This window comes from Stenotrophomonas sp. STEN083 (genome assembly GCF_056759195.1).
Window position 1 is genome coordinate 1 of record NZ_JBRRCU010000023.1, and the last position, 54,906, is coordinate 54,906.

The window sequence follows — 54,906 nt, forward strand, 5'->3', positions numbered from 1 at the left end:
CGGGGCGGCCGCCGCCGCCCCCCGGCCGCGGGCGCCCCCCCCCCCCCGCGCCCCGCGGCCGGCCCCCCCGCCCCGCCCGCCCCCCCCCCCCCCCCCCCCAGCACCCCCCCCCACCCCCCGCCCCCCCCCCCGCCCCCCACTACACGGCTACGCCGCAGCAGAACGAGCAAAGGCTCGGCGCCACCAATGCAGGTTCCATGGAATGGAGAACAAGGATCCGCAACGCCATGCCGGCAGTCGCCATCAGCAATCCGGTCTACCGACGTACTTCCAGCGCACCGACGGGAAACACGACTCTGACCTCGGTTTTCTACATGTAGCGAACTACCATTGCGCCGAACAGGCGGCACAACAACATGGTCATGGCAAAAGCGGTGGCAAAGGAGAACAGCCAGTTCACTTCCGCAGCGAGCAGCAGCTTCCCTTCTGCATCCAATTGGCCTGCGTCCCGGCGCCGCATCTGCCGCCACAACAGCAACATCGACAGGCCGCCGAGCAGCAGCAGAGGCAACCAGGCGAAGATCAACATGGACAGGCTTCCGCCCGACGCCCTGCCAGCACTGTGGCGCGCAAGAAAACCGCCAATCGCAAGCTGATTCTCGAAAGGCAGAAAAACAAACAGCAGCGTCGCCATGCCAATGAGCAGAAAACCCAGATGACGCAACCGCAATTGCCACGGCCAAGCGATGACGGGCGGTGCGTCGGTACGCGTCGCGCCAAACTTCATTGCCTTGCCGCCAGACTCAAACCGCCCGTGACGACGGCTCCGCTCGATATGCCAGAACCAGCGATAGAGCCCGCGCTGCAGTGTGAGGAAGAAAACCGTGGCCATGAACACCACCAACACGATGTTGAAGGCGACGGCACCGGCATTTCTGTCGGTCGAACCGCGTAACAGCGCAATGCCAATCCAACCACCAAACAACGCACTCCAGCCGACCAGGAACAGCATTCCGATCAGCAGCCAACGCCGCCGCCGCGGCCCACGCAACCATGCCGGCACCTGCTGCCCTCTCGCGTCTGGCGAACCATCGCCTGCGCCACCGCGCGGATCCGGACAACCATCATTCGCCATCAACCATCCTCACAGGAAAAACCGGGGTCAGAGTGTGATTTTCCACCCATGATGCCCTCTGCCGGATCGGAGCCGCCTGACCCGCGCCCGCACCTTGTACGCCGACCATTCGCAGCAAGGAAGTCACACTGATCGCCAACGCACCTATACCCAACCATCATGCGTTTTCAGCCACACCGCATCATCACTCCCCGCGACCATCAGCTCAAACCCCGACCACAGGAACCCCGGCGCCACCATGCAGCTGACCAAAGCGTGCGAACCCAGTGGCCGCGCTGCCTGCCATACGCCCTTGGGCACGATCGTCAATGACTGCCGTCCATCGTCTACGGCACCCAGCTCGATCTGTTTGATCGCCGCGCCATTGCCTTCCCACAACAACAGCTGCAACGGCTCGCCTGCCTGCCACTGCCAGATCTCCTCCGCATCGATGCGATGCCAGGCGCTGGCCTGCCCCGCACCAAGCAGGTAGTGGATAGCCGTCAACGCAGGACGTGCTTCGCCTTCGACGATGATGTGTTGTGGCGATTCATGGAAGCGGCGGAAGTAGCCACCTTCCGGATGTGGCGCCAACTGCAGCTGCGCCACCAATTGGTCCACGGTGCTCATTCCAAGCTTCGCTCAAGCAGGACAAACCGCGACAGTAGCAAAGCCAGCCACATGCGGTGCAAGCCAGTGATTTACTTCGTGCCCGTCGCGTTGTCGCGCCGGAACAGCTCCCACTCTTCGACCTGGGTACCATCAGCAAGGTGGCAGATGCCGTACTCGCCGCCTTCGCTGTTCTTCTTGATCTCAACCTTGCCGCCCTTCTTCACGCAATACTCGGATGCAGGGTTGGCCATGCCGACACGTGGCTGGGTAGCCTCTGTCTTCGCGTCATCTTTCGGCGCACAGCCCGTGACCGTAGCAGACATCAGCAAGGTAGCTACACAAAGTACAAGGGATTTCATCGATGCTCTCCAGGGCGACTGCCATATTCTCGGCAGCAGACCAGCAAAAGATTGTGATGACAATGCGGCCTCTCCGCCAACCCACGAGGGCGCCGCATTCAAGGTCTCGCGCAAAAGCATCGCACGCATTCATCGCCTTTTGCGAGACCGCCAGAGCCCTGGGTTGCCAGACTGGCCTACGCGTAAACCGTCCACTGACACATCAACGCTACCGGCAGCAGCGCACTGTGCCAGCTGGTTTGAATCCCATCTGGCAGCCGCTAAAATTCGCCCTTTGGCGAAGGAGAAGAACATGACCAAAGACCCGCTACTTCACGACATGCTGGCCACCTTGGACAGGCTCATCACCGTCTTCTCCTCAGCCACCCCGGATGAAAAAGCCTGGCGCGAGGCGATCATCGAGATGCGCGAGATCCGCGCCTCATTGCCCGCATCTCCGCAATTGGAGAGATTCGTCGGCAAGCGCATCAGGCAGTCTCTCGATATCCGCGGCTTGAGCCTCACCAACGGCCCGGCCACGCGAGCCCTCCTCGGCCCTACCATCGTGAGCAACCTGACGCTGGCCAGGCAAGTGCTGGAAGGCTACCTGGGCAAGCCCTGAGGATAGAAACCAGTTGGCTGTCACTCTTGGCGGCGCCCGACCTGAGCGGAAATCAGCGCCGGGTTTACGTCAATGCGTTGAGGCGACGCTTCCGCTGTTCTTCGGGATTTGACCGGCACAGGCATGCTTGAGCCAATCTGCGCCTCTCGCCTCGGATCGGCATCGGCCTCAATTTCAGTGCGCAGGCATCCCTTTCTTCCGGCTGCTACGATCCGCCGCCCTACTCGACAGAGAAATCGCCAATGTCCGACCTACCACCTCTTCCCAGTCTGACGCTTGGACGCTATCGCCATTTCAAAGGCGGCGAATACGAAGTCATCGGCCTCGCCCGGAGCAGCGAAACACTGGAAGCGCTGGTGCTCTACAAACCCTTGTATGGCGACCTGGGCGTGTGGGCCCGGCCGTATGCGATGTTCGTGGAACAGGTGACTGTAGAAGGTGCGCCCCAGCCAAGGTTTGCCTACCAGGGCTGATACCTGCGTGCAGGCGTGACCGCTAGACACGCAGCACCGTGCAAGTACCGAAAAGATCACAACGAGACGGACCTGCGCGATGAAAAGTTCGGCGGCGGCTGACGGCTACCGATGCCCCCACTTCTTGAACGCAATCGCTGCCGTCTCAGCTCGTAATCTGCGCTCATTTCGCCGCGCCCATTCCTCGCATCCCGCCTTGCCCGTCTCATAGCTCCGGCAGCTGCGCGGCGGATGCAGCACCGCTCCGCCAGGTGGAGGCAGGTGGTACGCGAGGTTCACGAACCACGATCCGTCCAGCCGCTCGACCAACCGGGACACGGCGAGCTCGTTGACGTAAATCGCCGTGGGTTGGCTTTCGAAGTCGGCCACCTTGGCCCATTTGAAACCGTCAGGGAGCATGGCTGACCGGAAGGCGGAGGGCCGATGCTAGCTCTCGGTTGTCGCTTGGGTTGAGACCGAATAAACCTGCTGGGCCAAGCCCGGCATCCTCAACCTGTAATCACCTCGGCCGGCTCCTTCGCCTTGCTCGGATAGGTAAGCAGATAGAGCAGCACCAGGATGCCACCTACCGGCGCCAGACTGATCAACTGCCACCACGGGTTGAGACCGGCGTCGCGCAGGCGCCGGGTGCAGGCCGCGATCCAGGGCAGCAACACCAGCAGCGAGGCGATTTCCAGCGCCCATTGGCCAATGGCCTCAGCAAACAGCTGGGCGAAGGCAAGCACCATCGCCACAGCCAGGGCGAACCACCAGAAGTCCGCTCGCGGAGTTGTGCCGGTGAACTCCAGGCCGCGCAGCACGCCGTCGCGCATTGCCTCCAGCGCTGGCTGACTGGGGGACGGATTGCCGGTCAGCAGGCTTTCGGCAGGCACCTCGAAGACGGCAGCCAATGCCCGCAAGGATTCCGTCGAGATCTTCGCGCCTGATTCCAGCCGCTGAATGGTCCTCAAGTTCAAACCGCTCAGATTGGCCAACTGCTCCTGCGACCATTGCCGGCCAGTGCGGAGCTCACGAAGTCGGGCGCTGTTGATGTGCATGAAATATCCCTTGAATCAGTTGTTTGGCTCACCGACATCATCCAGCCGTTCCCCGTCTTGGGCGACGACATCAGCCCGACATGGGCCAGACACGAAGCCGACATGGCACTGGCGGCTCCCGCCCGGCCTGAGCATACCGCCCAGCGAGCCCCTGATTCATGCATTGGGGTTCAACCGTACCCTGAGCAGAAATCAGTGGGTCATTACACGCAGGCCTTCTTGCAACCACTTCTCGAACAGTGCGCTGATTTGTCCATGCAGCTGCCATCGCACAGTCACCCGCGTAGGGGTGTCTGTATAGGCTCGCCGCCTCACGGCCCGGCCACTGACTAACGTGGATCGCACTAATGGGGATACCGGCAGGAATCCGTGGCCCGGATGGCACGTTACTCAACGAAGCCGGTTGGACGAACGAGCAGATCCAGGCGCTCGTGGGTCACAGCAATATGGCGATCACCGAACTCTATCTCGGTGACCACGAAGCGCCGTAGCAATCGGTCAGCACCGCAATCGCCTTGCCTCGATAGGACGCAATTAGGGTGCACAACGAAAAAGGGCTCGCGCAATGAAGCGCAAGCCCTTGTTCGTACTACAGTAATTGGTCGGGACGGCCGGATTTGAACCGACGACCCTCTGCCCCCCAGGCAGATGCGCTACCAGGCTGCGCTACGCCCCGATCGTTACTGCTTTCGCCTTGCGGCGAGCCGGTGATTATACCGGTTTTCACACAAAAAAGTTCAGCGACGGAGCAGTTGCAGTACTTCTTCCAGCTCCATGCGCACCTGCTTGATGATCTGGTTGCTCAGTGCCGACTCTTCGCGGGCACCCTCGCCTTCCAGCCGCAGGCGGGCGCCACCGATGGTGTAGCCCTGTTCGTATAGCAGGCCGCGGATCTGCCGAACCATCAGCACGTCATGGCGCTGATAGTAACGACGGTTGCCACGGCGTTTGCCTGGCTCAAGGCTGGGAAACTCGGTTTCCCAGTAGCGCAGCACGTGCGGCTTGACGTCGCACAGCTCGCTCACTTCACCAATAGTGAAGTAACGCTTGGCCGGAATCGGCGGAAGTTCGCGGTTACTGCCCGGATCCAGCATATGCCTCCACCCGCTCCTTGAGCTTCTGGCCCGGACGGAAGGTGACTACCGTACGGGCGGAAATCGGAATTTCCTCGCCGGTCTTTGGGTTGCGACCCGGGCGCTGGTTCTTGCGCCGCAGATCGAAGTTACCGAAGCCCGACAGCTTCACTTGACGTCCCTGTTCCAATGCATCGCGCAACACATCGAAAAACGCGTCGACAAATTCCTTGGCCTCACGCTTGTTCAGACCGACTTCGTCGAACAAACGATCCGCCATCTCCGCCTTGGTCAATGCCATGCCTGCTCCCTGTATCCCGCCTCAGCCACGGATCTTTGCGCCGTGCCCATGATCAATCGCCGTCACCACATCGGTGACTACGGCTTCCACGTCACGGTCCGTCAATGTGCGCGACTTGTCCTGCAAAATCAAGCCCATAGCCAAACTCTTGAAACCCGGCTCGACACCCTGACCGACATAACGGTCGAACAGCACCACTTCACGCAGCAGTTCGCCAGCAGCAGCCCGGATGGTCGACGACAGCTCAGCCCAGCTGACTGATTCAGCTACGACCACGGCCAGATCCCGGCGCACCGCCGGGAAGCGCGACAGCTCGCTCGAACGTGGCAGCGAACGCGCGGCCAGCGGTGCCAGGTCCAGCTCGAATGCGTAGACATCTGCATCCACTTCCATCGCCTTGGTCAGGCGCGGGTGCAGCTGGCCGATCCAGCCGATGCACTCGCCATCACGCCAGATATCCGCCGAGCGGGCCGGGTGCGCATACGGGCGCTGCGAGGCGCGGAACTCCAGGCTTGCACCAGAAGCCGCGGCCAGCGATTCCAGATCACCCTTGAGGTCATGGAAATCGACCTTACGCGCCTTTTCGCCCCACTGCAGGGTGGCGGCATCACCGCATACGGCAGCTGCAACGCGCACGGTTTCCTTCGGCGCAGGCTTGCCCTCGCCGGCCTGCGCAGCGAACACGCGGCCGATTTCGAACAGGCGCACGCGCCCAGCCTGACGAGCGACGTTGCGACCCAGCGTTGCCACCAGACCCGGCAGCAGCAGTGGGCGCATCACCGCCAGCTCGGCCGACAGCGGGTTGGCCAGCGCGACCAGACCTTCGCTCTGCTGCCATTGCTTCAGCAGCTCGGCATCGACGAAGGCGAAGTTGATGGTTTCCAGCATTTCGCGCGCCACCAACTGGCGGCGCACGCTGAGGTCATCCAGACGGGTTTCGCTGGGCATGGCAATGCGTGCAGCGCCGCCCGGCAAGGTGGTCGGGATGGATTCGTAGCCGTAGATGCGGGCCAGCTCTTCGATCAGGTCCTCTTCGATGGCGATATCGAAGCGACGGCTCGGGCCGGTAACGGCCCAACCATCGGCAACAGCCTCGACCTGCATGCCAAGCGCACGCAGGATGCGCTCGACTTCGGCGTCTTCAATCTGGATGCCAAGCACGCGCACGATGCGGGCGCGACGCAGCAGGATCCTGGCGGCGACCGGTAGGTCGGCTTCGCGCACGGCTTCGGTGACCGGCGCCGGCGTACCGCCAGCCAGTTCCACTACCAACTTGGTGGCGTATTCGATGGCGGTGCGCGGCAGCTGCGGATCGACGCCACGCTCGAAGCGGTGACCGGCATCGGTGTGCAGGCCGAGCTTGCGGCCGCGGCCCATGATCGCCGCCGGGGCGAAATGCGCAGCCTCCAGGAATACCTTGCTGGTCGCATCGGTGACGCGGGTATCGAAGCCACCCATCAGGCCAGCCAGGCCGACCGGACGATCGGCGTCGGTGACCACCAGGAAGCTGTCATCCAGCGCGGCGTCGCGGCCGTCGAGCAGCTTGAGGCTTTCACCGGCACGCGAGCGGCGCACGGCAAGCGGCCCCTTCAGCGTATCCAGGTCGTAGGCGTGCATCGGCTGGCCGAGCTCCAGCATCACGTACTGGGTGATGTCGACCAACAGCGACACCGGACGAACACCACTACGGCGCAGGCGCTCGGCCATCCACAGCGGCGTGGTCGCGGCGGCATTGACGCCCTCGATCACGCGGCCGAGGTAACGCGGTGCTTCAGCACCGGCATCGAGCTGGATGCTCAGCTCACGCGCGCCCTGTGCCGGTACCGCATCAGCGGCAAACGGCTTCACTTCGCTGCGGGTGGCTGCGGCGACATCGAACGCAATGCCACGCACGCTGAAGCAATCGGCGCGGTTCGGGGTCAGCTTGATCTCGATGCTGGAATCGGGCAGGCCGAGGTATTCGACCAGCGCGATGCCAACCGGTGCGTCGTCCGGCAGTTCCAGCAGGCCGGAAGCGTCGTTGTCCAGGCCCAGCTCCTTGGCCGAGCACAGCATGCCGTTGGATTCCACGCCGCGCAGCTTGGCCGGCTTGATCTTCAACTCGCCGATCTGTGCACCGACCATTGCCAGCGGTGCGACCAGACCCGGGCGCGCATTCGGCGCGCCGCAGACGATCTGCAGCAGTTCGGCCTGGCCGGCATCGACCTTGCAGATCTGCAGACGGTCGGCTTCCGGATGGCGGGTCGCCTCGACGATGCGCGCGACCACCACGTTGTCCAGGCCTGCGCCCAACGCGGTGACTTCTTCGACTTCCAGACCAATGGCGGTCAGCACGGCGCTGAGTTCGTCGCGCGATGCGGTGGTCGGTACGTGACTGCGCAGCCAGCTTTCAGAGAATTTCATGTATTTACCTTGATGGGAGGCGTGCCTCCCGTTGCGGTTTCTTTTGTTGATGCCCAGCGCTTTGCGCCTGGGGCTGGTCAACGCTTAGAAGCTGCCGAGCATGGCTCGGCACTACACAGTTCGCTTCAGGCGAACTGCTTGAGGAAGCGGACGTCGTTTTCGAAGAAGGCGCGCAGATCGTTGACGCCGTAACGCAGCATCGCGAAACGCTCAACGCCCAGGCCGAAAGCGAAGCCGGTGTAGCGCTCCGGATCGATGCCGACCGACTTCAACACGTTCGGGTGGACCATGCCGCAGCCCAGCACTTCCAGCCAGCGGGTGCTGCCATCGGGCTGCTGCCAGGCGATATCCACTTCCGCACCCGGCTCCACGAACGGGAAGTAGCTCGGGCGGAAACGCATTTCGAAATCACGCTCGAAGAAGGCGCGCACGAACTCGGACAAGGTGCCCTTGAGGTCAGCGAAGTTGGAGTGCTCGTCCACCAGCAGCCCTTCAACCTGATGGAACATCGGCGAGTGGGTCTGATCGCTGTCGCTGCGGTACACCTTACCGGCCGCGATCATGCGCAGCGGCGGCTTGTGGTCACCCATGTAGCGCACCTGCACACCGGAGGTATGCGTGCGCAGCAGGCGGCCATCGCCGAAGTAGAAGGTGTCGTGCATGGCGCGTGCCGGGTGGTGCGGCGGGAAATTCAGCGCCTCGAAGTTGTGCCAGTCGTCTTCGATCTCCGGGCCTTCGGAAAGTTCGTAACCGAGGCGCGCGAAGATTTCGGTGATGCGCTCCAGGGTGCGCGTGACCGGATGCAGGCCGCCGCGTTCGCCATGACGGCCCGGCAGGGTGACATCGATGCTTTCAGAGGCCAGGCGTGCATCCAACGCGGCGTTTTCCAGCAGCGTCTTGCGCTCACCCAACGCGGAGGACACGGCGTCGCGCGCGATGTTGATCGCCTCGCCCGCTGCCTTGCGCTCGTCGGCCGGCAATGCGCCAAGCTGCTTGAGCTGGGCGGTGATGCTGCCACTCTTGCCCAACAGCGAAACACGCAGGTTTTCCAGGGTTTCCGGGCTCTGCGCCGCGGCCACATCGGCCAGCGCCTGCGCGGTCAAGGATTGGATGTCACTCATGGGATCGACGAAACCTCTGGCCGGCTTGCCTACGCGGTACGCGCCGGGCCGACCCCCGTCGCCACCAGTGGCTGACCGCCGCGCAACCATCGGCAGCGGCAACCAGCACAAAAAAGAATGGGGAAGGACTTGCGCCCTTCCCCATGCATTGTCTCACCACAGCCGCTGCGCGTGAACGCTACAACTGCTGCAGGAAGAACTTATGCCGCCAGTGCGCCCTTGGCCTTTTCTGCCAGAGCGGCAAAACCGGCTGCGTCGTGCACGGCGATATCAGCCAGAACCTTACGGTCCAGGGTGATACCAGCCTTCAGCAGGCCGTTCATGAAACGGCTGTAGCTCAGGCCGTTGATGCGGGCAGCCGCATTGATGCGGGTGATCCACAGCGAACGGAAATTGCGCTTCTTCTGCTTACGGCCAATGTAGGCGTACTGCTGTGCCTTGATGACTGCCTGCTTGGCAACGCGGAAGACCTTGCGACGGGCGTTGTAATAGCCCTTGGCGAGATCCAATACTTTCTTGTGGCGGCGGCGCGCCTGCACACCACGCTTTACTCGTGCCATGGTTCAGTCCTCAGAGGTAGGGAAGCATACGGTCCAGACGGCCTGCGTCTTCTGCGCGGACGTGATTCGTCTGACGCAGGTTACGCTTCCGCTTGGTCGCTTTCTTCGTGAGGATGTGGCTACGGTTGGCGTGACCGCACTTGTACTTGCCGGAGGCGGTCTTGCGGAAACGCTTGGCCGCCGCCCGGTTGGTCTTGATCTTGGGCATTGCTATGTCCTTGATGGTCTCTTTACTGACTGGGCGGTGGGCTGACCCACACTTTCCATCCTTGCCCTTGTCTGTCAAAAGCCCGCGCTCCCACTGGAGGCAGGCAGGTCCTGGGTGACGCAAACAACAAACCCGGCGAACCGGGCCGCCCATTATGCCTTGCGTACCAGCCACTTGCAAACTGCAAGCCGACCGGCACCCAAATCAGCTGAACAGGCATGCAAACAGGGAGGTAGCCGAAGCCCCTCCCTGTTCAGCAAAGCAGCAGGCCCGGGGGCCGACGGCTTACTTCTTCTTCGGCGCGATCATCATGACCATCTGCCGGCCTTCCAAGCGCGGACGGGACTCGATCACGATGTCCTCACCCAGATCAGCCTCGATCCGGTTGGCCATTTCGCGACCCAGTTCCTGATGGCTCATTTCGCGGCCACGGAAGCGGATGTTGACCTTGATCTTGTCGCCCTCTTCGAGGAAACCGCGCATCTTGCGCAGCTTGATCTGGTAGTCGCCCTCGTCCGTAACCGGACGGAACTTCACTTCCTTGATCTCGACCTGCTTGGTCTTCTTCTTGGCCTCGTTGGCCTTCTTCTGCGCTTCGAACTTGAACTTGCCGAAATCCATGATCTTGCAGACCGGAGGATCGGCCTGCGGCTGGATTTCAACCAGGTCCAGGCCTTCATCTTCGGCCATGGACAGCGCTTCGTCGCGCGACAACACGCCAATCATTTCACCGTCACTGCCGATCACGCGTACGCGCGGCACCCGGATTTCCTGATTACGGCGGTTCTGTTTGTTGTCAGGGATACTGATATTGCAATCTCCAAGTGGATTAGTACCGGCCCTGCGGAGTGTCCGCCGGGGCCGGGGCCCTACTTACTTCAATGTTTCAATTCTGCCTGCAGCCGTTCGACGAAGGCCTGAACCGACATCGAACCAAGGTCTTCACCGGACCGCGTGCGTACCGCCACGGCCCCGTTCTCCTTCTCGCGGTCGCCCACGACCAGCAGGTACGGTACGCGCTGCAGCGTATGCTCGCGAATCTTATAGCCGATCTTCTCGTTGCGCAAATCGGCGTCAACCCGGAAGCCTTGATTTGCAAGGCTTTTGCGAACTTCCTCGACGTAGTCGGCCTGGGCGTCGGTGATATTGGCCACCATCACCTGCACCGGCGCCAGCCAGGTCGGGAACGAGCCGGCGTGCTGCTCGATCAGAATGCCCAGGAAACGCTCCATCGAGCCAACAATGGCCCGGTGCAGCATCACCGGATGGCGCTTCTGGCTGTTTTCATCGACGTATTCAGCACCGAGGCGACCCGGCATCATGAAGTCGACCTGCATGGTGCCCAGCTGCCAGGTACGGCCGATGGCGTCCTTCAGGTGGTACTCGATCTTCGGGCCGTAGAACGCGCCTTCGCCCGGCAGCTCCTGCCACTCGACGCCGCAGCTGGACAGCGCGGTGCGCAGCGCACCTTCGGCCTTGTCCCAGGTCTCGTCGTCGCCCAGACGCGATTCCGGACGCAGCGCGATCTTGATCTGGATCTCTTCGAAACCGAACGCCTTGTACACCGCCAGCGCCTGCTGGTGGAAAGCCGTCACTTCGGCTTCAACCTGGCTCTCGGTGCAGAAGATGTGGCCGTCGTCCTGAGTGAAACCGCGCACGCGCAGGATGCCGTGCAGTGCGCCGGACGGCTCGTTGCGGTGGCAGGCACCGAACTCGCCGTAGCGGATCGGCAGGTCGCGGTAGCTATGCAGCCCCTGGTTGAACAGCTGCACATGGCCCGGGCAGTTCATCGGCTTCAGCGCATAGGTGCGCTTCTCCGATTCGGTGAAGAACATGTTGTCCTGGTAGTTGTCCCAGTGACCGGACTTCTTCCACAGGCTGACGTCGAGGATCTGCGGGCAACGCACTTCGCCGTAACCACTCTGGCGATAGACATTGCGCATGTACTGCTCGACAACCTGCCAGATCGACCAGCCCTTCGGGTGCCAGAACACCAGCCCCGGCGCCTCTTCCTGCAGATGGAACAGATCCTGCTGCTTGCCGATGCGGCGGTGGTCGCGCATCTCAGCTTCTTCGATGCGCTTGATATAGGCCTCAAGCTGCTTCTTGTCGGCCCATGCGGTGCCGTAGATGCGCTGCAGCTGCTCATTCTTGGCATCACCGCGCCAGTACGCACCAGAGATGCGCATCAGCTTGAAGGACTTCAGGAAACGCGTGTTCGGCACGTGCGGGCCGCGGCACATGTCCACGTATTCCTGGTGGTAGTACATGCCCATCGCAGTGATGTCATCGGACATGTCTTCGATCAGGCGCAGCTTGTAGTCCTCGCCACGCGCCTTGAAGATCTCGACCACTTCCGCACGCGGCGTGACCTTCTTGACCACGTCGTAGTCCTGGGCGATCAGCTCGCCCATGCGCTTCTCGATCGCCGCCATGTCTTCCGGCGTGAACGGGCGCTCGTTGTAGATGTCGTAGTAGAAGCCTTCAGCGATGACCGGACCGATCACCATCTTGGCCTCCGGATACAGCTGCTTCACGGCATGGCCGACCAGGTGGGCGCAGGAGTGGCGGATGATCTCGACGCCCTCCTCGTCCTTGGCGGTGATGATGCGCAGCGAAGCGTCGTGATCGATCACGTCGCTGGCATCGACCTGCACGCCGTCCACGGCGCCGGCAATGGTGGCCTTGGCCAGGCCCGCACCAATGGACTGGGCAACGTCCATGACGCTGACCGGATTTTCGAACTGACGGACGCTGCCGTCTGGGAGAGTGATGTTGATCATGGGGTTCACCAAAGGTCACGACCCGCTGGGCGGGCTGGAAACCACGCCAACAGGCGCGGCTTCACGGGGTTCACGGAATTCTGGGCAATAAAAAAGCGCCACGACGGCGCCTGCATCAGGGCGGTGGCGGGAGATCAGCAGTGGGCGATGGTAGTGCTCATGTCACACGCTCGGCCGGCGCTTTGCGCGGGCCACCTCGATTGCCGAAGGAATTGTTGGTGAGATAGTAAACCAATCGGGGCAAACCTGCTCTGGGGCTTTCCGCGCCGCACCCCGCCCTCAACACCAGAAGCCTGAACCCCGGCCTCCTCAGCCGGACTTCGCCGGAACCAAGGTCCCCAGCCACGCCGGTCAAGCAACCTCGCACCGCCCCAAAAGCCAGGAAAAATCCGTGAAACCAGCAACCACGGGAAGGCCCCGATAGCCGTCTGCCACCAACAACCGACGGCCCAGCGGCCCAACCCCATCGAAGCAACCGAACATCCACGGATCCTCAATGCCCGGCCACATCCGGCTGCCGCTGAGCCCCGCCGAAAACCGGAAGATTCTTGCTCACGCAGTGAATGCCGCCACCACCAGCGGCGATCGGGTCGATATTGATCTGGACGATCTCCCGCCCCGGATAGAGCGACTTCAGCAGATCCCTACAGCGCGCATCCGCCTCTGCATCACCGAACTCGGGAGCGATGACCGCACCATTGATCGGCAGGAAATTGATGTAACCCGCCGCATAGTCGGCTTCGCGCGTGTAGACGTTGTCACGCGGCGCCTCGGGCGGCGACAGCGTGTGCACCTGCAGGCGTCGCCCGCCAGCGTCGGTAGCCGCCCGGAGTATCTCCAGGTGCCGACGGGTAACCGCGAAATCATAGGAGTCAGGGTCATTGTCGAGATTGGCGATGACCACGCCCGGCTCCGCGAAGCGTGCATAGAAATCAACATGGGCATCAGTGATGTCCCGGCCCTTGATTCCGGGCAACCAGATGATCTTGCGCAGACCAAGCAGCGACTTCAGCTCCGCTTCGATCTGCCCCCTGCTCATGCCTGGATTGCGGTTGTCGTTGACCCAGCAACTCTCGGTCATGATCGCCGTGCCATCACCGTCCACCTCGATGCCACCACCTTCGCCGGTTAGCCGACTGCGCATATAGCGCGCCTGCAGATCTGCGCTCAGCGCCTTCGCCACAGCGGTATCGCCTGCGGAGGCCTGCTTGCGCCCCCAGCCGTTGAAGTTGAAATCAACCAGCCCGAGCTGCGCATCGCGCCCGAGCACAAAACAGCCGCCGTAGTCGCGCACCCAGATGTCATCCAGCGGCATCGGCATATAGCGGATATTGGCGGCACCGCAAGCGCGCCTGGCTTCCGCCTCCTGCGCCTCGCGACACAGAATGGTGACCGGCTGATAACGGCAAATAGTCCTGGCGAGCAGAGCAACCGTCCTGTTCACAGGAGCCGCCCAGTCACGCCAGACAGCTTTGGATGCGGCATAGGCAAGAAATACACGCTCCTGCGGCACCTCCTCCGCCGGAAAGCGCCAGCCCTGCCCCGCTGCTGCATCCAACGGCGCGCACAAGCCACTCTTGATGGATGCCGCCGCACCAAGGCCAACGGAGAGCTGCGCAAGAAATTGCCTACGGTTCAACATCACATCACCTCAAGGATAGGCGGCGATTTCATCAGACAGTCGGCAGGCACATGTGAACCGGGCACTACCGACGCAGAAGGCGCCAGCAGAGCCCGTACTCCACAGAACAAGCGCATAGTCCCGCCCAGCTGATGAAGGCGCTGTCGCGAGCGACGGCGGGCGGAACTCCTTCACGGCAGCAGCCAAAGGCGAAACCCACGCAGCACCATACCAAGCAAGAGTGCCCAGCCATGAACATCAACGAATCAATTCGGATTGCCACGGAAGCCTCCGGGCAGATAAGGCGAAATGCAAAGCCCAGAGGCCTGATTCGCTCTTCAAGTGATTCCACCGAAACCGCTGTATCGGGTTTCAAGTGGTGGGCGGTACAGGGTTCGAACCTGTGACCCCTACCATGTCAAGGTAGTGCTCTACCGCTGAGCTAACCGCCCGTTTGAAGCCAATCTCTGCTGCGAGGGTCGCTCACCCGTACCGCAACCTACAACATCACCTGTAAACAAAAAACCCGGCCGATGCCGGGCTTTTGTGGCCACTTCCCGAGGAAGTGGTGGGCGGTACAGGGTTCGAACCTGTGACCCCTACCATGTCAAGGTAGTGCTCTACCGCTGAGCTAACCGCCCGTCTCAGCAACAATTTCTTCGCTGCGAGGGCGCGTATCTTAACCCTGCTCTTCACGAAGAACAACCGTTTTCGCGAAAAATTTCACAGCGGGCCACTTCAGCCCAGATTCGCCTCCTTCAGGCGATGGATCTGGTCGCGTATACGCGCGGCATCCTCGAACTCCAGATCGCGGGCGTGCTGGTACATCGTCTGCTCCAGCTCCTTGAGGCGCGCGGCCAGCTTGGCCGGCTCCAGCGGCAGGTAGTCGCTCTCGGGCTCGGCCACGCGACGACCTTTACCCTTGGCACTGGACTTGGGCGAGCTTTCCTCATGAGCACCCTCGAGGATGTCAACGATGGGCCGCACCACCGACTGCGGCACGATCCCGTGCGCTTCGTTGTACTCCACCTGCTTCTGTCGGCGACGGTCGGTCTCATCGATGGCCGCCTGCATCGAACGGGTGATCTTGTCGGCATACAGGATGGCCTTGCCGCGCACGTTGCGCGCAGCGCGACCGATGGTCTGGATCAGCGAGCCGGTTGAGCGCAGGAAGCCCTCCTTGTCGGCATCAAGGATCGCGACCAGCGACACTTCGGGCATGTCCAGGCCTTCGCGCAGCAGGTTGATGCCGACCAGCACGTCGAACTTGCCCAAGCGCAGATCACGGATGATCTCCACGCGCTCCACCGTATCCACGTCCGAGTGCAGGTAGCGCACGCGGATGCCATGCTCGCTCAGGTACTCGGTGAGGTTCTCGGCCATACGTTTGGTCAACGTGGTGACCAGCACGCGGTCGCCCATCTTGATGCGCTCAGTCGCCTGCGACATCAGATCATCGACCTGGGTCCCTACCGGGCGAATCTCCACCTGCGGGTCGATCAGACCGGTCGGGCGCACCACCAGCTCGGTGATGTCATCGCCCGACTCGCGCAGCTCGTACGGACCCGGCGTCGCCGACACATAGATGGCGCGCGGCGAACGCGCTTCCCACTCTTCGAAACGAAGCGGACGGTTGTCCAGCGCCGACGGAAGGCGAAAGCCAAACTCGACCAGCGTCTCCTTGCGCGAACGGTCGCCCTTGTACATGGCACCGATCTGCGGAATGGTCACGTGCGATTCGTCGATGACCAGCAACGCATCCGGCGGCAGGTAATCGAACAGGGTCGGCGGCGGATCGCCAGCCGCCTTGCCGGTGAGGTGACGCGAGTAGTTCTCGATGCCGTTGCAGTAGCCAACCTCGGCCATCATTTCCAGATCGTACTGGGTGCGCTGCGCCAGGCGCTGCGCTTCGACCAGCTTGTTCTGTGCATACAACTGCTCCAGCCGCTCCTTCAGCTCGACCTTGATGGTCTCAACCGCCGCCAGCACACGCTCGCGCGTGGTCGCATAGTGCGTCTTCGGATAGATGGTGTAGCGCTGCATCTTGCGCAGGCTTTCGCCAGTGAGCGGATCGAACATGCTCAGCTGCTCGATATCACCATCGAACAACTCGATGCGCAGCGCCTCGCTGTCCAACTCGGCCGGAAACACATCGATCACTTCGCCGCGCACACGGAAGGTACCGCGTTGCAGTTCGTACTCGTTGCGGGTGTACTGCAGCTGGGTCAGATGCTTGATCAGGTCACGCTGATCGATGCGCTCACCCTTGGACAGGATCAGACGCAGCGACAGATAGTCTTCCGGCGCACCGAGGCCATAGATGGCCGACACCGTCGCCACCACGATCGCATCCGGCCGCGACAACAGTGTCTTGGTTGCCGCCAGACGCATCTGCTCGATATGTTCGTTGATCGAACTGTCCTTCTCGATGAAAGTGTCCGATGACGGCACATAGGCTTCGGGCTGGTAGTAGTCGTAATAACTTACGAAGTACTCAACCGCGTTGTTCGGGAAGAACGCCTTGAACTCGCCGTACAACTGCGCGGCCAGGGTCTTGTTCGGCGCCATCACCAAGGTCGGACGCTGCACCTGCTGCACCACATTGGCAATCGTGTAGGTCTTGCCGGAGCCAGTCACGCCCAGCAGGGTCTGCTTGGCGATGCCGGCCTCGAAGTTGGCCACCAGCTTTTCGATGGCGGCCGGCTGGTCGCCGGCAGGCGAATACGGCGATACGAGCTGGAAGCTGTCGGACATGGCAGGCGCTGACCGGAGTGGACTGTTGAGTATAGCGAGCGTGGAGCAGACACCAGTGCATGGGCTAACCCGATGTTCAGACAAGGATTCCGGTGAGTTCGCCACCTCCGCGTCTTCGCAAAGACTGGTAACCCGCCCACAGCCCCATTGCCATGCGATCACAGCAAGCGCAGCGCCATCCTGCAACCATGCTGCCGGTGAAGGGTTTCACGCTCCTTGAGGCGCTGGTCTGCGTGGCCGTGATCGGGACGCTCGCCGCACTGGCAGCGCCAGCACTGAGCAGACTGCTGCTGCAACAGCGGGTATTGACCACCCAGCATGCACTGATCGCCCACTTGCACCTCGCACGCACCACTGCCATCTGGCGAAGGAAGAAGACCCTGATCTGCCCCTCCTCAAATGGCCGGCAATGCATCAACGCTTCAGAATGGAGCGTTGGCTGGCTGGTGTTCCTGGACCCGGATGGCAATGGCCACCCAGACCAAGACAGCGACATCATCCGTTTCACGGCGCAGCCCACATCAGCACACCTATTGGTATTCAGCAGCCCGGGACGCAGCAACGTCCGCTACCTACCGGACGGTCGCAGTGCGGGCACCAACATGACCCTGTCGATCTGTGACAGCGCTGGCGTGGCGCAGGCCCAGATCATCATCAACAATGCCGGCCGCGTGCGCAGCACAAAACCCGGGATAGGTCAGTCCTGCAATGTGAGCACAGGTGTTGCGCCCAGCCCGCATGCCAAGTAGAATGCGCCTCCCCGCCCGAATAGCTCAGCCGGTTAGAGCACTTGACTGTTAATCAGGGGGTCGTTGGTTCGAGTCCAACTTCGGGCGCCAGATATAAAAGCAAAAAAGCTCGCCGAAAGGCGGGCTTTTTTGTTGGCCGATAGCACAGCCCCGCAGGGCCGCCCACCCTCTCCTGCGTAGCTCAGCGCTCTGCACACAAACAAAAAAAGCCCGCCGTCTCCGGCGGGCTTTCCAAGGCAAAATCGAACTTACCAGCAGTCGGCAACTGCCGCAGTACCACTCTTGGCGCGAACGCCCTGAGCATTGACCGACAAAGTGCCGCACTTTGGATCCTTCTGACTTGAGGTAGGCACCGCCTGCAGGATGAAGGCCCGTGCGGTTGGATCACCACCCTGGAAACCAACCGCGTAGTACTTGCCCAGCTCCGTTTCGCAGCGAGGGGCCGGCGCACCGACGTAACTCAGGTTCGTTGTATAGAAACGCTCCATTGTCTGCGCATGCTGTTGCAGACAACCAGCAACAGCGGTACGCCGCGCCTTGACCACGTATTCCCTGTAATTGGGATAGACGATGGCCGAAAGAATCGCGATCACCGCCACCACGATCATCAACTCAACCAACGTGAACCCCGCCACGGACCGACCGGCGGTGATCTGCGTACTGCGCTTCGCATGAGCCATGCTCTTCATTCCATCAGTCCCCGATCAATTCACGCCAGGAAACGCGTTTGATGTTGCCATTGTTCGTATTCGTCTTGGTCTTGGCGTAGGTGCCGTCATCCAGGCTGGTATACATGTTGTCGCCAATGAAGATTGGATTATTGGGGCTGCTGCCGTAACCAATGCCGGAAACCGGCACGCCGTTGAGCGAATCCTTGCCATCGATCACGCCATCACCATTGGCGTCGAAGAAGCCGCCAGACAGCCGACCTCCGGTGAATGGATCGATCGCCATCGTATAGCCCTTACCGGTCGGGCTGCAGACATCGGCCGAATCAGGAATGCGCGTCGTACCAATGAGGGTCAGGCCCTGGAAGAAGTTGGGCACGACCATGCGCTCGCCTGCAGCAACGCCCGTAGGAGGAACCAGGTTCATGAACCAGCCGTTCTCCCCTACTGTATCCACACGCTCAATGACGCGGACATCATATGCACCGACCTTGCCTTCATCGAGAATACTGACTTCCTCCAATCCACCAGAGATCGTCGCGCCCTTGTCGATCAAGCCATACCAGGTCTGCACGTTCTTGTTGGCGCGGTCAGCCGAGTTGAGATATCGACCCGTGCCTGCAAACACCCATGTCTGCAAGGTCTTCGGATTGACCGCCACCAGCGGCGCAGCAGTGAACGGCTTGGTCTCACCCGCTGCGTAGAGCCGGCTCGCCGTACCCGTACCCAACTTGAAGCGCCACAGATTGCCCTTCATATCGCCGGCATAGACGGTATCAACCAGGCCGTTGCCTGCGGCGGACCACGCATTGATGCCGGCCAGGCCGTTGTCATTGCCGATAGCAGTCGAGACGGTGGATACGGCGCCGTTGGCCATATTGATCACCACCAGCTTGGCGATACCGTCAGCGCTGTTCGGGCCATTGCCGAGCAGAACACGCCACTGGCCATCACTCACTTGGGAAATGATCGGCTGCCCAAGATTGTTACCCAACGACGCATCACTGATTTCCCACATCAACTTCGGCGTGCCGGGTGCGGTGACATCAAGCGCAAAGATGGTCTTGCCACCACGCCCCATGGTGCCAACCAACGCGGTCCGCCATATGGCGCCGTCGTACCAATCGGCGGCGGTCATGGCGCCGTCAACGGTATAGGTGTGCTCGTAGGCCGGATCGGTGAACTTCTGCGTCCCGGTCAGCTTGGACATGCCCTCGGTGGGCACGAACGCAAATACTTCCTTGCCGGTATTGGCATTGAAAGCATGCAACATGCCGTCATTTGCACCGACGTAGACGATCGGCGTACGCGTGGCCTGGGCCGAGGCGAAAGCCGCATAACCAGTCGCGCCGGTGAAGGAACTCTTCGTGTACAGGCGCGCATTGGGCGCACCAACATAAACCGGCTGCGAATTTACGATATCACCAAGCAGGCTCAAACGATTGCGGTAGGCACCGCCATTGCTCTTCTCGCCCGAGCGATCACCACGCAGATAGTTCACAACAGCAGCCGACAATCCACCAACAGCGCCCTGGAAACCCGCCAAGGTTCCGGCATTGTTGTAGAAGATCTGCCGGGCATTGGTCGTCGCGTTGGTCGGACCCCAAACCGGGAACTGATCGGTAGCCGACCAAGCCTGCGTCAGCGCACCGGTGTCGGTATTGACGTCGTATGCATACAAGCGCCCTGCCCATTCGCGGTTCTGGCCAGTAACAAACTGCGCCTGGAACGTACGTGCGCCAGCCTCGAGCTTGGTCGAATTGCTGGCAAACGAACTTGCCGAACCCTCGGCCTTGCGCGCGATGGACTCGAAAGCCTGACGCAAGCTTGCCACCATCTTGTCGGCTTCACTGGCCACGTAAAAATTGTCAGGACGCGGATAGTTGTTGACGGTCGTGGTGACGCCGCCACCCGAGCCACTGGTCAGGTAGTCCTTGCTAGTGTGCCACCACGAGGTCGTCAAACCGGTTGTGGTCAGCGGGTCGAAACCGACAGGCGCATCAAAGCCGCCGTACTTGGCAGTGAGCCAGTACTGGTTGGTTGCCTTCGGTTCAAGGATCTGGTTCTCACGCACGTCCACCCAATAAGTAGACAGGGTCTGCTTGCCAAGCGTATTCGGCCGGCCAGCCACATCGGTACGGATGTCATTGGTGTTGGCGTAGTAGGCCAGGCCAGCGATGAAGGCCGAGTTACCGCGTCCACTGAAGCTGGACGCGTTTGCCTTGGTGGTGATGCCTTCGAGGTCGAAGATCTTCTGCGTGTACTTGATCGCCAGATCCAGGTCCTTCTCAGGCGCTGTATTTGGAATATTTCGATCTTCATGGGTATTTACGTCACCAATACCCAGCGCTGCGTTCACCTGGCAGGAGTAGCGGATCGGATCGTCCCAGTCAGTGATGACAGGAAAACCATCCGCAAAGTTGTAATTGATGTTGTTGGTGTATTCCGCAAGGTTGCCCTGATTGCGGAAATAACGCAGAGCCGCGTAGTACAGCTCGCTCACCGGGTCATTACTCTTCGGCGCAGCGCTGGTCATCTGACCAAATTTGTTGAGGTAATTAATGACGCCACTGTCCGCGATGCCGGTGGCTGCCGTAGCAGCCGCATCCGCCGGGTTGGGGTTGCGCACCAGCACACCAGTGGCCGGATCCCATTCCCGCCTCGCGTTATCGAGGATGCCCTCTTCGGGGTAATGGGTACTGGGGCCAACGAACTTCTGCCGAGCGCGCAGGACACCACCATTGCGCTGATTTCCGGACTCGTTGAGAAAGCCGAAAATGCTGTAAGTGATGCGCTTGGAGTACTCCTGGATCAAACCCTCGGGCTTGTAATTGCTCCCGTACCGAACGCAATTGCTCTCCAGGCCCACACTGGCATCGCAAACCTTCACACGAACGCTGACTTCGTAGACAACCCCGGGGTCACTGTTCTTGCCTGACTGCGTCAAGGTGTGCTTCGAAGGATTGTAGGCAGTCGGAGTATTGTTCAAGTCGCCACTGGAGGTGAAGCGCATGCGATTGCCAAGACCTTCGATCTTGACGGTAAGGCTGTTCCAGGTCGCACCAGTCAGGTTCTTGACCGAAGTTGCATTGGAGATCGCACGATTGGGGAATAGACCCGAACCGTGGTGCCTGGCCTTCTCAAGGATGGTCGTCGTCGGCGTGTCAACCACACGATAGCCACCGGTAAGCCCGGAGCGGAACGGATCGATGGTCTGGGTTGCAGCCCAGTTCATGTAATTGCCACTCCACTGCTTATCAGTGGGGCAATTGAACGAGCTGGCCATTGCGGCGGGATAGAAGTGCCGCTCAGGCTCGTTATCGCTGTAATTGTATAGATAGCACTTATTGGGATCGAAATAACCGGAATAGCGGCGAGAACTATCATAGCTGCCGATATTGGCCTGGCTGATCAGCGTCGGGTATTCCACCGACGGCACCAGCACCAGATTACCGGGGACATCGCTGCCCACGAACATCGGTGACTGTGCAATCTCCACCGCTGGCGCCTGCATGGCACACAACGCGGCGAACAGGCCAATCGCAACAGCACCGAACCTGCTTTTCACCGAGCGCGCCTGATTGTCTTTACTGCGGGAATAAGTATTCATGATCTTTCAGAGCCCCAAGGCGACGGTCCTTATTTGACCGTGATGTTGGATTGCAGGACGACGACCGCGCGATCGGTAACTGCAGCAGGATCGTGGCTGCGCGCGATGATGCGATAGAACGACTCCAGCGTTACACCACCACCGCCGCCATATTGGTTGGCGTTGGCGCTCTGGTTCTGCTGCAGCTCGTCGGTGCTCTCGCGCTGGCCGAGATACTGCACGAAGTATTGCGGACGGCCTGCAGCCTGCGACTGGGTCGCCGTGCCATTGACCCAGCCGGCACCGCCGCCGGTATAGGTGCTGGCAGGCGGTATCGGGCATGCGGTCGCGCCAACGCTGCAATTGGTGCCAATCGTATTGCCGGCTACCACGGCAGCACGGACTGCAACCTCCGCTTCGCGAAGGGCCGATTCCGCCGACTGGAAGGCCAGGCTTCGATCGTACATATTGCCACTCATGCGCTCACGGAGCAGAGTCCCGCGGATGCTGGCCAAACCAATCAGCGTGATCACGATCAGAATCAACAGCACCACCAGCAAGCTGGCACCGCGCTGCCGGACGGCCCCTGCAGCCAAGCGATCATTGATGTTCATTGCGCACGATTCCTCAAGGTAACCACCTGCTCCAGCTGACGTGTCAGCGGGACATTGCCACTCCCCACCGCGCCATCGCTGTTGACAGTAAATGTGATGCGGATCGACGTCACGTCCTGCCAGCCCGCAACCGCGCCGGCGGCGACATAGTCGGTGGTCGCAGGATCCTGTAGATACTCGATCTGCATGTTGGATACGCCCTCGACCATCTCCTCTCTGGCTGCACCATTGAGAACACGGAACAGGGATGTGCCGCCACGGCCGTTGCTGGCCACGAACCAACGCACGCCATTGAGCTTACTGATCACCGAATTCATCGGGTAGGGATAAGCCGGCGCGGCAGGGTTGCAGGGCGCCGGCAACACGTTGAGACTGTTGCTGCAATTGCCCGTATTGGAATGACTGACCGTGGTCGCGGTGACCCCACCCGCGCGAAACACCGCAACCTGCTTCGTATCGCAGACCATCAACACGTCGTTTGCCGCCATCCCGGTGGCTTTGTCGACGGTGAACACCGTGCCGGCATATGCCGTCACATTGGCCAGTTCATTGCCGACCAACAGTAACTGCAGCGCGTCGCTACCTGCCAGCGAGCCCGCCAGGGCGCCATTGTCATAACCGCGCACGGACTGCGACCAGGTGCTCCACCAATTGGCACCACCCAGGTCCGCAACATTCGCAACCGGCAGACCGATATCACAGGGATTGCCACTGGCTTCGCGGATGTCCCTGCCCATCATCTCGAAACCAAACTGCATGTTCTCCTGGACCTTGCCCAGTCCATCCGTGGTCCTATAGGCCTGTTGGCTGGAAATGAAGATCATCCCCACCGCCCCCAGGACGACCAAACCGATCACCAGCGAGATCATCAGTTCGATCAGGGTCATGCCAGCCATACCGGCAGGTGCCCTCATGCGCATTGCCCGCTTCCCCTTCATAGCCTCACCACCGTCTGCACCTGACGCGCCGTACCGCCTTCGACATTGGCAGCGTTGGCCGCTGCCGTATTGCCCTTGCTGCCGCGTGAGTCATCCCACTGCACGATCACCGTGCACACCCCTGCAGCGCAAGTGATCTGCCCGCAGATGCTGTCATCGTCATCGGGATCCTTGGTCATGCCAGCCTTGAGCGACTCGATCCAACGGCTCACGTCATTCTTGGCCAGCGAACCGCCAGCCGGGATCTCGCATTCCATGCCGTCGGTGTTGTAGGAACCCGCGAGCGCAGCTTGGCGATTGGCGCGCATTGCATCGATTGCCGAGTACGAATAAGCAACCACCTGGCTACGCTCCAGCGAGCTCTGCCCGTTACGCAACGCCGTGGCCTGCATGGCAGCGATGCCCAACAGGGCAACGCCCAATACGAGCACGGATACCATCACTTCAATCAAGCTGACGCCTGCCTGCTGACGGGGCGCGACGATGGTTGGGGAAGTGACCATTCCAATCTTCATTTGTTTTGGGCCTCGGCTCAGGGACACACGCCACCACCATCCACCCGGCTGCTGGCAATACGCGCAGCAGAGGCAAGAGTCACGGTGCGCCGGTTGTCGGCCGGGCTCGCCGTCGGAATACAGAGCGTCACGGTACTGTTGATGGCCGTATTGGACAGACCATCCGGACGGAAAGTGAATCGCTGCACGCCCGATGTCACCTGTACCGGCGCCTTGGCCTGGTTGACGCGCAGCACGGTGCCGTTCGACTCGATGACAGTCAACCAGTTACCCCAGCCGCCGCCACAGACCACGCCATTGGCGCTACCACAGACCGACACCCGGGTATTGCGCTTGATGGCTTCGCTCCGCGCCTGCTGCAGCGCGGCAACCAACTCGTTGGACTGCGATGTCAGCCGGCTGGCATTGATGAAGGACCGGAACGACGGAACCGCAATGGCAGTCAGAATCGCCGCGATCGCCACCGTCACCATCAGCTCGACCAAGCTGAAGCCTCGGCCACGGCGGCGCCCCGACGCACGCACTGCTGCTCGAAGAATGCTGGGCATACCTTTCCCCATTTGGACGACTTACTCTATTTGCCGGGCGGCAGCCACTCCATCGGTTCAGGGATGAACGGCACGATCCGACGCATGAATGGCGCCAGCAGCCGCCCCTTTGCCCACCGACGGATATCCGCAGCGCATGCCCACACCCCAGCCGGCCGAATTGAACCCCCTGGATCCCATCAGCCAGGCGCAGACCATCATTCGCATCATGCTCGCGGGCGAGGCACTGGCCGCCCTGCTGACCATGGCACAAAGCGCGCGAATGGACCTGCTGACCTACTTCGGGCTGGCTTCATTCACCATCCAATGGGTGGCGCTCGCGTCACTGGCCCTGCTTTACGCTGCACGTAAACACCTGCGCCGCGCGACGGCATCACAGATCGCAGTGGTCGCATTGATGGCCCTGCTCTGCAGCACCTGGCTGGTCACCGCTCTGGCAGCCGCCCTCCTGCACGACACCTGGCTGGTTCCTGCAGAAGGCTGGCCTGTTTTTGCCGTCAAACTCACCACGATGGCGTTACTGGTCGGCCTGGTGACGCTGATCGCCTTCCAAAGTCATTGGCGCCAGCGGCAACTGGCGGTGAGGGCCAAGCAAGCAGAGCTGGAAGCGCTGCAGGCAAGGATCCGCCCTCACTTCCTGTTCAACACCCTCAATACCGGCGCAGCCTTGGTCCATCAGCGCCCGCAAGATGCCGAGCGCCTGCTGCTGGATCTGGCGGACCTGTTCCGCGCAGCGCTGGCGGGCCCTCGCGCGATTCCGCTGAGCGAGGAGATCGCCTTGGCCAAGCGTTATGCGGAGATCGAAGGCCTGCGCTTCGGCGACCGCATGCAGATCCACTGGCAACTGCCCGACCCCATACCCCAGCAGCTCGTACCGACACTCTCCATTCAACCGCTGATCGAAAATGCCATACGGCACGGTGTCGAGCCTTCGCCCGACGGCGGCAAGATACACGTCCGCATGCAGCAGCTAGCCAACTCGCTCGACATCATCATCGAGAACGACCTGCCGCCGGCTGGCGCGCCCAACCTGCACACCGGCCACAAGGTGGGGCTTGAGTCATCACGCGCCCGCATCCGGGCGCTTACCGGAGGACTTGGCGACGTGGCGACCCGGATCGAAAACGGCCGCCACATCACCACCATCACCCTGCCCGCCTGATACCGCTACTCAGGCAACCACCTGATAACAAGGCCGGTACTCGCCCGAAATCTTCATCCGGCGCTGTTCGACGAAGGCGCGCAGCAGCTCATCCAGGGCCTGCATCATCTCGCTGTCGCCATGGATCTTGAACGGGCCGAACTCCTCGATCCGGGCCATGCTCTCCTCCTTGACGTTGCCAGCAACGATGCCGGAGAACGCGCGACGCAGGTCCGCGGCCAGATCTGGCGCCGGGCGACCCTTGTGCAGGTCCAGGCCGGCCATGGCTTCATGCGTAGGCACGAACGGTTGCTGGTAGGCCAGCGGGATCTCCACCTGCCAGTTGTAGAAGAACGAATCGCGCTGCGCCAAGCGGAACTCGCGCACGCGCTTGATGCCCTGTGACATCCTGCGGGCAACGCCAACCGGGTCGCCAACGATGATCTCGTAACGCTCGGCCGCCTTGTCACCCAGGGTCAGACGGATGAAACGGTCGATCTGCTGGAAGTACGGCGCAGCGATGGCCGGGCCACTGAGAATCAGCGGGAACGGCAGGTCCTTGTTCTCCTCGCTCAACAGAATGCCGAGCAGGTACAGGATCTCTTCGGCGGTGCCGACGCCGCCCGGAAACACGATGATGCCGTGGCCGAGACGGACAAACGCCTCCAGGCGCTTTTCGATGTCCGGCATGATCACCAGATGGTTGACGATCGGGTTCGGTGACTCGGCAGCGATGATGCCCGGCTCGGTGATGCCGATGTAACGGGTATTGGTCTTGCGCTGCTTGGCGTGGGCAATGGTGGCGCCCTTCATCGGCCCCTTCATCGCACCCGGACCGCAACCGGTGCAGATGTCCAGGCCGCGCAGGCCCAGCTCATAGCCGACCTGCTTGGTATACAGGTATTCGTCGCGCGAGATCGAGTGACCACCCCAGCACACGACCAGATTCGGGTCGCTGGGCTGCAGGATGCGCGCATTGCGCAGCACCCCGAACACCGCGTTGGTGATGCCGTCCGAGGTCTCCAGGTCCGAGGCGTATTCCGGCCCCAACTCGATGGCCATGTAAGCCAGGTCGCGCACCACAGAGAACAGCAGCTCGGCGATACCGCGGATGATTTCACCATCAACGAACGCGACTGCGGGCGCATTGCTCAGGTCGATGCGGACGCCGCGGTCCTGCTGGGTCACTTGGACATCGAAATCCGGATACAGGTCGCGCGCAGCGCGCGGGTCATCCGAAGCACTGCCGCTGGTCAGCACCGCCAGCGCACAGCGACGCAGCAACTCGTGCATGCCGCCGCCGGAAGCGTCGCGCAACCGCGCCACTTCTGCGCGCGATAACACATCAAGCCCGCCACGCGGATAAATACGTGCGTCCTGCACCGGCAGCGCCCTCGCTAGCCCTTCACTTTTGGTCATTTCCACAACTGCTCCTTCCTCTTTGGCGATCGACTTTAGCGCTCCCCCCATTAAAAAGAAAACGGCCGGGTTGCCCCGGCCGTTCTTTTACTACTTCACGTCAGCCCTGAAAAATCAGAACTCGTAACGCAGGGTCAGCAGGGCCGACCAGCGCGACACGACACGGTGCGGGAAGCCGCTGTTGGCATCGTACGTGGTCAGCTTTTCCGGGTACTGGTTACTGATGTTATAGATATAGGTACCGTCAGCCTTCATGCCGCTGAGACCAGCCAGATAGCGGGCATCGAAGCCCTGCGACTGCTGCTCGGTCACACCCCAGTCCTTGTTGAGCATGTTCAGGACATTGAAGATGTCCAGACGCACGATCGACTTGTGCTCCTTGAAGAAGCCCGGCAGCTCCTGCTGCAGGCTCACGTCAAACTGGTTCACCCACGGGTAGTGAGCACCATTGCGCTCTGCGACCTGACCACGGCGAGCTGCCAGATACGGATTGGCGTCAATGAAAGCGTGGAACGCGGCAATCTGAGCAGCCGTCGCGTTGCCGTAGCTCACCTTCGAGTCATTCACCAGCGGGATGTAGGCCGGATCCTGGAAGATACGGTCGCCATTCAGGTCACCGTCGATGTTCCAGGTGTACGGCAGGCCATCACGACCGTTGTAGAACGCAGTGAAGCTGGTCTTGTAGTCGCGGAAGAACGCATGCTCCCAACCAAACGAAGCCTTGATCGAGTTGCGCACTTCGCGGCTGGCCGTCGAAGCGATTTCTTCGTTCGGATTCAGACGCGACACGAACTGGTAACCGGACCATGCCTGCGACGAGTTGTCCGAGCCGACTTCGGTAGCCTTGGTATAGGTGTAGCTCAGATTGCCGTACCAACCATTTGCCATCGGCTTGTTCAGCGAGAAGGTAACGGCGGTCGAGGAACCCTTGTCGGTATTGCCGAGCTTGGTCGAGTTGTACTCGAAGCCAGGCTTGCGGCCACAGTTCTTGTTCGAGCTGCTGATCGAACCCAGATTGCAGTAATAGTAGTTACGGCCATCCGGCAACTGACCCTGCACTTCACCAATGTTGATGGCCTGGTAGAACACGCCATCCTTGTTCTTGATGTGCTGTGCTTCAACCGAGCCGATCAGGCCCATCCACGGCAGTTCTGCGTCGTAGCCCAGGCTGACCTTCCAAACGGTCGGCAGCTTGAAGTCAGGATCGATGGTATCGACCTGCTTGGACACGCCGTCGGCGGTCATGTTCGGCGGGAACGGCTGGTTGGCCGAGTCCGGGCTGAACGGATAAGCCGACGGATCGAACGAAGTGAACGATGCAGCGGTCACACCGTTGTTCTGGTACGGGTTGGCCAGCCACACAAACGGCGGCACGCTCTGGAACAGGCCCACGCCACCGCGCAACTGAGAATAACGCTCGGTATCGAAGGTGTAGTTGAAGGCAACGCGCGGCAGAACGACCTTGTTGCTGGAACTCAGACGGTAGTCATTTCGGTAACCGAATGCTTCTTCGAAGCCCGGCGTGGTCGGCGGTGCCTTGTTGGCCTTCGGAATGTTCACGCGCACGCCGTAGGTCAGCGACAGCTGGTCGTTGACCATCCAGGTGTCCTGCACGAACGGGCTGATCTGCGTGTAGATCATCGCAGCAGCAGTGTCGTTGATGCTGTAACCGGCGATCGGACGACGCACGTTGTACGAGTCGTAAATACCTGCTTCGAAGTCGGCGATGCTGGCGAAGGTGTAAACACCATGCGTGTCACGGCCGTACAGGTTGAACACGTCATTGCGCATGTAGTCCACACCAAACTTCAGGGTGTGGTCATTCAAGTACCAGTTTGCGAACACCGTAGCCGTAAGCTTCTCGGTGTTGATCTGGTTTTCGTGACGGTTGCGGTCTTCACCCAGGCGCACACCATTACCCAGCGTGGGGTTGTTGGCCGTGGTGACGTTGATCGTCGGCAGGTTCAACGGGTTGCCGTTGATCTGGTCGAAAGTCTGGTAGCTGACCTTTGCCTCGGTGGAGAAATTCGGGCTCCAGTCGCTGAACAGCTGCAACGAGGTGTTCTTGGTCAGGTTGTCCTTGTTGTACCAACGGCTGCTCAGGATCACCGAGTTGTTGTTGGCGTCGGACGGCTGCGGCAGGAACTCTTCGGTGCGCTGGTGGGTCAGGCTCAGACGGTGACTGTCATTGATGTTCCAGTCGATCTTGGCCAGATAACGCTTGCTGTCCAGGTTGACGCCAAATGCGCCGTAGTTACCCGGATCAATGCCCCACTTGTTCTTGGCGATGTTGATGACCTGATTGATCTCGTCCATCGAGACCACGCCATTTTCGTAACCATCGGCGTTGGAAGAACCACCGAAGTTGGTCACTTCCTGCTCTTCGTACGAAGCGAAGAAGAACAGCTTGTCCTTGAGGATCGGACCACCCAGGGTCACGCCCTTGGTTGCATCCTTGTCGAAGCCGGCATAGTCCTGACCGTTGCGGGTACCAACCATGTCTTCGGCATTCTTGTACGCGTAGTACACAGAGCCGTGGAACTCATTGGTACCGGACTTGGTGACCGCATTGACGGTGGCACCGACCGTATCCGAGCTCACATCGTAGTCCGAGACCTTCAGGTCATAGGCAGCGATGGTATCGATGGAAATCGGCGAACCCGCATACGGCATACCGTTGGCGTTCAGGCCGAACGGGTCACCCTGCGACAGACCGTCGACAGAAATATTGTTGTAACGGTTATTGACACCGGCGACAGAGATCGCGCCACTGCCCTGGTCGGTCACGGTGATGCGCGGATCAAGACGTGCAATGTCGTCCAGCGAACGGTTGCCCTTCGGGGTCAACTCGAGCTGACGGCCACTGACCGAGGTACCCACACCCTTGTTGTCTGGATTGAAGGTATCCATCAGGCGCGAAGCACTAACAGCAACACCAGCGATCGTGGTGACATCGCCACCCAACTGGGCATTGATCGCACCAACCTGGTTCAGGTTCAGGTAGACACCCTCTTCGGTCTTGGTGCCTTCGCCTGGCTTGGTGATGGTGACGGTGTACGGGCCACCCACGCGCAGACCACGCGCGGAGTAGCGACCCGATTCATCGGTGACGGCACGACTGATAGTGCCCGACTCGGTGTGGGTGATCGTGACTTCTGCACCAGCAACCGGCTGACCGCCGACGTTGGTGACCTGGCCGCCGACGCCGGCAGAGGTGCTCTGCGCGAAAGCCGGTGCAGCCGCAAGTGCGACGACAAGACCAAGTGCAAGCTTGGACATCTTGATACGCGGGTGATTCATAGGTGGGTAGCCTCGAAACGAGTTGGCGATTGAGAAAAAACGCGATCCATCAGCCCCGGGGTCAACCGAGCGCCTGATCGTCTTGAATCTGGGGGTCCCTTCCGAGGCGGTTTCAGCCGCAACGGTTAAGATAAGGTTAACACGGTAATGACAATTTATGACTGCAAGAAGACAGCGGTATTGCGCTGCAGCAGTTTTCCCTACGGCGGATCAAACAGTTAGCGGATTGACGCCAGATAGGTCCCCAGACCGTCCAGCAGCATCTGTACCGAAATTGCGACCAAAAGCATGCCCATCAGGCGCTCCAGCGCGGTCAGCGCGCGAGCACCCAGCAGCTTGTATAGCAGGGTTGCGGACATCAGGATCGCCGCCGTCCCACCCCAGGCCAGCAACAGCGCCAGGCTCCAGTCAACCAGCCTCTCCGGCTCATTGCTGCCCATCAGCATCACCGCTGCCATGCCTGACGGTCCGGCGACCAGCGGGATCGCCATTGGCACGATGAAGGGCTCGCCGTCCGGCACCGCGCCCATCAGGCCTTCCGGGCGCGGGAAGATCATGCGGATGCCGATCAGGAACAGCACGATGCCGCCAGCTATGGCCACCGACTCCTGGCGCAGGTGCATCAGCTCCAGCGCGTACTTGCCGCCCCATAGGAAGGCCATCAGCACTGCCAGCGCAATCAGCAGCTCACGCACCAGCACCACCCGCTGACGCCGGGGCGTCAACGGCTTGAGCAGGCTGAGGAACACCGGGATGTTGCCCAGCGGGTCCAGGATCAAAAACAGCAGCAGGGCCGCTGAAAGGATGGTCACGGAGCCAGGTCCAGCACCTTTCCACGCCACTGCGCGCCGCTGGCAGCAAGCAGTTGCACGCTGGCGGCGGCGTAATTGGCGGGATCCACCGGTGCCGCATCTTCCTCATGGGTGAATGCACGTGCCCGCAGCCCAGTACGCATCGGCCCCGGCTGCATGCCACAGACCCGAACCGGGCCATTGCGCAGCTCGTGGTGCAGGCTCTCGATCAGCCCACGCAGCCCGTATTGGGCAACCCCGTAACCACCCCAATAGGCTTGCCCCACCCGCCGCGGATCATCCAGCGCGAACACCACCGCCGCGTCCTCACGCTGACGCAGCAAGGGCAGGCAGGCTTGGGTCAACCAAGCGCGGGCGGTCAGGTTGACGTGGATCGCCCGCGCGAAGGCTGCCGGATCACCGGAAGCAAACGGGGTCAGCCCGGCGAAATCGGCCGCGCAATGCAGCACGCCATCCAGCCGCCCGAGCTCGGACTCCAGCCGTTCGGCCAGGGCCGCGTAGTCATCGGGGCTGGCGCCTTCCAGATCCAACGGATACAGCATCGGCTCGGGGCCAAGCTGTGCGGCGCTGTCGTAGACGCGATTGAGCTTGGCCACCTTGCGGCCCAGCATCACCACCGTCGCGCCGGCCTCCGTGCAGGCCCGGGTCGCCGCGGCGCCCAAACCGCCCGCGGCACCCGCTATCAGAATCACCCGACCTGCAAGATCGGCGCCCTCGCTCCCCCGAGGCTGGGCACTCACGCTTGCCCGGCCTCGGCAACAATACTTTTCAGCTCACCGGACTCCAGCAGCTCCAGAATGATGTCGCAGCCGCCAATCAACTCGCCGTGCATGAAGAACTGCGGGAAGGTCGCCAGGTTCGAGTAGCGTGGCAGATTGGCCCGCACCTCAGGGAACTCCAGCAGGTTGACCGTGCGCAGATTGATTGCCCCGGCTGCCATCAACGCCTGTACCGCGCGGCTGGAAAAGCCGCACATCGGGTACTGCGGCGTGCCCTTCATGAACAGGACAAGGGGATGTTGCTCCACCTCAGCCTGGATTTGTTCCATCACCGGCATTCGAATTCTCCCTACTGCGAAAGAACGGCCCGTCCTGGTCGGATAGACTTTCCCGTGGTTGACCATTGTAAGCCGAGCCGGCCAACTCCCGGCGCCCTGCCCCGAAAAGAATCTCCGATGCCCGTCCAACTTCCTGAACTGCCCTACGCCCGTACCGCACTGCAACCGCACATTTCCGCAGAAGCCCTGGACCTGCATCACGGCAGGCACCATCGCGGCTACGTGGACGCGGTCAATGCGCGCATCGCCGGCACCGAGCTGGACGAACTGCCGCTGGAGGAGATCGTGCGTAACAGCCAGGGCAGCCTGTTCCTGGCGGCGGCGCAGGCTTGGAACCACGACTTCTTCTGGCAATGCCTGCACCCGCGTGCCGGCGGCGACCCGCACGGGCTGCTGGCCGAACATATCAATCGCCAGTTCGGCGACGTACAGAAGCTGCGCGAGGAGTTCAATCGGGCGGCCTTGGCTGTATTTGGCTCTGGCTGGACCTGGCTGGTGCAGCATCCGGACGGCAAGCTGGCCATCGTCAGCACCCGCAATGCGAACACACCACTGACCGGCAACAGCACGCCCTTGCTGGTCTGCGACGTGTGGGAACACGCGTACTACAGCGACTACCAGAATGATCGCGCACGCTTTCTGCAGGCGTTCTGGAAACTGGTGAACTGGGATTTTATTGGGGCGCAGTTGCGCTGAGGTTATTTGAAGCCTCCAGGTTCGCGCTCCGCATTTCGCGACCAAATCCCGCACTCGTCATTCCCGCGCAGGCGGGAATCGCTGCTGCTCCTGACTCTACCCTCTTCCCCCTGCTTCATACTCTGAACTGCTTACAGACTTGAGCAACGCGCACAGCGGTAACCGTAAAAAACAAAAGCGCAGTAGCCACAGCGATTCCACCTACGCGGAAATGATGATCTGAACGCTCTCCGAGTGAGCCAGAAGTACTACACGCCTCATTCGTGCGCAGCCACCGCATCCAGCACACGTGCCGAATACACCAGCGCCGCACCTGCATTGAGCGCCACCGCCACACCCAGCGCTTCGCCGATTTCCTCGCGACTGGCGCCCTGCTTCAAGGCAGCGTCCACATGGGTGGTGATGCAACCATCGCAACGCGTTGTCACCGCCACCGCCAACGCGATCAGCTCGCGGGTCTTGCCGTCCAGATGGTTGGTCTGCGCGCCAGCACCGCTCAAGGTGATATAGCCCTTCAGCGTATCCGGCGAAAGCTTGCCGAGTTCGCCGATGCGGCCCTTCAACTCTCGGCGGTAATCGTTCCAGTCAAGCATGGGAGGTTCTCCAGTTGGGACTGAAGAACCTTACGCCAGCAATGATTAGCTCGCCGTCATGCCGCCGCGACGCAGTGTTTCCACCACCGGTGCAACCTGCTCCTGGCGACCCAATGCCTCGCCAACACGCTGCAGGGCGTCAGCCAGAGCGGCCGGAGCGTCATCACGCAAGTTGGCATGGCCGACCTTGCGACCATCGCGGGCCTGCTTGCCGTAGTCATGCCAGTGACCGGCGGATTCGCCCAGAACTGCCTTGGCGTCGGGCATCTGCCCCAGCCAGTTCAGCATGCAGGCGTGGCCCAGCATGCGGGTATCCCCCAAGGGAAGGCCAAGCACGGCCCGGATGTGGTTCTCGAACTGCGAGGTCTCGGCGCCGTCGCTGGTCCAATGGCCGGAATTATGTACGCGCGGCGCCATTTCATTGGCCAGCAGTGCGTCGCCGCGGCAGAACAGCTCCAGCGCGAATACGCCAACGTAGTCCAGACGCTCGGCAACGCGACGCGCATAAGCAATCGCCGTGGCCTGTTGCTCGGCAGACAGTACGGCCGGCGCAAGACTCGCGGACAACACTCCATCCACGTGCCAATTGGTGGTCAGCGGCCAGGCGCGGAACTCACCATCACGGCCACGCACCGCGACCACGCTGACTTCGCGGTCAAATGCCACAAAACCTTCGAGGATCAGCCCGGTCTTGTCGACCTGCCCGCCCAGCGCCTGCCATGCAGCGTCGATATCGGATGCTTCACGGATGCGGAACTGGCCCTTGCCGTCGTAACCCAGTCGGCGCGTCTTGAGGATGCACGGCATGCCGAACTCGGCAGCTTTGGCGGCCAGTTCGTCGCGGCTGCGAATATCGGCAAATGCCGGCAGCGCGATGCCCAGCTCCTGGAACAGCGTTTTTTCGCTGAGCCGATCCTGGGCCACCGCGAGGGCGGCCGGATTCGGGAACACCGGCTTGCGCTCGGCCAGCCAATGCGCGCTGGCAGCTGGCACGTTCTCGAAATCGAAGGTGATCACATCGACCTTGGCAGCAAACTCGGCCAGGGCTTCAACATCATCAAAATCACCCACCTGCAACGGCGCCACCTGCCCTGCACAGGCATCGGCAGCCGGATCGAACACCACGAAACGCAGGCCCAGCGGAGCTCCCGCCAGCGCCATCATGCGGGCCAGCTGCCCGCCGCCGAGAATGCCAACCGTGATCATTGGCGCGGATCGTCCGCAGCCATTACATCTTCGGTCTGGCGCGCGCGGAAGGCTTCCAGTGCGGCGCCGATCTGCGGCTGCTCGGCAGCCAGCATCGCCGCGGCGAACAGGGCCGCATTGGATGCGCCTGCATTGCCAATGGCGAAGGTCGCCACCGGGATGCCAGCCGGCATCTGCACGATCGACAGCAATGAATCCATGCCGTTGAGCGCCTTGGACTGTACCGGCACACCAAGCACCGGCACGGCGGTCTTGGCGGCCAGCATGCCCGGCAGGTGTGCCGCGCCACCGGCACCGCCGATGATTGCCCGCAGGCCACGCGGGCCGGCCTGCTCAGCGTAGCTGAACAACACATCCGGGGTCCGGTGCGCTGAAACTACCTTCACTTCATACGGAACGCCCAAAGCATCAAGCTTTTGAGCGGCGTGCTGCATGGTTTCCCAGTCTGAGCGGGAACCCATCACGATGCCGACTAGCGGCGCGGGGTGGTTGGGGGTCATTGGCCGTCACCTGCTGCAAAGACGTATTCTAGCCGTCTTCCCCGCAAGACCACGACCCGATGGACCGCAAACTGCTCGACCTGCTCGTCTCCCCCGACACCCGCCAGCCGCTGTTCCTGCTGGAAAGCGCCGGCCTGGAAGCCCTCAACCGCGCCATCAGCAGCGGCAGCGTGACCCGCGCCGACGGCAGCCCGCAGACCCAGCCGCTGCGCGAAGCCCTGATCAGCGGCGACCGCAAGCAGGTATTCCGCGTCGATGACGGCATTCCGGTGCTGCTGGCCGATGAAGCCATCGCCACCGCCCAGATCACCGACTTCCCGGCCAAATAATGCTGCCGCACCCGCCGCTGCCCCCGCCGCAGGAACAGATTGACGCCGATGTCGCCCGTGCCCTGACCGAGGACATCGGTAGCGGCGACGTCACCGCCGCGCTGTTGCCCGATGCCGCCGATGTCGCCTACCTGCTGTGCAAGCAGGATGCAGTGATCGCCGGCAGGCCCTGGTTCGACGCCACCCATCGTGCACTGGACCCGCAGGTCCGGATCGATTGGCGGGTGCTGGAAGGCGACCACGTCAGCGCCGGTACGGTGCTGGCAACCCTGAGTGGACGCAGCCGCAGCCTGGTCAGCGCCGAGCGCACCTCGCTCAACTTCCTGCAGACCCTGTCCGGCACCGCCACCATCACCGCGCGCTACGTGGCGGCGGTGGCGGGCACCAAGGCCCGCATCCTCGACACCCGCAAAACCCTGCCCGGCCTGCGCCTGGCGCAGAAGTACGCGGTGCGCTGCGGCGGCGGCGACAACCACCGCATCGGCCTGTTCGATACGGTGATGCTGAAAGAGAACCACATCCGCGCCGCCGGTTCGTTGACTGCCGCCGTGCACGCCGCTCGCGCGCAGCAACCCAAGCTGCCCTTGGTGGTCGAAGTGGAGGACCTGCAGCAGCTGCAGGAGGCACTGGCCGCCGGTTGCGAACGCATCCTGATCGACGACTTCAGCACGGCGATGCGTCGCGATGCCGTGCGTATCACCGCCGGGCGGATTCCACTGGAAGTCTCCGGCAGCGTTGACATGACCACGCTGCGCACCATCGCCGAAGACGGTGTGGATTGTATTTCCATCGGCGGCTTGACCAAGCACGTGCGGGCCATCGATCTGTCGCTGAAACTGGGCCCGCCGCCGCGCTGACTCACGGCATGCACACGCTGCCGGCTGCGACACTCCCCCAATATCCCTCGCGGAGCCTGCTGTGGCATATCGATTTCTGTTCTGCGGCCTGACCCTGCTGCTACCTACCCTACCCGCGATGGCCGCCGAAGCCTGTGACGTGCCACCGCGCTTTGGCCTGAGTGAAACCGCCAAGGCCGTGGTCGCGGCAGCCTGCGGCGAGCACCGCCTGTGGTATCGCCCCTTCATCGATCGCGATGGCCGCATCGCCAGCCTCGGCGTTACCGAGGCCGAGAACGAGCACCTGGCTGACAACGGCCTGATCGCCTGGCAGCGCGTCGTCGGCTATTGGCGCGATAGCGGCACGCTTGGCCCGATGGGCGCCATTGCCGGCGCCAGCAGCTGCGCGCAGCCGGCCGGCAATCGATTCACCGACACCGATTGCCGCGCCTTCCTGATCGACAACCCGTGGTCGGCCGCCTTCATCTCCTGGGTGATGACACGCGCTGCCGTACCCGGCTTCACCCGCTCGCCGCGCCATATCGACTACATCCGCGCCGCCTACCAGAGCGGCAGCAACGGCATGCCGTATCGCCTGGCCGACCCAGCCAGTGAGAAGCCCGCGCCCGGCGACATGCTCTGCTTCCTGCGCGACCGCAGCAGCACCTTGAACTACGCAGGGCTGATACAGGCGCTGGGCAGCGGCCGCGCCGGCAACTGGAAGTCACATTGCGAGATCGTGGTCAGCGCCAACATGGGCGGCGATCGCACGCTTTATCTGGTCGGCGGCAACGTCGCCAACTCGGTGGTGATGCGCAAGCTCATGCTTGATCGCACAGGCCTGCTTGAGTTGCCAAAGGCCAATGCTGCGCAGGCGCAAAGCTGGGCAGTTGAGCAGCGCTGCTCGCCGGGCCAAGAGGAAGAGTGCAACCTCAACCGGCAGGACTGGGCCGCATTGTTGAAGTTGACCGCGACCAACCCGGCGCCTGCATTCAATTCGACCGCGCCCTTGCCGCCACCTCCGGACGAACCGATTCCAACACCGGTCACCCACTGAGGCTTGCTGACGCGCCGGCATCAACAGCAAACAGAGGGCTGCGCATGGATGAGCAGATCGCCTAAAGTGCTCGCATGCCTACCCTTCTTATTTTGATGATTGTCGGCGCGATTGGTTTTGCGTTCTGGGACCGCTCCCGCGCCGCTGCCGACCGCGCCACCGAACTGGGCCGCAACGCCTGCCGCGCCGCCGATGTGCAATGGCTGGACCAGAGCGTGCACAGCACCGGCCTGCGCCTGTGTCGCCTGTCCAATGGCTGGCTGGGCTTCGAGCGCAGCTTCCGTTTCGACTACTCCTACGACGGCCAGGATCGCCACACCGGCCGCATGGTATTGCGCGGCCGCGAACTGATCTCGTTCAGCGGTCCCGCCGCCGCCCAGATCGGCCGCCTGCGCAAAAGCACCGAAGAAGCCGAAGACATCTGATGGGTGGTGCCGAGCCATGCTCGGCAGAGGCCTTACCAACACACCCGACCGATAGTGCCGAGCCGTGCTCGGCAGAGGCCTTACCGATGGGCACCTGCCGGCAACTGCATTTTGTGGGAGCGGCGTCAGCCGCGAAACTGATGCACTGAACGTTGCGGACATGCCAGCGACCTGACAGAACCTTGGTTTCGCGGCTGACGCCGCTCCCACAAGCAGCTGCTGGGCTCGCGTGGAAAGCGCCAGCCGAGCATGACTCGGCACTACACAGACGCCCAAACAAAACCGCCGCCTTGCGGCGGCGGTGGAATTATTTGACTACCCGCAGGAACGGGCGCTTTGCAGCTGGCTGCGGACGCTCAGGCGGATCGGTAGGCGGCGTATCGTCATCATCCGGCGTGTTCTCGGTACCCGGAATGTCATCCGGCAAGGCCATGCCCTGCCCGGTCTCACGCGCATAGACGGCCAGAATCGCCGAGATCGGCACGTAAACGGGGAAACTGGTTCCGGAGAAGCGCGCAGTGAAGCTCACCGCGTCATTGTCGATATGCAGGCCAACAACGGCGCGCTCGGCAATATTGAGCACTACCCGCTCTTCCTTGACCGCACTGCTCGGCACCTGCACGCCGGGAACCCCGGCATCAACCATCACGTGCGGCGTCATGCCGTTGTCGTTGATCCACTCGACCAGCGCCCGCAACAGATACGGGCGATGGCTGCTCATCCGGAAAGTTTCTTCAGTCATTGCATAAGTGTACGCGGCATTGAAGCGCGATCACCGCCTGGCGGCGGTGATCGATAAGTTCGGATACAGCCGGCAGTTGCTCAGCCTGGCAGTTCGCGCAGCTTCTTTTCCTGATCGGTCAGGCTACGAACGAAGGCCGGATGGCGGAAAAAGCGATTGCCATAGTCCTCGATCGCCTTGCCGTCTTTGGGCAGCGCAACGCCCAACGACTCCAGCCGCCAGATGATCGGCGCAATGGCGCAGTCAGCCAGACTCATTTCCGGGTTGAGGAAGAACTTGGAGGCCTTGAACAAGGGCACCGACTGCGCAACCAGCTCCTTCAAACGCTTGCGCCCGGCCTCAGCCTGGGTCTTGTTGCCCATCTGAATGGCCTGCACCTGCGGCACCCAGTCATGTTCGATGCGAAGCATCGCCAGACGCAAACGTGCCCGCGACAAGGGATCGACCGGCATCAACGGCGGATGCGGATAGCGCTCGTCCAGGTACTCACTCACCACCGACGCCGCGTACAGCACCAGCTCGCGCTCAACCAGGGTCGGCACGGAGTGATACGGATTCAGATCGATCAGATCTTCCGGCGGATTCTGCGCGTCGACCGGCACCAGATCGTAAGTCACGCCCTTGGCCGCCAGTACCAGCCGCACCCGATGGCACAGGGCATCGTCGTTTGCAGAGAACAAGGTCAGGGTATTACGCATACGCACACTCGCCGCCATCAAAGGCTCTCCATCGGTTGGATTCCGCCAACCTTACGGCCCCGCCAGCACATTGCCGACGGTGACCACGGTTACCCGAGTGTGCCAAGCCACAGGCGCAGTTGCCAAGGCCCCCTGCGCACAATCCCCGGCTCGCACCCTGCTCAATGCACGTCTTTCCAGTACTCGGTCTTGACCAGATAGGCCAGGAAGGTGAGCAGGGCGAGGAACAACACCACCCAGACGCCAAGGCTCTGCCGCTTCAACGCAGCCGGCTCGCCCGCATATTCCAGGAAGTTGGTGATGTCGCGGACCGTCTGGTCATAGCCGCGCGGGTCGACCTTGCCCGGCGAAGCAAGCTTGAAGCCTACAACCGGCGGATCGATGCCCTCCTGCTCGGCCTTGCCGTGAATGGCGTGCTGCATGCCCTGCAGCTCCCACAGCGGGTTCGGCATCGAGGCATTCGGGAACACGCTGTTGTTCCAGCCCAGCGGCCGCGACTCGTCCACATAGAACGATTTCAGGTAGCTGTAGATCCAATCACTACCGCGCACCCGCGATATCAGGCTCAGGTCCGGCGGCATTTTGCCGAACCATTTGGTCGCCTCGTCATGCGGCATCGCCACCTGGATCTGCTCGCCATAGGCGGCACCAGTGAAGTTGAGGTTGTCCATCACCTGTTGCTCGGTCAGGCCGAGATCCTCACCCATGCGCGAATAGCGCAGGTACTTCAACGAGTGACAGCCCGAGCAGTAGCTCATGTAAGCCTGCGCGCCGCGTTGCAATGAGGCCTGGTCGCCCAGATCATTGCCGGCCTGCATCAGCTTGCCACCACCGGCAGCAAACGCCGGGACACAGAACATCATCGCGGCAGCCATCGCCAACCGCACAATCCACTTGTCAGTCATGCGTCGTCACCCGGTCCGGTACCTGCTTGGTGCTGTCGATCTTCGTCCACAGCGGCATGGTGATGAAGAAACCAAAGTACAGGAAGGTCAGCACGCGGCCCACCCAGGTTTCCCAGATCGCCGTGCCCGGGCCGGAGCCAATCACGCCCAACCACACGAAGCACACTACCAGGATGCCCAGCATCACTTTCGAGATCGGGCCACGATAACGGACCGACTTGACCTTGGCCTTGTCCAGCCACGGCACCAGAAACAGGATGGCGATGGCCGAGAACATCACCATCACACCGCCCAGCTTGTTCGGGATCACCCGCAGCATCGCGTAGTACGGCGTGTAGTACCAGACCGGCTTGATGTGCTCCGGGGTCACCAGCCGGTTGGCCTCGGTGAAGTTGTCATGCTCAAGGAATAAACCACCAAATACAGGCGCGAAGAAGATGATGAAAGCCGCCAGCGTGAGCAGGAAACCAACACCGACCAGATCCTTGACCGTGTAGTAGGGATGGAACGGGATGCCATCGGTCGGCGCGGTCGGCGACCAGCGGTTGCCCTTCGGACCCTTCTTGATCTCTACGCCGTCCGGGTTGTTGGAACCCACTTCGTGCAACGCGCCCAGATGCAGCACCACCAGCAGCAACAACACCAGCGGCATGGCGATGACGTGCAGGGCGAAGAAGCGGTTGAGCGTGGCATCGCCGGGCAGGTAGTCGCCCATGATCCATTCGGTCAGACCATTGCCGATCACCGGAATGGCGCCGAACAAAGAGATGATGACCTTGGCGCCCCAGAACGACATCTGGCCCCATGGCAGCACGTAACCCATGAAGGCTTCGGCCATCAGCACCAGGTAGATCAGCATGCCCAGTATCCACACCAGCTCGCGCGGCTTCTTGTAACTGCCGTACATCAAGCCGCGGAACATGTGCAGGTAAACAACGATGAAGAACAGCGACGCACCCGTGCTGTGCATGTAGCGGATCAGCCAGCCCCACTCCACGTCACGCATGATGTACTCGACCGAGGCAAACGCCTCGGCCGCGCTGGGCTTGAAGTGCATCGTCAGGAAGATGCCGGTGACGATCTGGTTGACCAGGATCACCATCGCCAACGAGCCGAAGTAGTACCAGAAATTGAAGTTCTTCGGCGCGTAGTACTCGCTCACATGCTTGCGGTACACAGGCACCAAGCCGGGCGCACGCTCATTGACCCAGCCGGCCACGCCAGTGACGGTGCGGGTAAGAATATTGTCGGCCATGATCAGGCTGCTCCCTGCGGATCAACGCCAATGACAAGGGTGTTGTCATCCACATAATGGTGCGGCGGCACCAGCAGGTTGATCGGCGCCGGCACGTCCTGGAACACGCGCCCGGACATGTCGAAACGCGACTTGTGGCAGGGGCAGAAATAGCCACCTTTCCACTGCGCGTCGTAGGGCTCGGGGCGGATCTCGGCAACCATCTCCGGCGAACAGCCCAGATGGGTACACAGACCTACCAGCACGGATACATCCGGCTTGATCGAGCGGAATTCGGGATTGCCCTTGAGCACGTAGTCCGGCTGCTGGTCCTTGTTGCCGGACTCCGGATCCTTGAGCCGTGCATCCAGGGTAGGCAATGCCTGCAGGATGGCCTTGGAGCGTTTGACGATCCAGATCGGCTGGCCGCGCCATTCCAGGATCAGCCGTTGGCCTTCCTGCAAAGCGCTGATATCGGCAGTCACCGGGGCACCGGCCAACTTGGCACGGGCGCTGGGATTCCACGACTTGATGAAAGGAACTGCGGCGAAACCAACACCGACTGCCCCGACCACAGCTGTGGTCGCTGTCAAAAACCGCCGACGTCCGGTGTTGACTGGATCATTTACCCCATCGTTTGCCATCCGGCACTCCGATAATGATTAGGTAGCTAGAGGCTGCCAGCGGTCTGGTGGGGGCCATCCCGCTCTGAATCGAATCGTTCCGGAGTGTAGCGGAACGCTTAACGCTGACACAACGCGATCAAACACCAGTCCGCGAAATTTGTCACGGCCTGCTGCAACAGAATCATTCGGGGACGGTCTACTGGCGCGTGGCCAGCTCGCCACGGTAGCGGTCGGCCAACTGTGCGACGCGCTGCACGTAGTACTGGGTTTCCTTGTACGGGGGCACACCACCATGGCGATCCACCGCACCTTCACCGGCGTTATAGCCCGCTGCGGCCAAGGTCAGGTTGCCATTGAAACGACGCAGCAACCACGACAGGTATTGCACGCCACCGCGGATGTTCTGGCCGGCGTCATAGGAATCAGAGACCCCGAAGCGTCGCGCGGTAGGTGGCATCAGCTGCATCAAGCCCTGCGCTCCGGCGCGACTGAGCGCGGTCGGGTTGAACGCCGACTCGGCGTGGATGATGGCCCGCACCACCGCTTCTTCGACACCGAATTCGCGTGCGGCCGAGGCGATTTCGGTGCTGTAGGCCTGGGTATTCAACCGCACCGAGCCGAAGTTGACCCTGGAGTTCACGCCACAGGCAAAGCAACGCTCGATATAGCTGTATTGAATGGTGCGCACCGCGCCGATGTTGGCCACCTGGGCCGGCCGGCTGCTGGTGTAGTGGCGCACTCCATCCTTCATATAAGAGTAGACCTGCCCACTGACCACCCGTTGCGCCCGCCCTGCCGTTGCTGGCGCTGGCGTGGGCGGCACTGCGGCGGGGGCGGCCTGCGCAGCCACCGCCGTCGAACCGCCGGTGTCGCCGGTTGCCGGAGTCGCCACCTGCGCAGCCGCAGCAACCGGGGCTGCGACCGGCGCTGGGGCCGGCGGAACATAGCGCGGCACATCGCGGGTCGGCCGATAACTGCTGACCACGCTGCAGCTCGCGCCACTGACGCGTTTGCTGACGTAATTGGGCACTCCATCGCTGCCAACACACTTGTACAGCGTGCCCGCACTGGCCGGCAAAGCGCCCAATGCAACTGCGAGAATGCCGGTGATCCCCAAAATCCCCTTCATGGGCGCGAGTCTCCCAGCTTCGCAGGGGCTTGCCAAGTATTTGACGCAGCGGTTTTCGTGCTGGAGCCGCTAGACCGATACAATGGACGGCTACGAATGCAGCCCCAGCGGCTGCGTGCCCGCCCACCCGTCTGGAATAAGCGCCATGCCCGGGACGCCAGCTACCCCCTTGCCGATCACGGCCGGCTCTGCCGCGCCTACTGTTGAAATGACCACACCAGAATTGATTCCCCTGCCCGGCCAGCGGCCGACGGTTGCCGGCGGCGCGCGCGGCAAGCTCTACATCAAGACCCACGGTTGCCAGATGAACGAGTACGACTCGACCAAGATGGCCGACGTACTCGCCGCTGCCGAGGGTCTGGAGCTCACGGACAACCCCGAAGAAGCCGACGTGGTGCTGGTCAACACCTGCTCCATCCGCGAAAAGGCGCAGGAGAAGGTGTTCAGCCAGCTCGGCCGCTGGAAGGCGCTCAAGGCCAATGGCCGCGACGTCATCATCGGCGTCGGCGGCTGCGTGGCCTCGCAGGAAGGCGAAGCCATCGTCAAGCGTGCGCCCTATGTGGACCTGGTGTTCGGCCCGCAGACCCTGCACCGCCTGCCGGAGCTGATCCGTGCCCGCCGCGAGCAGAACAAGCCGCAGGTGGACATCAGCTTCCCCGAGATCGAGAAGTTCGACCGCATGCCCGAGCCGCGTGCCGAGGGCCCGTCGGCCTTCGTCTCGATCATGGAGGGCTGCTCCAAGTACTGCTCGTTCTGCGTGGTGCCCTACACCCGTGGCACCGAGGTCAGCCGCCCGTTCGAAGACGTACTGGTCGAATGCGCCCAGCTCGCCGATCAAGGCGTGCGCGAGATCAACCTGCTTGGCCAGAACGTCAACGCCTACCGTGGCCCATACGGCGACGGCGAGATTGCCGACCTCGGCCTGCTGATCCGCACGCTTGCGGAAATCGACGGCATTGGCCGAATCCGCTTCACTACCTCGCACCCGCTGGAATTCAGCGACTCGCTGGTGGACGCCTACCGCGACGTGCCGAAACTGGCCAACTACCTGCACCTGCCGGTACAGGCCGGCAGCGACCGGGTGCTCAGTGCGATGAAGCGCGGCTATACCGCGCTGGAGTTCAAGGCCAAGATCCGCAAACTGCGCGCGGTCCGCCCGGACATCTCGATCAGCTCGGACTTCATCGTCGGTTTCCCCGGTGAAACCGATGCCGATTTCGAGAAGACCATGAAGCTGATCGAGGACGTGGGCTTCGACCAGAGCTTCTCCTTCATCTATTCGCGCCGCCCCGGCACCCCGGCCGCCGACCTGGAAGACACCACCAGCGATGCCGACAAGCACGCCCGGCTGTCGCGGCTGCAGGCACACATCAACGAGCATGCTGCGGGCATCTCGACGAACATGGTTGGTACGGTGCAGACGGTGCTGGTCGAGGGCCCGTCGCGCAAGGACCCGAACGAGTTGACTGGCAAGACCGAGAACATGCGTTCGGTGAACTTCCCAGCCAGTTCGCGGCTGATCGGGCAGTTTGTGGATGTATTGATCACCGAGGCCTTCAGTAATTCGCTGCGTGGGCGGGTGGTTACGCAGGACTGAGGTCGCGCTGACGCCCGATTGCAGGGCTTGGTTGGTGGAGCCACTTCTTACGGACAATGGGCTGCGAGGCCGGGACCGAACTTTGCTAGTCCGACGCAGGAGCGCCCTCACCCCCGCTCCGCGCCCCGACCCTTGCGCTGGCGCAAGGTCGTTCGATGGGCAGCGAACCAGTGGTTCACAAGCTGCCCCTCTCACCCCGTTAGCGGGAGAGGGGAAAAGCCTCCGCCGCCGGTTCTGGCTGCTGCCCGGCGGCTGCGGTCATTTATTCGCCACACTGACCCAGAGCCCGTCGTTATTGGGCTGCGCACGGTTATCCACACGTTCATCCCGAATCGATCCACAAAAATTGTGGACAACTTGTTACCCCTAAACCGTCAAATGTGGCGGTTTTTTAACCACCCCGCCAAGAGGCTTATGCCGCAAGGGCTGGACAGGGATATCCACAGCTTGGCCCACGCCACATCCACATCGACTGTGGAGAACCCGGACCACTATCTGCCCCGCTGGTGGTCCGTCACCCGCAGGGGTACCCTTCCAAAGTCCAAGGCACGGCTTCGCCGGCCAGCAACTGTCAGTGAAAATGACCACCACCACGCATCGCGACTTCACTCTCGACCCGATTGATAACGAACGGCTGGCCAATCTGGCCGGGCCCTTCGACGAGCATCTGCGCCAGGTCGAACTCAAACTGGGCGTTGAAATTGCCAACCGCGGCAATGTCTTCCGTGTCAGCGGCCCCGGCAAGACCGCACTGGAAGCGGAAAAGCTGCTCAAAGCCCTCTACGTGGAAGCAGCCGAAGCCGTCTTCGACAGCCACGCCATCCACCTGCGGCTGAACCGCGCCAATGTCGATCATGTGACCGAGCAGGCCTATGAAGCGCAGGAAATTGCGGTCAAGGTCAAGCGCGGCACCGTGCGTGGTCGCGGTCTCAACCAGGCCAGCTACCTGCACCAGATCGCCACCCATGACATCAGCTTCGGTATTGGCCCGGCCGGTACCGGCAAGACCTTCCTGGCGGTGGCAATGGCCGTGGACGCACTGAATGAATCGCGCGTGCAACGCCTGATCCTGGTGCGCCCGGCTGTGGAAGCCGGCGAAAAACTTGGCTTCCTGCCCGGCGACCTGACCCAGAAGGTCGACCCCTACCTGCGCCCGCTCTACGATGCCCTGTACGAAATGCTGGGCGTGGAAAAAGTGGCCAAGCTGCTTGAGAAGAATGTCATCGAGATCGCTCCGCTAGCCTATATGCGCGGCCGCACGCTCAATGACGCCTTCGTGATCCTGGACGAAGCGCAGAACACCACCATCGAACAGATGAAGATGTTCCTGACCCGCCTGGGTTTCGGCTCGACCGCAGTGGTCACCGGCGACCTGACCCAGACCGACCTGCCCAAGCACGTCAAATCCGGCCTGCGCGACGCCATCGAAGTGCTGCGCGGCGTGGACGGGGTCAGCTTCACCTTCTTTGAATCGCGCGACGTGGTACGCCACCCGCTGGTGGCCCGCATCGTCAGCGCCTATGACCGCCGCGATCTGCAGCAGGTCAAACCCGGAGCAAGCGAATGACCAAAGGTCCCGTGCGCCTTGATGTAGCCGTCAGCTACGCCCTGCCCCGCGCCGGCCTGCCGGCAGCGGTGAGCTTCCGCCGCTGGGTGGCTGCCGCCTTGAAGGGCCGCATCCGCGAGGCTGATCTGGCCATCCGCGTGGTCGACGCCAAGGAAGGCCAGTCACTGAACCGCCACTACCGGGGTAAGGACTACGCCACCAACGTACTCAGCTTCCCAGCCGAGCTGCCCGAAGGCCTGCCCAAGGGCGTGAAGTTCCCCTTGCTGGGCGACCTGGTGATCTGCGCGCCGGTGGTTGCCCACGAGGCCGAGGAGCAGGACAAGGCGCTCAACGCCCACTACGCCCACCTCACCGTACACGGTGTGCTGCACCTGCTGGGCTGGGACCATGAGGACGACAAGGAAGCCGAGGCAATGGAACAGCTGGAGCGCGAGATCCTGGCCGACCTGGGCATTGCCGACCCCTACGCAGGCGAGCGCTGAAGCCATCGGGCACTGAACTTGCAACCTACGCCCGCAACTTGTTGAATGTGCTCCGCGAATTCACCTCGGAGTCTTCAGGATGCAAGACCGAAGCTTGTCCCGCGTCGCCATGACGTTGATGCTCATGGTGGTTGCCAGCGCCGCGTTCCTGCAGGTTGTCCGTCTCCATGAGAATGGAACGCCGCTCAGGGACATCGCGCTGATTCTGCTTTTGGTACTACCGCTGATGGCACTGCTTCTTGGCATAGTCTGGCTTTTCAACAGAATCAGTCATACCCGTACTGGCCGCGCGCTTCGTGCGGGCGTTACAGGTCTGTTCGTTCTCTCGACGATGGCGATTCTGGGCATGACGGCCTACATCTGGTTTTCCGCCGCTGGCAACGCTCAATATGGCCTGCCAGAAGCGAACGCATTGGCACTGCAGGTCTGCGCCATCATAAGCGTGTTGTCCGCACCGGTAGGTTGGCGCGCACTTGTCGACTATACGGGCCGACGCAAAACCGCGACGATGCCATTCTTTCAGGCTTCACCCGTCCGCCTCAGTATTACCTTCATGCTGGTAACAGCGCTGATCCTGGCGCTTGGGACGTCCCAGTTCCTGTCGATGGGCTCCACCAGCCTGGGCACAGGCTCATTCTCGGTGATCGGCCTGACCCTGCTGGTCTGCATGTCGCTGACGATCCCATTGATCCTGCTTGCACGACTGCTTCAGATCAGTGGTGCCTGGCTGCGCCAGCGCTGGGCAAGACCCTGACCGAACAGCCGGGGTGCCTTGCTCTGCTGAGGCTGCAATGCCACCTCCGGCAGCAGTCCTCTTTTGTTCCGGCACCCACAAGCACATCCCGACTCCACTTCGCAGAGCTCCAATATCAAGGCAGCCCGGCAAAAAGCCCAACCGCGTGCACCGGGTCGGCCGGTGCAACTATCATCCAGCCTGATCGAACACTGGGACCGCATTGCTGTGCGCCTGACCTTCCTGCCTCTACTGCTGGCTTCCATCGGAATTGCCCATGCCCAGCCCGCCATCGACCTGCCCGCCCTGATCGAATGCCGGCAGAGCGTCAGCGAGTTCGCTGCACTGGCACCCATCGCCAATGACCCACTGAAAGCGGTAGCCCTGGGCTGGCGGCCGTTGCCGCAGGGCAACCTGTTCATGGCCGAGTACATGCTGAACACCCCGATCACGGTGTTCGGCCACAGCGCCGACCATATCGCCATGGCCGGCGGCACCATCATCGCCGTCCTCGACATGCCCGATCCGCGCCCGCTGGCCAAACAGCTGGAGCTGGAAACCGGCTACGACGCCCCTGACAAGTTCATGGCAGGCCGCGAGCTGGTCAGCCGCGACGTCAACGACGCCAAGACCGGCGAAGCGCTGATCGAATCGGTGATCCTGGGCGTGTCCACGGTCAAATCCCACCCAGGCAAAACCCTGGCCGGCTGCACCTACAGCCTGGACCTGCCCGCCGAGGGAGAGGCCCCACCCGCTCCCGACAAGCCTGCCGCCCCCCCAGCCGATGTACCGCCGGTAGCCCCAAGCGTAAAGACCCCCAACCCGCCGCCAGCTTGAACAGACCGCGGCAAACATCCTGCTAGACTTGTCGGCACCGCCCGGCCTGCCGGGTGCAGTCAAACCAAGAGATGTCTGAAGACGACAGTAGTACCTCGCCCGAAAACGGCGAGAAGAAACGCAGCTGGCTGGAGCGCCTGGGTTCGGCGTTCTCCAGCGAACCCCACACCCGCGACGAGCTGGTTGGCATCCTGCAGACGGCACAGCAGGACGGCCTGATCGCCGCAGACACCCTGCGGATGATGGAAGGCGCCATTTCGGTGGCCGAGCTGACCGTCGGCGACGTGATGATCCCGCGCTCGCACATGGTGTCGCTGCCGGTGGACCGGCCTTTCATCGAGCTGATGAAGCAGGTGGTCGATTCCGGCCATTCGCGCTTCCCGGTGCACGGTGAGAACAAGGACGACATCCTCGGCATCCTGCTGGCCAAGGACCTGCTGCGCGGCGTGGTCGCCGACAACAGCCACGCCAGCGTGCGCGAACTGCTGCGTCCGGCGGTGCTGATCCCCGAATCCAAAAAGCTCAATGTGCTGCTCAAGGAGTTCCGGCTCTCGCGCAACCACATGGCGATCGTGGTGGACGAGTACGGCGGCGTTGCTGGCCTGGTCACCATCGAGGACGTGCTGGAGCAGATCGTCGGCCAGATCGACGACGAGCACGACGAGACCGAAGACCACACCTCGCAGATCGCCATCCTCGCCGATGGCCGCTATGTGGTGGACGCGCTGACCACCATCGGCGACTTCAACGAGCGCTTCGGCGCCGAGTTCTCCGATGACGATTACGACACCATCGGCGGACTGGTCACCGAGGCCGTTGGCCATTTGCCGGAAATCGGCGATGAGCTGACCCTGGAGCGCTTCGTGTTCCGGGTGGCCAAGGCCGATGCGCGCCGTGTGCAGGCCTTCCACGTGACCATCTTGCCACCTGAAGACCAGGACGAAGCTTGATCACCCTGCGCCTGCCGCGGCTGCTGTCCGCGTTCGCGTCGTTGTTCCTGCTGCTGGCCGCGATGGCCAGCAGCGCACAACCGGCCGCCACCCAAGCCAGCGGAACCAACGCACACCCGGCACCGCGCATCGGCGTGGTGACCATGCTGCCGGGCGAAGTCTTCTTCGAACGCTTCGGCCATGACGCCCTGGTGGTGCTGGACCCGGCAAGCGGGCAGGCAACGTCATACAACTTTGGCTTCTTCGACCCGTCCGAGCCGGATTTCATCGGCAACTTCGTGCGCGGCAAGATGATGTATTACCTGGTCGCCCTGCCACTGGAGCAGGACCTGGCGCAATACGAGAGTGTCGGCCGCGGTGCAAACATCCAATGGCTGGATCTGCCGCCGGCACAGGCACAGGCGCTGGCCGATGCGCTGGCCGAACGGGCCAAGCCCGAAAACGCACGCTATCGTTACGACTACTTCACCTCCAACTGCGCCACCATGGTGCGCGACAGCCTGGACCAGGCCATGGGCGGCGCCCTGCAATCGCAGCTGGCCGGCCGCTCGCGTGGTAACAGCTACCGCAGCGAATCGGTGCGGCTGGCGTCGCCCTCGCCATGGATGTGGCTTGGCTTCGACATCGGCCTGGGCCCGAATGCCGACCAGCCGCTGTCGCGCTGGCAGGAAGCCTTCGTCCCCATGCGTCTTGCCGACAGCCTGCGCGAGGTGCGCAACAGTGAAGGCCGGCCACTGGTACAGGCCGAACAGGAATTGCTGCCGCAGCGCCTGCCACCCGAGCCAAAAGAAAAGCAGCGTTCCTGGTGGCCATGGCTGCTGGTCGGCCTTGCCGTCGCCGCCGCACTGCACGCTGCACGCCGCAAGGCACGCCTGATCGGCGGATTCGCCCTGCCGTTCTGGCTGTTCTGTGGCGTCGCCGGTGGCCTGCTGACCTTCCTGTGGGGCTTCAGCGAGCATCAGGCCGCCTGGGCCAACCGCAACCTGCTGCTGCTCAATCCGCTGGCACTGTTGTTGATTCCCGGCGCATGGAGCCTGTTGCGCGGGCGCCAACCGCGCGCCTGGTTCCGGGTCGTTCTGTGGGCGATGACCGGCATTGCGCTACTCGCGTTGCCACTGCATTGGCTGTCGCTGCAAGCGCAGTTCAACATGCAGTGGATCGTGCTGCTGCTGCCCATCCACGTCGCACTGGCAATGATTCTTGGGCGCCGCAGCTTGGCGTTACCGGCCAGCTGAGGCACGATGCCGGGATGACTACCGGCATCATTCCAACTCCCGCCCAGGCCAACCCGGCCTGCGTGATCAACTGCACCTGGTACGGTGCCGACGGCACCCAGCGCCCGCTGGACTTGGACAGCATCAGCGACGTGCTCGCCGATGATGCCAAGGGTTTCGTCTGGGTCGGCTTGTACGAACCCAGCGACGCCATCTTGGACAAGGTGCAGGAAGAATTCGACCTGCACCCGCTGGCGATCGAAGACACCCGCAAGGCGCACCAGCGGCCCAAGATCGAAACCTACGGCAATTCCCTGTTCGTCGTGGTGCACACCGCGCAGGTGGTGGATGAGCGCATCCGCTACGGCGAAACCCATGCCTTCCTCGGCCCGCGCTTCCTGGTGACGGTGCGGCACGGCGCCTCGCTGTCGTATGCGCCAGTGCGCGCGAGGCTCGAACAGGAGCCCGAACTGCTGGCGATGGGCCCCTCGTTCTGCCTGTACTCGGTGCTCGATGCCGTGGTCGATCACTACCTGCCAATCACCGACAGCTTCCGCGACACCCTGGACCTGCTGGAGAAGAACATCTTCGCCGACACCTATGAACGGCGCACGGTGATCCGCCTGTACGAGCTCAAGCGTGAGCTCAACAAGATGCGGCTGGCGGTGGCGCCGCTGCAGGATGCCTTGGCCCAGCTGCAACGCAACCAGGCGCAGTTGATCAACGAGGAGGTCCGGCTTTATCTGCGTGACGTGCAGGACCACGCCGCCCGCGTAAACGACGCCATCGACACCTTGCGCGAAATGCTGGGCACCGCGCTGAACGTCAACCTGTCGCTGGTGACGCTGGCGCAGGGCGAGACGGTCAAGCAGCTCGGTGCCTGGGCAGCACTGCTGGCTGCACCAACCCTGGTCACCAGCTGGTACGGCATGAACTTCGCGCATATGCCGGAACTGGCCGGACGCTTTGCCTATCCGCTGCTGATGCTCGGTGTCGGCGTGATCTGCGTGGTGCTGTACCGCCTGTTCAAACGTTCCGGCTGGCTTTGATCAGCCACTTCGTCTTTCGAGAGAGCAACCATGCAGCACGACCACTCCAATACCGCACGCCGCAATTTCCTACGCAACACGCTGATTGCCAGTGCCGCGGCCCTGCCGTTGTCACAGCTGGCGTCAGCACAGACGGCAGACAGTAGCGACACAACCCTGCCGGAATCGATGCGTTCCCTGAAGTCGGTCGCAGCCCAGGTGGTACCGATCGGCAACGAGGAGCGCATCGCGCGCGTGGCCAAGGCCCAGCGACTGATGGCCGAACACGGCATCGATGCCGTGTTCATCGGCGCGGGCAGCTCACTGACCTATTTCACCGGCATGCGCTGGTGGGACAGCGAACGCCTGACCGGTGTGATCCTGCCGCGCAAGGGTGAGCCGGTCTACGTGACGCCGGAATTCGAGCGCGTGCGCACGCTGGAGCAAATCAAGCTCGGCAACGATGTGCGCGGCTGGCAGGAAGATGAAGACCCCTACGCACTGGTCGCCAAGGTGCTGCGTGACATGGGCCATGCCACCGGCACGCTGGGCATGGAAGAAGCCGTACCCTACTTCCGCGCCAAAGGCATTGCCGATGCGCTGCCGCAAGCCAAGGTGGTACCGGCATGGCCGGTGGTATCGGGCTGCCGCCGGGTCAAGAGCGCAGCCGAGCTGGCATTGATGAAGCTGGCCAATGAAGCCACCCTGGCGGTGTATGAAGCCGTGTGGAAGGCCTTGAAGCCCGGCATGACCGAGCAGGACATCAGCGGCCTGCTGGCGATGGCCTACGCGCGTACCGGGCTGAATGGCGACGCCAGCGTCAACGTCGGCAAGTACACCGCCTCCCCGCACGGCTCGGACAAACCGCAACACCTGGTCGAAGGCACACCGATCATCTTCGATGGCGGTTGCCGTGCCGGTGGCTATACCAGCGACATCACCCGCACCGTAGTGCTGGGCCAGCCAGATGACGAGATCCGCAAGGTATTCGACATCGTGCTGAAGGCACAGACGGCGGCATTGAACACCGCGCGCCCGGGCGTGGCGATGGGCGATGTGGATGCCGCTGCACGCAAGGTGATCAGCGATTCCGGCTACGGCCCGGATTACCGCTATTTCAGCCACCGTCTCGGCCACGGCATCGGCCTGGACATGCACGAGTGGGATTACCTGGTTCGCGGCAACGCCCACCTGCTGGAACCGGGCATGACCTTCAGCGACGAACCCGGCATCTATGTTCCGGACCGGTTCGGCGTGCGCCTGGAGGACATCCTCTACGTCACCGAAGATGGCGCGGCGCTGATGACGCCGCAGAGCAGGTCCATCGACCAGCCGTTCGGGTGATGAGAGCGGCTGCGCGTTTTGTAGGAGCGGCGTAAGCCGCGAAGCCACCACCAAATCAGAAGCTGCAAAGCATAACCCCTCCCCAACCCTCCCCTTGGCCTTCGGCCAAAGGGAGGGAGCGGCATCCGTAGTGCCGAGCCATGCTGGGCAAGGGCTTTACCAGCAGCCCATGTCAGAGCGGCGAACCCTGCGAAGTCACCGCTGGTCCAAACCATACCCAGCCTGCAATCCAGCGCACTGCAGTTGCAGGTTTTCTTCGGCGCTCATGAGCTGCCGGCTTCGCGGCACACGCCGCTCCTACAAGCTCGGCGTCAGGCCACATAGACCGTTTTGATATTCATGAACTCATGAATACCCGGCCCTGCCAACTCACGCCCAAATCCCGAGCGCTTGGTGCCACCAAACGGCAATCGCGCATCGCTCTTCACCACTGAATTGACGAACGCCGCGCCGCACTGCAGCTGCACGGCGACGTTTTCGCCGCGCAGCACGTCACGGGTCCACACGCTGCCGCCCAGACCGAAGCTGGTGTCATTGGCCACGCGTACAGCCTCGGCCTCATCCTTGACCCGGATGATCGCCGCCACTGGCCCGAACAACTCCTGGTCATACGCCGGCATGCCGGGCCCGACGTTATCCAGGATCGTGGCCTGGTAGCCTGCGTTGCTGCCAGCAACCGCTTCGCCACCCAACAGCACCTTCGCACCCTTGTCGATGCTGGCGCGTACCTGCTTGTGAAGCTCGTCGCGCAGGTCAGCGCGCGCCATTGGCGCGAGGGTGCTTTCCTCTTCCTGCGGATCGCCGTACACGCGCGCCTGCGCGCCCTCGATATAGCGCTGCACGAAAGCATCAGCAATGGAATCGACCAGGATGAAGCGCTTGGCGGCAATGCAGGTCTGGCCCGCATTGTCGAAACGCGACCGCACCGCCGCAGCCGCTGCCTGATCCAGATCGGCATCATCCAGCACCACGAAGGCATCGCTGCCACCCAGTTCCATCACGCACTTCTTCAGCTGGTCACCGGCGTTCGCAGCGATCGACCGGCCTGCACGCTCGCTGCCGGTCAGCGTCACTGCCTTGATACGACGATCACGCAGCACTTCGGCGGCCTGATCGTTGTCGATATGCAGCACATCGAACACCCCCTCCGGAACACCGGCCTCGGCAACAACCTCGCGCAGCAGATCTGCACAGCCCGGCACATTGCTGGCGTGCTTGAGCAAGGCGACATTGCCGGCCATCAAGCCCGGCGCGAGGAAGCGGATCACCTGCCAGATAGGGAAATTCCAGGGCATCACCGCCAACACGCAGCCGATAGGCTGGTAGATGACGTAGCTGCGCTGGGCTTCGGTGGGGATAGGCTGCGGCTTCAGGTAATCGGCGGCGTGGTCGGCGTAGTACTCGCAACCGGCGGCGCTCTTCTCGATCTCGGCCAAGGCCTCGCGGCGCAGTTTGCCCATCTCGGAAGTCATCACACGCTGGATCTCGTCGCGGCGCTCGCGCAGGCCTGCAGCGACCTTGCGCAGGTGGTCACCACGCTGTTCCAGCGACAAGGCCGACCATTGCAGGAACGCCGATTCAGCTGCGCCCAGACGCTGCTCGATGCCAGCAGCAGTCATCAGCTCGACCGTGCGCACGATCTCGCCGTTGAAGGGATTGATAGTCTGATACGACGCCATGGACTCACCTGCATTCAACGAATGCAGGAATGGTAGCGCCGCGAATGTTGCGCTCAGGTAAATCCCGGGGTGCCATGTAGTGCCGAGCCATGCTCGGCAAAGGCTTCACCCGTAGACCCGTTGTGGGGGCGGCATCAGCCGCGAAGCCGGTGGCCCTTCAAATCGCCGCCATGTGGGTGATTTCAATAC

The 54,906-nt window shown here is 62.1% G+C and carries 54 protein-coding genes and 4 tRNA genes; 20 read left to right on the top strand and 38 right to left on the bottom strand.

Features of this window, described 5'->3' with window-relative positions; genetic code table 11:
* Nucleotides 1-310: 310 nt before the first annotated feature.
* The 3 genes from ACVOK8_RS09055 to ACVOK8_RS09065 all read right to left on the bottom strand — a co-directional run bounded on the left by ACVOK8_RS09055 (nucleotide 311) and on the right by ACVOK8_RS09065 (nucleotide 2,025).
* Nucleotides 311-952 carry a hypothetical protein gene (locus tag ACVOK8_RS09055; RefSeq protein ID WP_481566516.1) on the bottom strand — a complete coding sequence of 214 codons (642 nt, stop codon included), beginning with the start codon at nucleotides 950-952 and terminating at the stop codon, nucleotides 311-313.
* 267 nt (nucleotides 953-1,219) lie between these two features.
* Nucleotides 1,220-1,684, bottom strand: coding sequence for a cupin domain-containing protein (locus ACVOK8_RS09060; protein ID WP_481566517.1), 465 nt, complete (start codon nucleotides 1,682-1,684; stop codon nucleotides 1,220-1,222).
* Between the two features lie 71 nt (nucleotides 1,685-1,755).
* Nucleotides 1,756-2,025 (bottom strand): putative hemolysin, encoded by a 270-nt coding sequence (locus ACVOK8_RS09065; RefSeq protein WP_481566518.1) that lies wholly within the window; start codon nucleotides 2,023-2,025, stop codon nucleotides 1,756-1,758.
* A gap of 292 nt (nucleotides 2,026-2,317) precedes the next feature.
* Between ACVOK8_RS09065 and ACVOK8_RS09070 the strand changes: the two genes are divergently transcribed.
* Nucleotides 2,318-2,626: a hypothetical protein gene (locus tag ACVOK8_RS09070; protein ID WP_481566519.1), complete on the top strand. Its 309-nt coding sequence runs from the start codon at nucleotides 2,318-2,320 to the stop codon at nucleotides 2,624-2,626.
* A 242-nt stretch (nucleotides 2,627-2,868) separates the two neighbouring features.
* The gene (locus ACVOK8_RS09075; RefSeq protein WP_481566520.1) at nucleotides 2,869-3,099 is read left to right on the top strand and encodes a DUF1653 domain-containing protein; all 231 of its coding nucleotides are present in this window, start codon (nucleotides 2,869-2,871) and stop codon (nucleotides 3,097-3,099) included.
* 488 nt (nucleotides 3,100-3,587) lie between these two features.
* Here ACVOK8_RS09075 and ACVOK8_RS09080 read toward each other — a convergent pair whose 3' ends face one another.
* From ACVOK8_RS09080 to ACVOK8_RS09130, 11 genes are all read right to left on the bottom strand, one after another.
* Entirely contained in the window at nucleotides 3,588-4,136 is a 549-nt protein-coding gene (locus tag ACVOK8_RS09080; protein ID WP_481566521.1) for a DUF805 domain-containing protein, read from the bottom strand.
* Nucleotides 4,137-4,735: 599 nt separating this feature from the next.
* Nucleotides 4,736-4,812 (bottom strand) — tRNA-Pro (locus tag ACVOK8_RS09085).
* Between the two features lie 61 nt (nucleotides 4,813-4,873).
* A complete protein-coding gene (locus ACVOK8_RS09090; protein WP_303746832.1) occupies nucleotides 4,874-5,230 on the bottom strand; it encodes a MerR family transcriptional regulator in 357 nt (118 codons plus the stop codon).
* Nucleotides 5,211-5,510 (bottom strand): integration host factor subunit alpha, encoded by a 300-nt coding sequence (locus ACVOK8_RS09095; protein ID WP_054657702.1) that lies wholly within the window; start codon nucleotides 5,508-5,510, stop codon nucleotides 5,211-5,213. The genes ACVOK8_RS09090 and ACVOK8_RS09095 overlap by 20 nt, the downstream gene beginning before the upstream one ends.
* A gap of 21 nt (nucleotides 5,511-5,531) precedes the next feature.
* Nucleotides 5,532-7,913: a phenylalanine--tRNA ligase subunit beta gene (pheT, locus tag ACVOK8_RS09100; protein ID WP_481566522.1), complete on the bottom strand. Its 2,382-nt coding sequence runs from the start codon at nucleotides 7,911-7,913 to the stop codon at nucleotides 5,532-5,534.
* A 125-nt stretch (nucleotides 7,914-8,038) separates the two neighbouring features.
* Nucleotides 8,039-9,034 (bottom strand): phenylalanine--tRNA ligase subunit alpha, encoded by a 996-nt coding sequence (gene pheS, locus ACVOK8_RS09105; protein WP_296253773.1) that lies wholly within the window; start codon nucleotides 9,032-9,034, stop codon nucleotides 8,039-8,041.
* Nucleotides 9,035-9,234: 200 nt separating this feature from the next.
* Nucleotides 9,235-9,594, bottom strand: a complete 360-nt coding sequence (gene rplT, locus ACVOK8_RS09110) for a 50S ribosomal protein L20 (RefSeq protein WP_054657697.1) — start codon at nucleotides 9,592-9,594, stop codon at nucleotides 9,235-9,237.
* A 10-nt stretch (nucleotides 9,595-9,604) separates the two neighbouring features.
* On the bottom strand, nucleotides 9,605-9,802 hold the full coding sequence (rpmI, locus tag ACVOK8_RS09115; RefSeq protein WP_002811096.1) for a 50S ribosomal protein L35: 198 nt from the start codon (nucleotides 9,800-9,802) through the stop codon (nucleotides 9,605-9,607).
* Nucleotides 9,803-10,087: 285 nt separating this feature from the next.
* On the bottom strand, nucleotides 10,088-10,612 hold the full coding sequence (gene infC, locus ACVOK8_RS09120; protein WP_313319538.1) for a translation initiation factor IF-3: 525 nt from the start codon (nucleotides 10,610-10,612) through the stop codon (nucleotides 10,088-10,090).
* Nucleotides 10,613-10,680: 68 nt separating this feature from the next.
* On the bottom strand, nucleotides 10,681-12,585 hold the full coding sequence (gene thrS, locus ACVOK8_RS09125) for a threonine--tRNA ligase (RefSeq protein ID WP_481566523.1): 1,905 nt from the start codon (nucleotides 12,583-12,585) through the stop codon (nucleotides 10,681-10,683).
* Nucleotides 12,586-13,078: 493 nt separating this feature from the next.
* Nucleotides 13,079-14,143 carry an agmatine deiminase family protein gene (locus ACVOK8_RS09130; RefSeq protein ID WP_481566524.1) on the bottom strand — a complete coding sequence of 355 codons (1,065 nt, stop codon included), beginning with the start codon at nucleotides 14,141-14,143 and terminating at the stop codon, nucleotides 13,079-13,081.
* A 314-nt stretch (nucleotides 14,144-14,457) separates the two neighbouring features.
* Between ACVOK8_RS09130 and ACVOK8_RS09135 the strand changes: the two genes are divergently transcribed.
* Nucleotides 14,458-14,613 carry a hypothetical protein gene (locus ACVOK8_RS09135; RefSeq protein ID WP_481566525.1) on the top strand — a complete coding sequence of 52 codons (156 nt, stop codon included), beginning with the start codon at nucleotides 14,458-14,460 and terminating at the stop codon, nucleotides 14,611-14,613.
* Here the strand turns inward: ACVOK8_RS09135 and ACVOK8_RS09140 are convergent.
* The 3 genes from ACVOK8_RS09140 to uvrB form a co-directional block, all read right to left on the bottom strand.
* Nucleotides 14,584-14,658 (bottom strand) — tRNA-Val (locus ACVOK8_RS09140). The two genes, ACVOK8_RS09135 and ACVOK8_RS09140, sit on opposite strands and share 30 nt — an antisense overlap.
* Nucleotides 14,659-14,772: 114 nt before the next feature.
* Nucleotides 14,773-14,847 (bottom strand) — tRNA-Val (locus tag ACVOK8_RS09145).
* 97 nt (nucleotides 14,848-14,944) lie between these two features.
* Entirely contained in the window at nucleotides 14,945-16,960 is a 2,016-nt protein-coding gene (uvrB, locus tag ACVOK8_RS09150; protein ID WP_481566526.1) for an excinuclease ABC subunit UvrB, read from the bottom strand.
* 152 nt (nucleotides 16,961-17,112) lie between these two features.
* On the opposite strand from uvrB, the gene ACVOK8_RS09155 reads away from it, so the two are divergent.
* On the top strand, nucleotides 17,113-17,709 hold the full coding sequence (locus ACVOK8_RS09155) for a GspH/FimT family pseudopilin (protein WP_481566527.1): 597 nt from the start codon (nucleotides 17,113-17,115) through the stop codon (nucleotides 17,707-17,709).
* Between the two features lie 13 nt (nucleotides 17,710-17,722).
* A tRNA-Asn gene (locus ACVOK8_RS09160) sits at nucleotides 17,723-17,799 on the top strand.
* A gap of 158 nt (nucleotides 17,800-17,957) precedes the next feature.
* Here ACVOK8_RS09160 and ACVOK8_RS09165 read toward each other — a convergent pair.
* From ACVOK8_RS09165 to ACVOK8_RS09190, 6 genes are read right to left on the bottom strand one after another with little or no spacing between them, the layout of a single operon-like run.
* Nucleotides 17,958-18,389 (bottom strand): type IV pilin protein, encoded by a 432-nt coding sequence (locus tag ACVOK8_RS09165; RefSeq protein WP_481566528.1) that lies wholly within the window; start codon nucleotides 18,387-18,389, stop codon nucleotides 17,958-17,960.
* A gap of 13 nt (nucleotides 18,390-18,402) precedes the next feature.
* Nucleotides 18,403-21,987: a pilus assembly protein gene (locus ACVOK8_RS09170; protein WP_481566529.1), complete on the bottom strand. Its 3,585-nt coding sequence runs from the start codon at nucleotides 21,985-21,987 to the stop codon at nucleotides 18,403-18,405.
* 29 nt (nucleotides 21,988-22,016) lie between these two features.
* Complete coding sequence (locus ACVOK8_RS09175) at nucleotides 22,017-22,580, bottom strand: pilus assembly PilX family protein (RefSeq protein ID WP_481566530.1); 564 nt, start codon at nucleotides 22,578-22,580, stop codon at nucleotides 22,017-22,019.
* Complete coding sequence (locus tag ACVOK8_RS09180; RefSeq protein ID WP_481566531.1) at nucleotides 22,577-23,467, bottom strand: PilW family protein; 891 nt, start codon at nucleotides 23,465-23,467, stop codon at nucleotides 22,577-22,579. Before ACVOK8_RS09180 ends, ACVOK8_RS09175 begins: the two co-directional genes overlap by 4 nt.
* A gap of 47 nt (nucleotides 23,468-23,514) precedes the next feature.
* A complete protein-coding gene (gene pilV, locus ACVOK8_RS09185; RefSeq protein WP_481566532.1) occupies nucleotides 23,515-24,021 on the bottom strand; it encodes a type IV pilus modification protein PilV in 507 nt (168 codons plus the stop codon).
* Between the two features lie 29 nt (nucleotides 24,022-24,050).
* Complete coding sequence (locus tag ACVOK8_RS09190) at nucleotides 24,051-24,581, bottom strand: GspH/FimT family pseudopilin (RefSeq protein ID WP_481566533.1); 531 nt, start codon at nucleotides 24,579-24,581, stop codon at nucleotides 24,051-24,053.
* A 136-nt stretch (nucleotides 24,582-24,717) separates the two neighbouring features.
* On the opposite strand from ACVOK8_RS09190, the gene ACVOK8_RS09195 reads away from it, so the two are divergent.
* On the top strand, nucleotides 24,718-25,743 hold the full coding sequence (locus ACVOK8_RS09195; protein WP_481566534.1) for a sensor histidine kinase: 1,026 nt from the start codon (nucleotides 24,718-24,720) through the stop codon (nucleotides 25,741-25,743).
* Nucleotides 25,744-25,752: 9 nt separating this feature from the next.
* On the opposite strand, the gene ppnN is transcribed toward ACVOK8_RS09195, so the two are convergent.
* The 5 genes from ppnN to grxD all read right to left on the bottom strand — a co-directional run bounded on the left by ppnN (nucleotide 25,753) and on the right by grxD (nucleotide 32,310).
* Complete coding sequence (ppnN, locus tag ACVOK8_RS09200; RefSeq protein WP_481535538.1) at nucleotides 25,753-27,141, bottom strand: nucleotide 5'-monophosphate nucleosidase PpnN; 1,389 nt, start codon at nucleotides 27,139-27,141, stop codon at nucleotides 25,753-25,755.
* Nucleotides 27,142-27,255: 114 nt separating this feature from the next.
* Nucleotides 27,256-30,441, bottom strand: coding sequence for a TonB-dependent receptor (locus tag ACVOK8_RS09205; protein WP_481566535.1), 3,186 nt, complete (start codon nucleotides 30,439-30,441; stop codon nucleotides 27,256-27,258).
* A gap of 218 nt (nucleotides 30,442-30,659) precedes the next feature.
* Nucleotides 30,660-31,253 carry a YhgN family NAAT transporter gene (locus ACVOK8_RS09210; protein ID WP_481566536.1) on the bottom strand — a complete coding sequence of 198 codons (594 nt, stop codon included), beginning with the start codon at nucleotides 31,251-31,253 and terminating at the stop codon, nucleotides 30,660-30,662.
* Entirely contained in the window at nucleotides 31,250-31,993 is a 744-nt protein-coding gene (locus ACVOK8_RS09215) for an SDR family NAD(P)-dependent oxidoreductase (protein ID WP_481566537.1), read from the bottom strand. Before ACVOK8_RS09215 ends, ACVOK8_RS09210 begins: the two co-directional genes overlap by 4 nt.
* Entirely contained in the window at nucleotides 31,990-32,310 is a 321-nt protein-coding gene (gene grxD / locus ACVOK8_RS09220; RefSeq protein WP_481546170.1) for a Grx4 family monothiol glutaredoxin, read from the bottom strand. The genes ACVOK8_RS09215 and grxD overlap by 4 nt, the downstream gene beginning before the upstream one ends.
* A 117-nt stretch (nucleotides 32,311-32,427) precedes the next feature.
* Between grxD and ACVOK8_RS09225 the strand changes: the two genes are divergently transcribed.
* On the top strand, nucleotides 32,428-33,006 hold the full coding sequence (locus ACVOK8_RS09225; protein ID WP_481566538.1) for a superoxide dismutase: 579 nt from the start codon (nucleotides 32,428-32,430) through the stop codon (nucleotides 33,004-33,006).
* A 257-nt stretch (nucleotides 33,007-33,263) separates the two neighbouring features.
* Here the strand turns inward: ACVOK8_RS09225 and ACVOK8_RS09230 are convergent, their stop codons facing one another.
* The 3 genes from ACVOK8_RS09230 to purE are packed head-to-tail and all read right to left on the bottom strand — an operon-like array spanning nucleotide 33,264 to nucleotide 35,305.
* A complete protein-coding gene (locus ACVOK8_RS09230) occupies nucleotides 33,264-33,599 on the bottom strand; it encodes a carboxymuconolactone decarboxylase family protein (protein ID WP_481566539.1) in 336 nt (111 codons plus the stop codon).
* A gap of 45 nt (nucleotides 33,600-33,644) precedes the next feature.
* The gene (locus tag ACVOK8_RS09235; protein ID WP_481566540.1) at nucleotides 33,645-34,805 is read right to left on the bottom strand and encodes a 5-(carboxyamino)imidazole ribonucleotide synthase; all 1,161 of its coding nucleotides are present in this window, start codon (nucleotides 34,803-34,805) and stop codon (nucleotides 33,645-33,647) included.
* Nucleotides 34,802-35,305, bottom strand: a complete 504-nt coding sequence (gene purE, locus ACVOK8_RS09240) for a 5-(carboxyamino)imidazole ribonucleotide mutase (RefSeq protein ID WP_057629361.1) — start codon at nucleotides 35,303-35,305, stop codon at nucleotides 34,802-34,804. The genes ACVOK8_RS09235 and purE overlap by 4 nt, the downstream gene beginning before the upstream one ends.
* 59 nt (nucleotides 35,306-35,364) lie before the next feature.
* On the opposite strand from purE, the gene ACVOK8_RS09245 reads away from it, so the two are divergent.
* The 4 genes from ACVOK8_RS09245 (at nucleotide 35,365) to ACVOK8_RS09260 (ending at nucleotide 37,952) form a co-directional block, all read left to right on the top strand.
* On the top strand, nucleotides 35,365-35,634 hold the full coding sequence (locus ACVOK8_RS09245) for a Trm112 family protein (protein WP_481566541.1): 270 nt from the start codon (nucleotides 35,365-35,367) through the stop codon (nucleotides 35,632-35,634).
* Nucleotides 35,634-36,491 carry a carboxylating nicotinate-nucleotide diphosphorylase gene (gene nadC / locus ACVOK8_RS09250; RefSeq protein ID WP_481566542.1) on the top strand — a complete coding sequence of 286 codons (858 nt, stop codon included), beginning with the start codon at nucleotides 35,634-35,636 and terminating at the stop codon, nucleotides 36,489-36,491. Before ACVOK8_RS09245 ends, nadC begins: the two co-directional genes overlap by 1 nt.
* Nucleotides 36,492-36,609: 118 nt before the next feature.
* Nucleotides 36,610-37,527, top strand: a complete 918-nt coding sequence (locus ACVOK8_RS09255; RefSeq protein ID WP_481566554.1) for a DUF2272 domain-containing protein — start codon at nucleotides 36,610-36,612, stop codon at nucleotides 37,525-37,527.
* 74 nt (nucleotides 37,528-37,601) lie between these two features.
* The gene (locus ACVOK8_RS09260; RefSeq protein WP_481566543.1) at nucleotides 37,602-37,952 is read left to right on the top strand and encodes a DUF3301 domain-containing protein; all 351 of its coding nucleotides are present in this window, start codon (nucleotides 37,602-37,604) and stop codon (nucleotides 37,950-37,952) included.
* Between the two features lie 307 nt (nucleotides 37,953-38,259).
* Here ACVOK8_RS09260 and ACVOK8_RS09265 read toward each other — a convergent pair whose 3' ends face one another.
* The 6 genes from ACVOK8_RS09265 to ACVOK8_RS09290 form a co-directional block, all read right to left on the bottom strand.
* Nucleotides 38,260-38,694: a ClpXP protease specificity-enhancing factor gene (locus tag ACVOK8_RS09265; protein ID WP_481566544.1), complete on the bottom strand. Its 435-nt coding sequence runs from the start codon at nucleotides 38,692-38,694 to the stop codon at nucleotides 38,260-38,262.
* Between the two features lie 80 nt (nucleotides 38,695-38,774).
* The gene (locus tag ACVOK8_RS09270) at nucleotides 38,775-39,410 is read right to left on the bottom strand and encodes a glutathione S-transferase N-terminal domain-containing protein (protein ID WP_296253894.1); all 636 of its coding nucleotides are present in this window, start codon (nucleotides 39,408-39,410) and stop codon (nucleotides 38,775-38,777) included.
* Between the two features lie 143 nt (nucleotides 39,411-39,553).
* Nucleotides 39,554-40,297 (bottom strand): cytochrome c1, encoded by a 744-nt coding sequence (locus ACVOK8_RS09275; RefSeq protein WP_481546164.1) that lies wholly within the window; start codon nucleotides 40,295-40,297, stop codon nucleotides 39,554-39,556.
* A complete protein-coding gene (locus ACVOK8_RS09280) occupies nucleotides 40,290-41,552 on the bottom strand; it encodes a cytochrome b (RefSeq protein WP_481566545.1) in 1,263 nt (420 codons plus the stop codon). The genes ACVOK8_RS09275 and ACVOK8_RS09280 overlap by 8 nt, the downstream gene beginning before the upstream one ends.
* A 2-nt stretch (nucleotides 41,553-41,554) precedes the next feature.
* The gene (petA, locus tag ACVOK8_RS09285; protein ID WP_481515595.1) at nucleotides 41,555-42,175 is read right to left on the bottom strand and encodes a ubiquinol-cytochrome c reductase iron-sulfur subunit; all 621 of its coding nucleotides are present in this window, start codon (nucleotides 42,173-42,175) and stop codon (nucleotides 41,555-41,557) included.
* A gap of 178 nt (nucleotides 42,176-42,353) precedes the next feature.
* Nucleotides 42,354-43,286, bottom strand: a complete 933-nt coding sequence (locus tag ACVOK8_RS09290) for a lytic transglycosylase domain-containing protein (protein WP_481566546.1) — start codon at nucleotides 43,284-43,286, stop codon at nucleotides 42,354-42,356.
* A gap of 145 nt (nucleotides 43,287-43,431) precedes the next feature.
* Between ACVOK8_RS09290 and miaB the strand changes: the two genes are divergently transcribed.
* The 9 genes from miaB to ACVOK8_RS09335 all read left to right on the top strand — a co-directional run bounded on the left by miaB (nucleotide 43,432) and on the right by ACVOK8_RS09335 (nucleotide 53,038).
* Nucleotides 43,432-44,883, top strand: a complete 1,452-nt coding sequence (gene miaB, locus ACVOK8_RS09295) for a tRNA (N6-isopentenyl adenosine(37)-C2)-methylthiotransferase MiaB (protein WP_481566547.1) — start codon at nucleotides 43,432-43,434, stop codon at nucleotides 44,881-44,883.
* 580 nt (nucleotides 44,884-45,463) lie between these two features.
* The gene (locus tag ACVOK8_RS09300; protein WP_481566555.1) at nucleotides 45,464-46,450 is read left to right on the top strand and encodes a PhoH family protein; all 987 of its coding nucleotides are present in this window, start codon (nucleotides 45,464-45,466) and stop codon (nucleotides 46,448-46,450) included.
* Nucleotides 46,447-46,932, top strand: a complete 486-nt coding sequence (ybeY, locus tag ACVOK8_RS09305; RefSeq protein WP_481566548.1) for an rRNA maturation RNase YbeY — start codon at nucleotides 46,447-46,449, stop codon at nucleotides 46,930-46,932. Before ACVOK8_RS09300 ends, ybeY begins: the two co-directional genes overlap by 4 nt.
* A 94-nt stretch (nucleotides 46,933-47,026) precedes the next feature.
* Entirely contained in the window at nucleotides 47,027-47,686 is a 660-nt protein-coding gene (locus ACVOK8_RS09310) for a hypothetical protein (protein WP_481566549.1), read from the top strand.
* A gap of 162 nt (nucleotides 47,687-47,848) precedes the next feature.
* Nucleotides 47,849-48,502: a hypothetical protein gene (locus ACVOK8_RS09315; protein ID WP_481566550.1), complete on the top strand. Its 654-nt coding sequence runs from the start codon at nucleotides 47,849-47,851 to the stop codon at nucleotides 48,500-48,502.
* 71 nt (nucleotides 48,503-48,573) lie between these two features.
* Entirely contained in the window at nucleotides 48,574-49,452 is an 879-nt protein-coding gene (locus ACVOK8_RS09320; protein WP_282272562.1) for an HlyC/CorC family transporter, read from the top strand.
* 62 nt (nucleotides 49,453-49,514) lie between these two features.
* Complete coding sequence (locus ACVOK8_RS09325; RefSeq protein WP_481566556.1) at nucleotides 49,515-50,687, top strand: lipoprotein N-acyltransferase Lnb domain-containing protein; 1,173 nt, start codon at nucleotides 49,515-49,517, stop codon at nucleotides 50,685-50,687.
* Nucleotides 50,688-50,701: 14 nt separating this feature from the next.
* Complete coding sequence (locus ACVOK8_RS09330) at nucleotides 50,702-51,715, top strand: magnesium and cobalt transport protein CorA (RefSeq protein ID WP_481566551.1); 1,014 nt, start codon at nucleotides 50,702-50,704, stop codon at nucleotides 51,713-51,715.
* A 30-nt stretch (nucleotides 51,716-51,745) separates the two neighbouring features.
* Entirely contained in the window at nucleotides 51,746-53,038 is a 1,293-nt protein-coding gene (locus ACVOK8_RS09335) for a M24 family metallopeptidase (RefSeq protein ID WP_481566552.1), read from the top strand.
* A 311-nt stretch (nucleotides 53,039-53,349) separates the two neighbouring features.
* Here the strand turns inward: ACVOK8_RS09335 and ACVOK8_RS09340 are convergent, their stop codons facing one another.
* On the bottom strand, nucleotides 53,350-54,717 hold the full coding sequence (locus ACVOK8_RS09340) for an NAD-dependent succinate-semialdehyde dehydrogenase (protein WP_481566553.1): 1,368 nt from the start codon (nucleotides 54,715-54,717) through the stop codon (nucleotides 53,350-53,352).
* Between the last annotated feature and the right edge of the window lie 189 nt (nucleotides 54,718-54,906).

Bases quoted from the DNA above. Each gene is read 5' to 3' on its own strand.
- ACVOK8_RS09055 (WP_481566516.1), bottom strand. From the start codon at position 952: ATGCTGTTCCTGGTCGGCTGGAGTGCGTTGTTTGGTGGTTGGATTGGC.
- ACVOK8_RS09060 (WP_481566517.1), bottom strand. From the start codon at position 1,684: ATGAGCACCGTGGACCAATTGGTGGCGCAGCTGCAGTTGGCGCCACAT.
- ACVOK8_RS09065 (WP_481566518.1), bottom strand. From the start codon at position 2,025: ATGAAATCCCTTGTACTTTGTGTAGCTACCTTGCTGATGTCTGCTACG.
- ACVOK8_RS09070 (WP_481566519.1), top strand. From the start codon at position 2,318: ATGACCAAAGACCCGCTACTTCACGACATGCTGGCCACCTTGGACAGG.
- ACVOK8_RS09075 (WP_481566520.1), top strand. From the start codon at position 2,869: ATGTCCGACCTACCACCTCTTCCCAGTCTGACGCTTGGACGCTATCGC.
- ACVOK8_RS09080 (WP_481566521.1), bottom strand. From the start codon at position 4,136: ATGCACATCAACAGCGCCCGACTTCGTGAGCTCCGCACTGGCCGGCAA.
- ACVOK8_RS09090 (WP_303746832.1), bottom strand. From the start codon at position 5,230: ATGCTGGATCCGGGCAGTAACCGCGAACTTCCGCCGATTCCGGCCAAG.
- ACVOK8_RS09095 (WP_054657702.1), bottom strand. From the start codon at position 5,510: ATGGCATTGACCAAGGCGGAGATGGCGGATCGTTTGTTCGACGAAGTC.
- pheT (WP_481566522.1), bottom strand. From the start codon at position 7,913: ATGAAATTCTCTGAAAGCTGGCTGCGCAGTCACGTACCGACCACCGCA.
- pheS (WP_296253773.1), bottom strand. From the start codon at position 9,034: ATGAGTGACATCCAATCCTTGACCGCGCAGGCGCTGGCCGATGTGGCC.
- rplT (WP_054657697.1), bottom strand. From the start codon at position 9,594: ATGGCACGAGTAAAGCGTGGTGTGCAGGCGCGCCGCCGCCACAAGAAA.
- rpmI (WP_002811096.1), bottom strand. From the start codon at position 9,802: ATGCCCAAGATCAAGACCAACCGGGCGGCGGCCAAGCGTTTCCGCAAG.
- thrS (WP_481566523.1), bottom strand. From the start codon at position 12,585: ATGATCAACATCACTCTCCCAGACGGCAGCGTCCGTCAGTTCGAAAAT.
- ACVOK8_RS09135 (WP_481566525.1), top strand. From the start codon at position 14,458: ATGAACATCAACGAATCAATTCGGATTGCCACGGAAGCCTCCGGGCAG.
- uvrB (WP_481566526.1), bottom strand. From the start codon at position 16,960: ATGTCCGACAGCTTCCAGCTCGTATCGCCGTATTCGCCTGCCGGCGAC.
- ACVOK8_RS09155 (WP_481566527.1), top strand. From the start codon at position 17,113: ATGCGATCACAGCAAGCGCAGCGCCATCCTGCAACCATGCTGCCGGTG.
- ACVOK8_RS09165 (WP_481566528.1), bottom strand. From the start codon at position 18,389: ATGGCTCATGCGAAGCGCAGTACGCAGATCACCGCCGGTCGGTCCGTG.
- ACVOK8_RS09170 (WP_481566529.1), bottom strand. From the start codon at position 21,987: ATGAATACTTATTCCCGCAGTAAAGACAATCAGGCGCGCTCGGTGAAA.
- ACVOK8_RS09175 (WP_481566530.1), bottom strand. From the start codon at position 22,580: ATGAACATCAATGATCGCTTGGCTGCAGGGGCCGTCCGGCAGCGCGGT.
- ACVOK8_RS09180 (WP_481566531.1), bottom strand. From the start codon at position 23,467: ATGACCCTGATCGAACTGATGATCTCGCTGGTGATCGGTTTGGTCGTC.
- pilV (WP_481566532.1), bottom strand. From the start codon at position 24,021: ATGGTCACTTCCCCAACCATCGTCGCGCCCCGTCAGCAGGCAGGCGTC.
- ACVOK8_RS09190 (WP_481566533.1), bottom strand. From the start codon at position 24,581: ATGCCCAGCATTCTTCGAGCAGCAGTGCGTGCGTCGGGGCGCCGCCGT.
- ACVOK8_RS09195 (WP_481566534.1), top strand. From the start codon at position 24,718: ATGCCCACACCCCAGCCGGCCGAATTGAACCCCCTGGATCCCATCAGC.
- ppnN (WP_481535538.1), bottom strand. From the start codon at position 27,141: ATGACCAAAAGTGAAGGGCTAGCGAGGGCGCTGCCGGTGCAGGACGCA.
- ACVOK8_RS09205 (WP_481566535.1), bottom strand. From the start codon at position 30,441: ATGAATCACCCGCGTATCAAGATGTCCAAGCTTGCACTTGGTCTTGTC.
- grxD (WP_481546170.1), bottom strand. From the start codon at position 32,310: ATGCCGGTGATGGAACAAATCCAGGCTGAGGTGGAGCAACATCCCCTT.
- ACVOK8_RS09225 (WP_481566538.1), top strand. From the start codon at position 32,428: ATGCCCGTCCAACTTCCTGAACTGCCCTACGCCCGTACCGCACTGCAA.
- ACVOK8_RS09230 (WP_481566539.1), bottom strand. From the start codon at position 33,599: ATGCTTGACTGGAACGATTACCGCCGAGAGTTGAAGGGCCGCATCGGC.
- ACVOK8_RS09235 (WP_481566540.1), bottom strand. From the start codon at position 34,805: ATGATCACGGTTGGCATTCTCGGCGGCGGGCAGCTGGCCCGCATGATG.
- purE (WP_057629361.1), bottom strand. From the start codon at position 35,305: ATGACCCCCAACCACCCCGCGCCGCTAGTCGGCATCGTGATGGGTTCC.
- ACVOK8_RS09245 (WP_481566541.1), top strand. From the start codon at position 35,365: ATGGACCGCAAACTGCTCGACCTGCTCGTCTCCCCCGACACCCGCCAG.
- nadC (WP_481566542.1), top strand. From the start codon at position 35,634: ATGCTGCCGCACCCGCCGCTGCCCCCGCCGCAGGAACAGATTGACGCC.
- ACVOK8_RS09255 (WP_481566554.1), top strand. From the start codon at position 36,610: ATGGCCGCCGAAGCCTGTGACGTGCCACCGCGCTTTGGCCTGAGTGAA.
- ACVOK8_RS09260 (WP_481566543.1), top strand. From the start codon at position 37,602: ATGCCTACCCTTCTTATTTTGATGATTGTCGGCGCGATTGGTTTTGCG.
- ACVOK8_RS09265 (WP_481566544.1), bottom strand. From the start codon at position 38,694: ATGACTGAAGAAACTTTCCGGATGAGCAGCCATCGCCCGTATCTGTTG.
- ACVOK8_RS09270 (WP_296253894.1), bottom strand. From the start codon at position 39,410: ATGGCGGCGAGTGTGCGTATGCGTAATACCCTGACCTTGTTCTCTGCA.
- ACVOK8_RS09275 (WP_481546164.1), bottom strand. From the start codon at position 40,297: ATGACTGACAAGTGGATTGTGCGGTTGGCGATGGCTGCCGCGATGATG.
- ACVOK8_RS09280 (WP_481566545.1), bottom strand. From the start codon at position 41,552: ATGGCCGACAATATTCTTACCCGCACCGTCACTGGCGTGGCCGGCTGG.
- petA (WP_481515595.1), bottom strand. From the start codon at position 42,175: ATGGCAAACGATGGGGTAAATGATCCAGTCAACACCGGACGTCGGCGG.
- ACVOK8_RS09290 (WP_481566546.1), bottom strand. From the start codon at position 43,286: ATGAAGGGGATTTTGGGGATCACCGGCATTCTCGCAGTTGCATTGGGC.
- miaB (WP_481566547.1), top strand. From the start codon at position 43,432: ATGCCCGGGACGCCAGCTACCCCCTTGCCGATCACGGCCGGCTCTGCC.
- ACVOK8_RS09300 (WP_481566555.1), top strand. From the start codon at position 45,464: ATGACCACCACCACGCATCGCGACTTCACTCTCGACCCGATTGATAAC.
- ybeY (WP_481566548.1), top strand. From the start codon at position 46,447: ATGACCAAAGGTCCCGTGCGCCTTGATGTAGCCGTCAGCTACGCCCTG.
- ACVOK8_RS09320 (WP_282272562.1), top strand. From the start codon at position 48,574: ATGTCTGAAGACGACAGTAGTACCTCGCCCGAAAACGGCGAGAAGAAA.
- ACVOK8_RS09325 (WP_481566556.1), top strand. From the start codon at position 49,515: ATGGCCAGCAGCGCACAACCGGCCGCCACCCAAGCCAGCGGAACCAAC.
- ACVOK8_RS09330 (WP_481566551.1), top strand. From the start codon at position 50,702: ATGACTACCGGCATCATTCCAACTCCCGCCCAGGCCAACCCGGCCTGC.
- ACVOK8_RS09335 (WP_481566552.1), top strand. From the start codon at position 51,746: ATGCAGCACGACCACTCCAATACCGCACGCCGCAATTTCCTACGCAAC.
- ACVOK8_RS09340 (WP_481566553.1), bottom strand. From the start codon at position 54,717: ATGGCGTCGTATCAGACTATCAATCCCTTCAACGGCGAGATCGTGCGC.